Genomic DNA, 57,671 nt, shown 5'->3' on the forward strand with positions numbered 1-57,671 from the left:
GATGTCTAGAAACCTTTACTGGATACTGGTACTTCCGGTTTCCAAAAGTTATTGTCAATTCACAACAGTCAAATTCATCTCGGTGGTTATTGACGTAACGCGCAAACCTTTCCAAAATCCTTTCGTCAGTTATAACTATTTGTGTTACCTGATCTGGATTGCGAAAAATTGACTTTGCATCTGAGAGTTGATTGGAATCGACTGGCTTAGCCTCACAAGACAATACTAACTTTTTAGATTCGACAAAAACCTTAGAATTAATAACATTTATCTGGTCTTCACCAAATTCATGCCAAAATTCAAAGGGAGTTGTACCAACTCTTAAATCAATTGAAACTGCCATTTTTTCTCCTAATGGCATAACGCCAAATTAAGGTGTGAACAACGCTAGCACCTTACCTAACGCATTGTGCCATAAACACTAAACTTGCATGAAGTGAGACCGCCGAGCGTTGTGAATCACTCTTAAATTTATTGTTATGTTTAAAGCCAAACGAGTCCACTATACAGCTTAGTTCTTAGGGATTCTAACCTGCTTTTAAGGGAGCCAGAGTGTATCTCTAGTTTATGACCATCAGGGTCTAAGATATAAAGTGACTGCCCTTCACTCTTATTCTGTTTCCAAACTTCCACACCCAATGAAACTACACGTTTCGCAAAGGCTTCAAATTCTTTTGGTTCGATATCAAAAGCTACGTGGGTATAGTCGGTTTTGGGGCAAGGTTCATCGTGAGAAAGGCAAAACCAGAGTTCACCTACCGACAAGTAAGCCCCGTTGTCCCACTTAGCGTGAGCAGTGAACCCCAACGTCTCCCGATAAAACTTAAGAGAGCGCTCTAAGTCACTAACTGCAATGGTTATATGGTTGAGCCCTAAAATCACCGTTTTCTCCCGTAAACATAACGCCGCGTTAAGTGGTGAGCAACGCAGACCACCTCGCCTAAACTATTGTGCCGTAAACACTAAAGCTGAATCAAACCGAAAATGCCGAGCGTTGAGAATCCGTCTTAAACGCTTTGTTATGTACGTGCTCAAAGGGATGCTCCATCTATTTTTATGACTGGAATTTCACTAATATTTAACCCGCTGAGACAACGAGCATTTACAGCCCAACCAGTAAATGGGACTTTGCCTGCCTCGATTTCAGCTTTGGTCAATTGGCTAGGTTTACGAAATGGCAGAATACCGCATTTAGGGCAAAAGTAGTCTTCTGCGGTCTCACTGCCCCATTGGTATAAAACTGCATTTTCAAGTGGAGTTAAAACCGTCAAATTCTCTTCTGGCACTCTAAAATTTAGCGCACCTCTACGGATACAGATGGAACAATTACATTCTCGAAGATGGTCAATATCGGCTAAAACTTCGAATTTAATGAGACCACAGTGACATGAACTGGAATACGTTTTTGGCATCCTGCCTCCTTAGTACATAACGCCGCGTTAAGTAGTGAGCAACGCTAACCGCCTAACCTAAAACCTTTACACCGTAAACACTAAAACCAAATTTGAATACAGAGTGCCAAGCGTTGGGAATCTGCCTTAAACGCTTTGTTATGCGATTGACTCTTGGAGGATATCTCTAACCTCCATTAGTGCAAATCCCAAAAGGTTGTGTCCTTTCCATAAGTTGGGGTTTTCAGCTCTCTGGTTATCCACTGCTAACCCGATACCCCATATTTTATCTACTGGGCTAGCCTCCACCAGAATTCTATTGCTTGTCTTAAGGAGGAATTCACTCAACTCCTTATTTTGGGAAAACTTCAATACATTACCAGATACAACAATTTGAAACCGATTCTCAACCCACTTTGATTCATCAAAGCCTCGAACTTCACGCCCCAGAGACTTCGCTTCTCCTGGGTTAGTGGCTTTGATTATCTTTTGATAGGTCTCATTATCACCAAACAGTTTCGCTTTCTCTGCCATCATATAGTGTTCAGCAGTCATGTACTCAATACCGTTCTCACTAAAAGTGGATTCATACCACTGACTAAAACAAGATTTGGATACAGTACCGCCTTTTTCTTGATGGCCCCAAAAGAATACATACTTAATTTTATTGCCTTTATTTACGTATTCCTGAAGCTCTTCTTTAGATCTAATTTTCAAACCTCAAATCCTAATTTTTGAGTCGCATAACGCCGCATTAAGGTGTGAGCAACGCGACCACGAAACTCAACCATATCACCATAAACACAAAACCCAACGATGGAATGAAAAATGCCAAGCGTTGGGAATCACTCTTAAATGCTTTGTTAGTTTACAGTTTTCCACATTGTTTTTGACTGCTCTTCAAAGCCCAGTTTGACATAAAAGCTTTGCGCACGCTCATTGAAAGCCATTACCTCTAGTCTGATTTGTTCAGCACCTTGAGATTTAGCCCAATCATTACACTGAACCATGAGTTGAGTTCCAATACCCGAAACTCTAACACTTTCATCCACTACGATTGTACCGACGCGACAGATAGGTGTTTTGACGAGAAATGGGATTGCTTCATTTTGAGTCACTGTTGCAGTTACAAAGCCAACAACATCACCAGAAATTTCCGCAACTAGAAAGAGTCTTGATTGATCATTTATAGCTTGAAGAAGGAACTCTTTTTCTTCATATGATGGCTCAACGAATACTTCTGGCGCATTATCAAAGTGCATGACTCCAATCTGATAATTTAGACGCAAGAGTGAGTCTAAATCTGACGCTTCAGCCGATCTGATTTTCATTTTCGTCCTCTGAATTCGATATGTAAACTAACGCCCTGTTAAGGTGTGAGCAACGCAATACTGAAGCCACTGCACACCACCTTAATCACTTAAACCAACGCATGGTAAAAATGCCACGCGTTGCGAATCACTCTTGAACAGTTTGTTAGTGCGCTTTTTCAGCGATCCCCTAACCTTTAAGCGCGTTACGCCAATACTCGACCGTTTTGTCTGAAACCATGCCGGTTTCTCTGGCTGCAGCCACTAGAAAGTCACACAACTTAGCTGCTATCTGCTCATTACCGAGTAAATACAAACTACGAATTGCTCGGGTCAGGCGAAGTTGGTTATGGTCGTGACTTTTAAGCCAAACATGGTTAGCAGGGCTTAATGGCTGTATTGACGATATTTCAAACCCATCTCGCTGTAATCCCCAAAACTCAAGTAAAAGGTCGAGTGCTTTTAAGTGAGCAACACGTAATTCTTCTGAGTTAGCAAAAGCCTCTCGATCTGCTTGAGTTACCAAAGGAGCATGTTGATTGAACTTGGTGCCCTCATCTATTGGGAAAAGAACTTGAATATACTTATGATCATGCTCCAGCCAGAAGTGGTTGTAAGCTAACAACTGCTCAACATTGCGACCAAATTTATCTGGAGCTTTACCAGATATGAAACGAGCAATTTCACTCATTTTAAATCCTGCTAATTGTAATTTTTATCTTTGCGCACTAACGCCCTGCTAAGGGGTGAGCAACGCAATACGAAAGGCGCCGCAAACCACCTTAATCACTAAAAATCAACGCATAGTAAAAATGCCACGCGTTGCGAATCCCTCTTGAGCAGTTTGTTAGTCGCGAGGCACCGAGCGACAATTTTAAGCCGAACCAAACTTTGCAAACAACAAACTTTATGTGTTTTGATGCACTTAAATCAGGCGTAGTCTCAAAGCGACTATTCAATGAAACCACTTGGAACAAACAACGCCGTAGAAAACGGACTGACAACACCAACAAGCGCTTTTGGAAAACCAATCTCACAGTGCGGACTTTCAACAAAGTCACTGAAACCACGTGGAACTTACCACACCAGAGAAAACGTCCTTTCAGCGAATAAATCAGCTTTTGAACCACCAAACTCACCGAGCAAAGTTGCAACCAAAAACAAATTCTCGATTGCCCTGCTCTGTCAGCACCAAAGAACAAAACAACCGCGCGAGGACACTTGCAAAACTTTGGACTTTAAATAGCTGAAACTGAGCTTTGACCATCGACGATGAATCTGTATACCAAACAAACAGCTGCCAAATTTTGAGCTCAGAAACATGATTTTGATTGCTAGCTTTTTCTGGCGACTAACGCCGCATTAAGGTGTGAGCGACGTTTGGCTATACTTGAGCAAAGCGAAACTGCCAAGCGTTGCGAATCACTCTTAAATGCTTTGTTATGCGCCTCTAAGCCTATGTAAACTATGCAGAATATTCCCGTGCACATCATTTATTAAGTACTGATTATACTCAAAAATTGTTGGCATATATTCTTTGAATTCTTGCACTGACTTAACCCCATTTAAAATTGCAGTTTGCACTGCTCCCTGACAACGTGTAACTCCATAAACCATCACTTGACTGTAAAGTTCTAATTGCGCAGGTGTAAAGTCGATAGATCTGAAGCCATGATGCGTAGAGTCATTTCTGAATATACGTATTTTCTCTAGCACATTTACCAATTCCTTCTTCCAAAAAAGGTAATTCTCATGACTCTCTAACTCTCTCAGAATTCTATTATCAACTAGAGTCCCAGCCTTTCCGTTAGGAAAGCCTAGAAACCACCTAATATATACAGCAACATTGTCCTTTTCCGATTCTTTTAACAGAGCTTCTACTGCAAACCAGTTAAAAAGAATTTTCAACTGAGGATTATTCTCGTGCTTACTGTTTCTAAACCAATGTAAAGATCGCAAGTATCGCTCACTTAGTTCAGAGTTTTGGGCTAGTATGCAGTGAGTGACATCTACTCTTTGTGTATTTCCTTGATGAGTCATAAATGACATAGTCGGTTGATGCTTCGATTGCGTCAGTTCATGTAACTTTCCTGTGGAAAGGTCTTTTACAAAGCCAATGGAAGACAGAGCATAATTTGAGATAGGTACTTCTATTGATTTAAGATCTAAAATTTCTTCGAATCTAGTTTCTGCACAAGAAACAGCAGTTTCTAACGCATTACTATCTACAATCGTAGCTATACGAGCACAGTGACGATATTTATCAAAATCAAGATTCAACTTCTTGGCACATGCTTCAAGTGAATTAACTTCTTCTGGCGAATCTGCGCTAGAAGAGCGCAATTCAACATTCGAATATACAGTTGTCGTAGGCAAACAAACGCTCGCCATTTCAAGAACTTTGACAATTAAATATGATTTCATTTTCGTGATTTCGCTAAAGTATCGACAAGCTTCTGGAGGACAACTCTACGAACCTGGCCTTCAACCTGTTTATGAAGCATTCGCTTCTTACTTTTAAGATAGTTAACTAGGATTGATATGGGCTTGTATGTATTTTGAGTAATCACTAATTCACCAATAAGGTGAAAAGTCTCAGTCTTTATAGTCCTTTCAAAGAGAAGGTACTCAACAAGGCTTGTGAACTGCTTTTCATTATTCACTGAATAATAATATTTTAGCCTCATTCTTAACAAAAGCTCTTCATCATGCTTGCTGTCATATAAGGCACGATCAAACAACATGACTGATTCATTATCAAAGGTCTTAATGGCAAGTTCGTAACCTAGGGTTATTGTTTTTATATGACTAGGTTTAACCTCTTGCAGTTTATTAAAGCAATGTTTGGCTTCTAGTATTCGACCATTTTCAATCAAGTATCTTATATATTCACTTAACCGTTTTAAGTACTTCTTGTGGTCTCTAGGAGTGTCTCTTAATTTCTTTTCGATTAATTCCAATACTCACCTCATTATACAAAACATGGGCACAAACCTTGGCGCATAACGCCGCGTTAAGTAGTGAGCAACGCCACCACGAAACTTAACCATACCACCATAAACACAAAACCCAACGATGGAACGGAAAATGCCATGCGTTGGGAATCTGCCTTAAACGCTTTGTTAGTAGCGTACTCAACGCTAACACCTAACTTGCTAGTTTGATGAAGGCTCCAATATTAGAGACAGCTATTCATCAACCTCATTAGCAACTTAAAACGTTCTTCCGAAATCGTCTCGGCATTAGCTTCTTGAGCAATGTCATAAGGAGTTGAACCTGATCCACTCAAATGGTGCCACCGTTTTTGAACGTCCTCAGGTGTAACTTTCGGGGCTAACTTGTCCACCTCACTCATACACAAGATAGCTTTTCGCAATTGATTAGTTTTATCGCTCATTAGATAGCCTGTAAGTTAAGACAACAGTAGTTACTATACAAAATAACTTTAATTTTTAGAATGTTAGACTCTAATTTGTATTTTGAGCTACTAACGCCTTGCTAAGGTGTGAGTAACGCAATACAAAAGCTACCGCACAGCGCCTTAATCACATAAGCAACCGCAAAGTAAAAATGCCACGCGTTACGAATCACTCTTAAGCAATTTGTTAGTACATGCGCTACTTCTTCTATTTATGCGCTCCAAGATATTGAAAACTGACATGATATGAAAGGCTTTGAACACTGAAGTGAGACGGGCAGCTACAAAACTTAAAATCGATAGAGAGACGAAAGTTGGCTAGAAGAAAAACGTACTGAACTCACCTACTTTTACTGACTTCAAATTAGAAAAGGATTCTTTCCTCGTACTTCAAAAACCACACCAAAAGTAATCAAGGTTCTCTCAAAAGCAACCACGAAAATGAAGAAGCGCCAAAGAAATAGGCTAAGAGTTAGAAGCCGTAAACGGTAAAATCAAAGCGAACACTCCGCATATAGTGCCACCGGAAAGAGCGTGAAAGGTACAAACTGAAAGGTGTAAAGACGAGCGTCAAAACAGATAAATACCAAAACTTATGACCTTTGATGTCAAATCCGTACTAACGCCCTGTTAAGGGGTGAGCAACGCAATACCGATGCCGCCGCATACCACCTTAATCACTAAAACCAACGCATAGTAAAAGTGCCACGCGTTGCGAATCCCTCTTGAACAGTTTGTTAGGCATTGGACTCAGGGCAACAAGCACCCAAAACAAACAACCACAGTAATGTATCAGCACTGGGTTCATCAAATAACAGAGGACTGTCGAGCAGCTATTTTGTCTGAGCTTTATACTGTTTCAAAAGTTGGCCTAAGCATTTACTTTTTATATCAAGATCTTCTAAAGCTTTTCTGTAGCTATCGCTATGCCCGTTCGTCAAATCAGAGAATGAAGCTTGAGCTCTCGATACATTTTGCCCATTCAATTGAAAATCCATAATAATGTCTGCCTTGGAGTTTATTGCTATGGCCCATGCTTGGTGTTCGTTGATGGCTTTATCTCTAGCAACTAACCATTCTGTCTTAGCAGCTTCCAACTCCTCAAGTTTGATTATTTTTTTCAATTTTATACTCCTCTTTCTTAACAAGAATGATAGATGCCTAACGCTGCGTTAAGTGGTGAGCAACGCCACCACCGAATCTAAACCATTGTTTCGTAAACACTAAATCTGAATTAAACCGAAAATGCCAAGCGTTGGGAATCCGTCTTAAACGCTTTGTTATGCAACATTTCACACCGATACGACTACTGGATTCGATTCGAGTTTTCTGGGTCTTTTGAGCTTTCAATATAGTCTTGGTATTTCTCAAAAGCATTGAGGTATTCATCGTCTTTTAGATAAATTGACGGAGCATGAGCAGGACCTTCGTATAAATAGTTAGTAACGATCATCCGATTGCCTGAACGTAGAATAAACGACCTTGGCAACGTCTTTAAATGATAAACCTCTATATTGTTTTTACATTTCTCATTTTCTAGCATTCGCTTCAATAATTCGCGAGTTAAACGATTGATATTTAGCTTAAGTTCGCCTTCTTTTCCTTCAATCAATTCTTGATTTTTTAGTTCTTCACTATAGGGGTCAGCAAAGAAAACTCTAACTTTGTAACCTTGATTTGCCCGGTCACAAACTAGGTTCACCATATCATTTTCTTCAAAGAAACCTGACATGGCTATACCAAAAATATCAATGGTTTTATTAAACCTCAAAGTAAAGTACTTGTTGACGCCACCTAATGACTCCAAAATCTCAGGATAACCATTTCTGTACCCTTTGATCCCTGAATTCTTCAAATTTACACTATCAAAGTACTTTTCCAATTGGGTCCGAATAACAATTAGCGAAAGAACCGCTCCTAATAATCCTGACCCTAAATTCTTTGCCATCTCTTTGAGCGATTTAAGCGCGTCTCCATCGTTGGCATGAAGAAATACCACGTAAGATACAACACAAAACAGCACAATTATTGCGTAGAAATAACGCATATATAGGTCTTTCACTTTCATCCTTGAACTCCTTCTCCTGTTGCATAACGCCGCATTAAGGTGTGAGCAACGCTACCACGAAGCCTAACCATACCACCGTAAACACCGCACTCAAAATTGGAATGAAAAATGCTATGCGTTGGGAATCACTCTTAAATGCTTTGTTAGGGCTATGTGACCCACCACACTTTTCAATCATAAAAAGATCTCCCACCCAATATTATCAGTTGATCCTAAACCAAAGATACTGTTATGTTTTTGCCCGAAGATTATTGGTTTAATTGATATGGAAAACCCTGCACCATCAAGATGATAATTGGTGAAAGGCTAGAGAAAACTGTGCTCGAATGAAATCGGTTGTAATAGTGCGAATAACTATGCGCCACAAAAAATGGTTATAGGTTGATGCCAGTGAAACCATGCGTCACTCAGTGAACAACTGAGGTTTTAGAGGAAGCAATTATAGATTGCTTGTAGTTTATTCTAAATGACGATATGGGAGGGTTCGATGAAATTCAAACTCACTGTATGTGCTATCGTTGCAATCACAACGGCAGTAGTAATTCCTCTTGGGCTAGGTGCATATCTAGTAAAAATAGATAGCCCTTATGCTCTAGAGTATCTCGATACTATCGAGTCAATCGCAAAATATGTCTTCGATCCATCGATAGATATAAACATAACACTTCAAAAATAACCTTTACCTAAGGGCTCAAAACTGAGCCCGCTTTTAGTTACTCAGGCTTCTAATTAATAGCCCTAACGCTATCTATCAAACAACAAGCCGAACTAATCCAGTACTCTTGCATTTCGACACTAATTAAATAGAACAAAATACTATCACATAAGCCTATGAAAGTAATCAACTTGTTGGAGTAGGGATCGTATCCGAGATCCCAATTAGGCCGCAAAGTGTCAACTAATTATTGATTCCTGCCAAATTAAAGATAACTGTATATAAATACAGTTTAAATAACTAAAAATTACCAATGAAAAGCCAGTTTTTACTAAGTGTAAAAGAGCATATGATTGCTCGACATTATGCTCCCAAAACGATTCAAGCATATCTACTCTGGATCACAAAGTTCATCTTATTTAACGACAAAGCTCATCCATCCAAATTGAATGAAAGCCATGTGGAAGCTTTTCTAACTCATTTAGCGGTTGACTGCAAAGTAGCTGCCAAAACACAAGCTCTGGCACTCAACTCTATTAGCTTTCTTTATAGGGAATATTTTCGAACCCCACTTTCAGTGGAAATGAAATTTCAGAAATCACAGTTGGATAGAAAATTGCCTGTTGTGCTAACCAAAGACGAAATGCGCCGCTTTCTGATGCATATAGATCCTAGGTATAAGTTACACATTATGTTGCTTTATGGCTCAGGTTTACGTGTTATGGAGTGTGTCCGCCTGAGAGTTCAAGACATAGATTATGACTATAAGGCACTTCGTGTGTGGCAAGGAAAAGGAGGAAAAAATCGCGTTGTAACGCTAGCGAGTGAAGCTATTTCACTACTAAAAGAACAGCAGGGCATCGCGTTAAGATACTACAAAAAGGATATCAATTCGCCTGGATATGCTGGTGTCCACATACGGCCGTCGTTGCAGAGAAAATACCCTGAAGCAGAGTTAGATTTTAACTGGCACTTTTTATTTCCCTCCCACCAGCTATCAGTTGACCCAAATACTGGAGAGCTCAAGAGGCACCATATAAATGAAACATCTCTACAAAGAGCAGTCAAGCGTTCCGCCAAAGAAGCAGGGATAACTAAGGCCGTGACATGCCACACATTGAGGCATAGTTTTGCGACACATTTGCTCGAGTCAGGAGCAGATATTAGAACGGTTCAAGAGCAGCTCGGTCATAGTGATGTAAAGACGACGCAGATATACACTCACGTGATAGAGCGAGGAGGTGGAGGAGTTAAAAGCCCGCTCTCAAATTTGTAGTTGAATAGATAAGAAAAAAGGAGAGCCTAAGCTCTCCTTTCCTTAATCCTAATAACTGACTCTAATTAAAGAGCAGCTTTCGCTTTTTCAACTAGAACTGCGAATGCAGCTTTGTCGAATACCGCGATGTCAGCAAGGATCTTACGGTCGATCTCGATAGATGCTTTCTTAAGACCGTTGATGAAACGGCTGTAAGATAGACCATTTTGACGAGATGCCGCGTTGATACGTGCAATCCATAGTTGACGGAATTGACGTTTCTTGTTGCGACGGTCACGGTAAGCGTATTGACCAGCTTTAGTAACTGCTTGGAAAGCTACGCGGTAAACACGTGAACGTGCACCGTAGTAACCTTTAGCTTGTTTTAGAACTTTCTTATGACGTGCACGAGCTTGTACACCACGTTTTACGCGAGGCATTATGCTTCTCCTAAACTAAACGATTAATAAACTAAAAAGAATTATGCGTATGGTAGCATACGAGCAACTGCAGCCACTTCACACTTAGGAAGGATTGCATTTGGACGAAGCTGACGCTTGTTCTTAGTAGTACGCTTAGTCAGGATGTGACGTTTAGTAGCGTGCTTAAACTTAATACCACCAGCAGTTTTCTTGAAACGCTTAGCAGCACCTTTGTTGGTTTTCATCTTAGGCATGATGAATAACTCCGCATTGTTGAGTTGTATTAAACAATAGTAATTAGGGCGAACAAAACTCAGCCACCTTATGGCAGCTGAGTTTTATTACTTGCAAAGCCGTTAATTACTTCTTTTTAGGGGCAAGAACCATGATCATCTGACGACCCTCGATCTTCTTAGGGAAAGATTCCACTACTGCGATTTCAACAGTGTCTTCCTTAAGACGATTTAGAACGTCAACACCGATGTCTTGGTGTGCCATTTCTCGGCCACGGAAGCGAATTGTTACCTTCACTTTGTTGCCTTCTTCAAGGAAACGCGTCAGGTTGCGTAGTTTTACCTGATAGTCTCCAATATCAGTTCCAGGACGGAATTTTACTTCCTTAATCTGAACCTGCTTTTGCTTTTTCTTCTGCTCTTTAGCAGATTTGCTCTTCTCAAAGAGGAATTTACCGTAGTCCATTACACGACATACTGGTGGCTCAGCGTTTGGACTGATTTCTACCAGATCCATACCAGCTTCTTCAGCTGCGGCTACTGCTTCTTGAATAGAAACAACGCCAACTGATTCGCCATCAGCGCCAGTTAAACGAACTTCACGAACGCCACGAATTTCACCGTTTAAACGATGAGCATTTTGTTTGGCCGGTACTTGGCCGCGTCTTCCGCCTTTAATAGTTTATTCCTCCAGATTGAGCTTACGGGTAGAGATCTCGTCTTGGATGTAAGAAATAAAATCATCCACTTTAAACTTACCGAGGTCTTTACCTTTACGTGTACGTACTGCGATTTCACCGGCTTCCATTTCTTGGTCACCACAAACAAGCATATATGGTACACGCTTCAAAGTATGTTCGCGGATTTTAAAGCCTATCTTCTCATTTCTCAAGTCCGCTTTTGCTCTAATTCCAACTTTTTGTAGTTTTTGAGCAACTTCTTGTGCGTAATCAGCCTGTTTATCAGTGATATTCATGATAACAGCCTGCTCTGGCGACAACCACGTAGGGAAGAAGCCAAAGTATTCTTCGATAAGAATACCGATGAAACGCTCAAGTGAACCTAGAATCGCACGGTGAATCATAACAGGAACTTGGCGTTCATTGTTTTCATCAACGTAAGATGCGCCTAAGCGACCAGGCAAGTTGAAATCTAGCTGAACCGTACCACATTGCCATGCACGATCGAGACAGTCATATAGAGTGAACTCAATCTTAGGACCGTAGAACGCACCCTCACCTTCTTGAATCTCGTATGGAATGTCCATCGCTTCAAGAGAGTGCTTCAGCGCTTCTTCTGATTGATCCCAGATCTCATCAGAACCAACGCGCTTTTCAGGGCGAGTCGATAGTTTCACTACGATGTTGTCGAAACCAAATGTTTGGTACGTATCGTATACCATCTTGATACAGCCCGTCACTTCCTCTTGGATTTGACTTTCTGTACAGAAAATATGAGCGTCATCTTGAGTAAAGCCACGTACACGCATGATGCCGTGCAGTGCACCTGATGGCTCGTTACGGTGACATGAGCCGAACTCAGCCATACGTAACGGTAAGTCACGGTACGATTTTAGACCTTGGTTAAAGATCTGAACGTGACCAGGGCAGTTCATTGGCTTCAGAGCGTAATCACGGTTTTCAGACGCAGTTGTAAACATCGCATCTGCGTATTTATCCCAGTGACCAGAACGTTCCCAAAGTACGCGGTCCATAATGAGAGGACCTTTAACTTCTTGGTAGTTATATTCCGTCAGTTTTTCACGAACAAAGACTTCTAGATCGCGGAAGATAGACCAACCGTTATGATGCCAGAACACCATACCTGGTGCTTCTTGTTGCATGTGGAACAGGTCTAGCTGCTTACCAATTTTACGGTGGTCACGCTTCGCCGCTTCTTCAAGGCGAGTAAGGTGAGCTTTAAGTGCTTTCTTATCATGGAAAGCCGTACCGTAGATACGTTGCAGCATCTTGTTGTCGCTGTTACCACGCCAGTATGCACCTGCTACGTTTAGTAGCGTGAAGTGCTGACAGAATCCCATATGCGGTACGTGTGGACCACGACACATATCTAAGTATTCTTCATGATGGTATAGACCCGGACGATCATCACGAGAGACGTTTTCGTCTAGGATTTCCATCTTGTACGTTTCACCGCGAGCTTCAAATGCATCGCGTGCTTCCTGCCAGCTAACCTTTTTCTTGATAACTTGGTATTTGGTCTTCGCCAGCTCTTTCATACGCTTTTCAATCTTTTCAAGATCTTCTTGCGTTAGAGACTGCTCAAGGTCGATATCGTAGTAGAAGCCGTTGTCGATGGTTGGACCAATCGCCATTTTCGCTTCAGGGTAAAGCTGCTTAATTGCGTGACCAAGAAGGTGAGCGCATGAGTGACGAACGATTTCTAGACCGTCTACTTCATCTTTTACGGTGATGATTTCAAGGCTTGCATCTTGTGCGATAAGGTCACATGCATCAACACGCTCGCCGTCTACACGACCTGCGATGGTTGCTTTCGCAAGACCTGGACCGATAGATTGAGCAACTTCAAGAGTAGAAACAGGGTTGTCAAATTGACGCTGACTGCCGTCAGGAAGGGTAATAATAGGCATTAAAATATCCTTTACAGTGGTGTTGCACACCAAGCAACACATGCAATTCAAATTATGTCTTTAATATCAAATTCAAACGATTAAAGACCAGAATCGGCTCCTTTTATATGCAAATACGGATGCACAACTCAGGAGCGAACGAGCATTGTAACGGAATCAGATAAAATAACAATCGAAGTCACAAAAAAGCATCATGTGTCATTCAGTACTACAACTTGTGGAGACCATTGAGAAGTCGACGGATCTGAGGAACTAGATCACTTGCAGTCAGACCAATTTGGCCGTGGGTCAAGACCAAATCATCTGCGGCTTGGCTATGGACGAGAACCCCAAGTCGAGCTGCTTGCGAGATAGATAGCCCTTGTCCGATGAGCGCAGCTATGACACCCGTTAGCACATCACCCATACCACCAGAAGCCATACCCGCATTACCAACGGCACAAACAAAAACAGTCTGACCATCGAATATCAGCGTGCCCGCGCCTTTTAGCACAACCACACCACCGTATCTCTGATGGAGCGCTTTCACCGCAGCGTAACGATCATTCTCGATATCGTTGATACTTACAGCTATTAATCTTGCTGCTTCTCCAGGATGAGGCGTGATCACTCGATTTCCATCACGGTTTGGACTTTGTGCGAGAAGATTGAGGGCATCCGCATCAACCACCTTAGCTATCTGGAGCTGAACAACGGATTGAACTGCTGTTTTGGCCCAATCGTCCATGCCGAGACCAGGGCCAATCGCAACGACATCTTGACGTTTTAACCGCTCAAAGAGAATACGCTTGCTCCCATCCCAATCTCGCACCATCACCTCTGGGCACGCAAGTTGGAGAGGTAAAATCGAGCCTGAGTGGCACAAAGCACTGGTCAATCCTGCCCCGCTTCTCACTACGGCTTGAGCGCAAAGCCGTATAGCGCCCGAATAGCCAAGGTTACCGCCAATACAGGTAACACGCCCGTGATCTCCTTTATGGGCCACCGGGGATCGCTGTGGCAACAGCTCCGCTACGCTGTGGTAATCAAGCAGCTGCGCCGATGGAGAGTAAAGTTCGATAAATTTCTCTTCGACTTCTAAGCCAGCAAAGTGAAGTCGACCTGTCACTGACCTTGCGTCCCCCGTGACAAGTCCTTGCTTCAATCCAATAAACGAAATGGTGTGATTCGCACAGATGGCAGCCCCAAGTATTCTCCCGGTATCTGCACATAGTCCTGACGGGAGATCAATCGCGACGATTGGTTTATTTGCTTGGTTGATGGTTTGAAATAGAGACACCAAATTAGCCCGAACGTCCCCTTTTAGACCCGTTCCCAAAATGCCATCAACAATCACGTCACAGCTCTGAAGGCTCGTCTCAAATTTGTCGAAAGACGTTAGCCTACCACCAGCAGTTAGCCATGCCTGATAGGCTTGAGCGGCATCGCCCAATAAACGGGTCGCATCGCTTGTGAGAAAGAGGTCTACATCAAGGCCCGCTTCCTTAGCCAAACGCGCCACCACAAAGCCATCACCGCCGTTATTGCCAGCACCGCACACCACCGTAATGTGCGCAATCTTGGGATACTGCTCTTGCAACAGCGCAAAGGTCGCTTCCCCCGCTCGTAGCATCAATTGATATAACTCGATTCCAGCTTGCTGAGCCGCGACTACTTCGCCACGTTTAACCTGCTCTGCGGTATAAAGATAAAGAGGAAGTGTCATTACAAGCGTCCATGAAAAGAGAACCGCTATTGAGCATAAACCACAACGCCAAGAAAAACCTTGGCGTTGTGGTCAAATTAGCTGTTTTTAGAGACGAGTGCTTCCGCTGTCGCATCTTGTATTGATAGGAATAAAGAGCGCACCTCACCAGTCGGGGTTCGCATTGGGTTCAGCGTGATATTTTGGTACATGAAATCCGCTTGTTGAGTGACAGGTCGTACGTTTCGACATTTGAATAGGTACGGACGTTGTTGCCACGTAATAAAACTGCGACAACCTAAGTCGTAGACTGGCTTAGTTTTGAGCTTGAACCAATCTTGCGGAATTTCAGGGAACAGCTCAAAGATGGACTTATCGATGGCTTCATGGGCTTGAATCCCGCTGTGATGGGTCATAAACCCATTCCAAACTTGAACCTTGTAATCGCGATCCAACACCACCAGACCTAAATCGACATTTTGCACCATGTCTACCATCCAGTGGAATTGCTCGAATTCTGCAGGAAGAGATATCATTAAAAGTCCTCCATGAGGTAGGCCAGCTTGTTATCGAGAAGTGGTAATGATTCATCGACAAACATAAACAGAAGATCACAGCGTATAGACGTTCCGTCGATGTTGTAGCTGACTTCAAATGTCATTGTCTTTTTAAACGAGCCGGTAGTGGACTGAATAACAGAGTCGATCGAAATATGTTGCCCTAACAACACTGGCGAGCTTTGGAAAAAACGAACCTCAGCCTGTTGCCCTAAGCCATTTAGAAACGAACCAACGAGAATATTAGAGACATCCATCAACAGCTCAAGCTCTTCAAGCTCTTCACTGTCTGCTGGCACTTTCATCAGCTTTTTAAGGTCAGAGACACTGGAGTCACTTAAAAGGACTAGCGCCTCCCCCGCGATACCTTCACCACTAAAGCCTTGGCATACTCCTGACACTTGATCGTTTTCCGCTAAGTCTCGCAGCGCCATGTGAAGCTCACTGACTTCAAAGATGTTTACATTAGGAAGCGGTAAGTGAACAAATACATCAAAATGACGAGCGAGAGCGTCAGCAGCGCGCCCAATAGATACGTTGGCAACTTCCATATAAATGTCGCGACGACGTAGAATCGGTAACTCAACAGAGACTGGCGTAATGACTTGAGGACGCTCAGCAGGCTGAACTAAGCTTCTAAGCACTTCGTTTAGCGCATCTTTATCGATCGGCTTTTGAATAAAGGCTTTTGCTCCAAGCCCCATTACACGCTCTTTGGCTTTAGGCTGAATATCGCCCGAGACCACAACAACTGGCACATCAATGCCACGTTTACCAATTTCTTCAAGGGTACCGAAGCCATCGAGTTCTGGCATCGTCAAATCAAGGAACATCAGCTTAAATTGATGTTGCTCTAACTGCTCAAGTGCATCCAAACCATGAACAGCGAAGGTGATATCGGCATTTAGCGAAGCGGGCAATGAACGAGCCATCTGTTTTCTTGCTAAGGCGGAGTCATCACATATTAAAACTGGGTAAGACATTCGTACACCTACTGCCATTCGTACAATTAATAATTTCAGTTTAACAGATAGTTAGCGCATCAGGTACGGGAAGTTGTTGAATTATTAACTTTATCAAACGTCGTGAAAACGCTGGCCAAACGGTTTACTCACCGACCACTTTGACCCAAAACTCATCACTAGCCCTAGCCGCTGCTATCTGTTTTAAGGGTAGCTTAAAACTATCGATTTTCAGCAAGTTGCAGCGCCAATTTGATCCAGCGAGAGAAGAGGAAAATGGACTAATGGGCGCAACCATTCCCAAAACCACGTGCTAGAACGAGCCAGTTCAGCAGTAAACCTTTGCTCTAGCCTAGATACAAAAAAAGCCTTCAAGTGAAGGCTTTTTCATAGCGATAGTACGACCTAGACCATACGAACCAGAGATTTACCAATCAGCCATTCCAGCTCTTTCTCGCTGCCTTGACCAAACTGAGTTTCAGTCATTTTGTACAAACGCTCAATCCCATTTGTCGCAAACTCGTGAGTGCTTTGAGAGGTAACGATATGGTGGAAAAGCAAACGCAAAATCGCGCGAAACTCTTCATTGTCTAGCGCTTTCACCCAGCTTGAAGAAAACGCTTCTAAACCGTTATCAAAATCAACATGCTCAACAAACATCTTGAAAATGCGACCGTCTAACGCGGCAGTGAAGTCCGTTTTCTTTGGAAAGTGGTGGCTAATGCCCGTTCTAGAAACGCCAGTCTGCTGGCTTAGAGTGGTGTAAGACATTTTGTCATAACCAAGACGCAACAGTTGATCAACAACCGCGTCCATGATCTTTTGTATCGTGATCTCAGTATCTTCTTTACTACGCTTTGGCATGTTCAGGCTCTTCTCTTTGTAAATCCGTCTGTCTAACTCAATAAGAGTCATGCATAAAAAACCTCTTCTCTGTCGCCTACCTATACTGCGCTTGCATCAGATAAACCGTACAAGCAATCTAATTATGGTGTAAGCTAACCAACACAAGTACGCATTCCACGAACTTATGAAATGAAAAGGCATCATCTTTTCTAGATATAATTTGATTGCCGATAGTCTAATAATTTACTTTAGCTGACAACTAACTGAATGGCATTCTGACGCGTAAATGACATTAAATTTCGCCAATTAGTGATCTAGATCTCATGTCGGTAGATCCTCCGTTCGAAATCCATCCAGTTAGTAACTTGGAAACAACATAAAACGCAGCCTTGAAACAAATTCAACACCCTTTGCTTTTTATAGATAAACCGATCATTAGTCGCTAAAATGACCCTAATTTAAGTAAGAGGATATATTGAGATGAGCACTGAACAACAAGACGTTTGTGAAGCTTGCGGTTGCGCTGGAGAAATGGGTTTCATCATCAAAGAAGGCGACGATGTCGCTGAGGTGACAATCTATGCGCAAGGCAAAGCACTGCTTGAGAGTGAACTGGCTAAATACATTGAACTGGCGCAACAAGTCTGCGCGGCAGTGCAATATGAAGTGTCCCCTATCGAAGAAGAGTCAAACGAGCTAACAGCACGTTTTAAATTTGAAGTCAGCGCAGAAAAACTGATCTTCGAATTGAAGACTCGCTCACTGGCACGATAACTTTCCAAGTGGACTATAAAACGGGCATCACGCCCGTTTTTTTATGTCTGCAGCCTTCTCAGATTGACCCAAGGTTACGAGTCAATCCATACTTAAGAAAGTTTGATTCGTAAAGGCAAGGTATGCGCACAATAGCTCTGGCGATGTTGTTAACCCTCACGACGGGCATTAGCTACGCCGCTCCATTAGATCAGTTTCGAATACTCAATCATCTTGATAACTACGGCAACCTTGATCTGCGAAATAAGCCTTATGATGAGCTCCCCCCAGGTCTTATCGTGGATGGAAACTTAAACATTGCAAAGACGGGTATCAAAACGCTCCCTGAAGGATTGCAAATTCATGGCAGTCTTGATGCGTCAAATAGCGCCCTGAGTCGGTTGGAGAAAGGGGTGAACATCAAAGGATTTGCCAACTTACTCGGCGCCAATATCAAACGCTGGCCGCCCGGAATTCAACTTGGGGGTTACCTCAACCTAACCGATACGCCGCTCACCTCTCTGCCACCAAGACTCAGAGTAAAAGGCGATTTGAGTGTCATTCGCACGCCATTGACGAAGCTACCGGAAGGATTGGTCGTTGAGGGTAATTTGTACATTGGTGGCTCAAAAATTACCGAGTTCCCAAATACAATGACGGTACGGGGAAACATCTTTTTAGGTGGTAACCGGATCAGTAAATGGCCAACCAAGCTCAACCTTGGGGGTGCCGTTGCTCCCTAATGGGGTGGTTAAACGATAAAGGGATGCGCTACGGCATCCCTTTGTTCATTCTTGTCACTAATTTTGGTTGTTCACCGGATTAGCGTAGCTGGCAATCAAATAAGGCTGAGCAGCTTCTGGCAATTGGACCAACTTATCTTTCAGGCTCTGCTTGACGCTTTGATCAACGTCTTCATTCCCTGCTGCCAGTTGGTTGATCGGAAACAGCTTATAGTGAAGATGAATTTGGCGGTCAATTTCTTCTGCGAGCGCTTCTGGCGTGTCATAGGTCTGGTCGATAACGTCACCAAACGCAACGTGGACACGACCCTTTTCTCCCACGATGCCTTGAATGATGCTCTCGATGTCTTCGAACTCACCTTTTTCGTAGCATCCGTGCTCTGCTTTTTGCCATAGCTCTAACGCTTTTGCGATGTCACACGGATCATTTTCGTAAGAAATAGACACCGGAACAATCTTCAGCGATTTAATGTACTCAGAAAATTCAATTTTCTGCTTACGTCCTTCAACATGGAACATCTTTAAGATCGCTGGATCGGTAAAGTCATTGCCATCTTTCGCGCGTCCTTCTTTTTGCGCAATCCAGATCGAATGCCCCGTATCCAACGAGTGCTTGATATAAGCAGATAATGTCCCAAGCGCCTTCATCATTTCACGCGGGCCTTTCGCTGAGCGTTTCACGATAAAACTCTTGTTCAAACGCATCAGTTCTGTTGCACACGGTTTTTTCAGTAAGTTGTCGCCAATCGCGATACGAACCGTTTTGTGTTCGCTTTGGTACAAACCGTAGTTAACTAAGGCAGGATCCATCGCAATGTCACGGTGATTGGAAACAAAGAGATAGGATTCCTGCTTATCAAGCTTCTCCAAACCGCTATAAGTCACCCCGTTTGTTGTAGTGCTAAGGGTTTGTTCAAGATATTTTTTTACTTCAAACTGTATCGCTTCAACAGAGTTGAGCTTAGACCATTTCATTCTTAAGTACACTTTCACCAAAGGTGACATCAGTGCCTTAAACCAGCCAGCGTGGTTAGAGAAACGGTGCTGTAAAATAGCGCTAATAAATTCTTCGTCGTTTACCAGTCGATCAATCGCCGCTGGAATCTCGTCATCATTGTAAGGACGGATATCAATAAATGGGTCGTTAGTTTTAGTCATTTCTAGTTACATCAAACAAAAAGCTGGCCTATTCTACGCATAGATAGCGATCTTAGCAGCTATACTTCTCTCAGATTTGCAAAGGTCAGACCACGTTTTTACCTTAACTTGATTTGATATTGGATTTTGAGACGAGACACGTTACTCTTAGCGCCCCATTTGTAATGAGTATTCCCATGCACTACGCCACCTCACATCAGACTTCGCGATACGACTTCCTCCACTCCACGGCAAGACGAAAACTGTTAAAGCACACCCTTTTGCAGGTCAAAGAAGGTTTGGTATTGGTCAAGTTAGGCAAGTTAGAGTATGCCGTAGAACCAGGCCAGAGCTTCTGGTTGCCGTTTGATACTTTATGTGCAGTTAGCTACTTCCCAAATACTCACGTCCAATGTATTGAAATCTCGAGTCGAGTCCAAGTGTCGTTGCCTAAGCAAGGTGGATTTGTGTCCCTAACTGAACTTGCTCAAGCGATATTCAATCGCTTATCGGACGACTCACGAAACACTCAATACGACGTCGATCTGCTCACCGTGCTGAAAGCCGACATCGCACAGTTGGCACCCACTCTGCAAGAGAGTCCATTGACCCAACAGGTCAATCAATGGAAGTGGGATTGCGCAGAGTCTGACCTAATAAATGAGCATCAGTTGGTATTGAAAATCCGTGAAGCGAAAAAGAGGCTTTTGTCGGGCAACAAAAGAGCGCAAGTCATCAATCAAATGTTTGATGGAAACGAAGCGCTATTCACGCAACTGGAATCCATCACGCTAGGTGACTAGTAGAAAAGTTTAACAATTTACTGGCTGAATAATCATTTACTAACTATAGATCTATGAGTAACCGCTCAATTTTATAGATAGGGATGTCCGAATGAAATTCAGCCATAAAATCGTGGCAGCATCATCTGCTCTCTTGCTTGCCACCGTCACTTTACTTACGCTCCAACAATATTACACCGTCAAAAGTGAAATTCGCTCGCAAGTCACCTCCAGTGTCAACGAAATCGTTGATGGGGTAAGGGACACGACCGGAGCTGAAATCAACAGCCGCAAGGCGATCGCGGCATACGCGACAAGCATGCTTGAAGTCGATTTATCGCCCAAATCCATCGAAGCGGTGTTGACGAGACCGGTTGTAAAAGAGACCTTTTTACTCGCCGGTTTAGGTTTTGAGAAAGATGGATCGAATATCAATAACGACCCTTCTTGGAATCCCGGACCAACGTGGGACCCACGCGTTCGCCCTTGGTACATTGACGCCAAAAATTCCGGCAAACTGATCATTACCGCGCCTTACGCCGATTCTGCTACCGGAGAGATTCTGGTCTCGATTGCCACCCCTGTTCGTGACAACGGCCAGTTCATTGGTGCGATTTTCTATGACGTAAGCTTGGCCGCCCTTGCCGAGTTGGTTAACCGAGTCCAACTTTTCAACGCCGGTTATGTATTTATCGTATCTGGAGACGGTACGACCATTGCCCACCCCAAAACGGAGCTAAATGGCGCTCCGATGAGAGATTTCCTCGGCGACGCTCAAATTAAAGAAGAGCCTCAACAAGTCATGTTGGATGGAAAGCAGTTCACCCTCGACTTTTCTAAAGTGTCCGGTGAAGACTGGTACATTGGTGTGATACTTGACGAGGAAGTGGCGTATCAATCCCTCGCGGACTTGCGAAACAGCTCGATTGTCTACTCGATTATCGCGCTTGTCATCAGTGTGTTTTTACTACTGTTACTGATTCGTGCTCTGATGAAACCTCTAGATACATTAAATGACGCCATCCAAGACGTTGCCTCTGGGCAAGGTGATTTGACCAAGCGCCTGGACACTAAAACAGACAAAGAGTTTTCAGTGCTGGCTTCTGGCTTTAATGATTTTACAGGAACCCTGCAACAACTGATAACCCAGTCGAAAGCCATCGGCTCTGAAATTTTGCGTGGCTCGGAAATGACATCAATGGGCCTACAAGAGTCAGCAGCTGCAATGCAAGATCAGCTTCATGAGTTAGAACAGCTTGCTACCGCGATGCACGAAATGGCTACCACCTCTGGTGAAGTCGCCAACAATGCCCAAGGCGCCGCCGCAGCAGCAAAAGAAGCCGACGACGCGACAAGCTTGGGGACTTCGGTTGTCAGCGATACGACGGGCGCAATTAATAACCTGTCGCAGAAAATCGATGAGGCAGTAGAAGAGGTTAAGGTGTTAGAGTCGGCAACCGATAACATTGAAACCATTCTGAAAGTGATCAATGACATTGCCGATCAAACCAACTTACTTGCTCTTAACGCGGCGATTGAGGCAGCTCGAGCGGGCGAATCTGGTCGCGGCTTTGCCGTGGTTGCCGATGAAGTGCGAACCTTGGCTCAGCGCACTCAAGAGTCGACCACTGAAATTCGCAATATGATTGAACAACTTCAAGCCGGTGCAAGCTCAGTTGCCAACGCGATGAACATGAGTAAATCCACTGCAACCGATGCAGTTGCACGTGCGCAAGAAGCCAATGTCGCGCTCAACAGTATTCGCGATGCTATTCAACGCATTAGCGATATGAATATCCAAATCGCCTCTGCTGCAGAGGAACAAAGTTTGGTCGCAGAAGAAATCAACAACAACACTGTGAAGATAAAAGATCTCTCCACACAAGTGGCGGATGCGGCTGAAAACGCTAACATCGCGATGCAAGCCCAAACAGAGAATATTCGTGAGCAGGACTCTATACTGAACAAGTTCACCGTCTAAGCTCGACGCTAATCAACCCTATGTTAGGGCGCAATCTATGCGCCCTTTTTTTATTTATTCAGTGCTGACCGCCATCATGCTGCTTGTGCCAGAAACACGCATTTCGACACGTCCTTTCACGGAGGAGTACTCGCGTCCGGAGAGCAAATCAGTCCAATTGTGCTCAGAGGTCAACTCTATCGTTTGCGCCCGTTTCGATTTGTTGATGATAACAACGCCCTTCTCCCCACGAGAGAAGACCAAAACGTCATCCGACGCTTCAATGACCTTCATCGGTTCACCGTGAACAGAGTTGTGGAACCTGATCGCAGCGACCATCTTAGGGTCATTCCACGCATTTAACCATCTCGGGTTACCACGTTTATCTAAGTAGCCACTGGTATCTAGGTCGGTGTAGATGAGTGGCACCCCACCATCTCGCCCCAAAATATAGCTGTAGGCTAGCCACTCTAACGCTTCGTCCATCACAAGGTTTTCAAAAACTTGGTTATTGGGGATGTCATGCGTGATGGCAAAAGTAATGGCTCGTCTTTGTGATAGCGCCTGCCCAAAACAGTATGGATCAACCCAGCTTTTTAGACTTCCGCCGGCTTCGAGCGCGTCATACGTCACCTGAAACAATGGGAAATCGTAAGCACCGAAGCGGGTGTGAGCGAGAAAAGGTTCCAAGAATAGCTCGTACTCGGGCTTAGTGGCGCCGCCACTGGTAATGATCTCGCCGAAAATATGCGTGTCTTGGCAAATCTCCTCGGTCCAAACTTGTTGTAGATGCTCTAGAGTCATGTGCTTTGCCGCATCAATGCGAAACCCTTTAAATCCTAACTTTTTGAGCGCTAAAAGGTAGTTTTGCTGTTGGGTCACAACGTTGTCGCAGACTCGTAAGGTCGGTAATCCTGGATCTTGCGGACCTCCAGTAATACGACCGTTTTGGACTTGCCACTTGTCTTCCCAGTCCTTGATGCCGAACGCTTCAACAAAATCAGGATAGTCAAATAAAGGCTCAGTCAGATCGCCAAACAGCTTCTGTGGTTCAAAGTAATCCGCTTCTGTTTGATAGTCTGCTAACTCTTTATCACTTGGGTATTGTAAATCGGTGCGCACGGACGACTCATTGGCCATGTGATTAAACACCACATCGGCATAGACGCGAACGTCGTATTGCTTTAACTCTGCAATCATTGTCTTGACGTCGTCGGTATTCCCTAGCTGGTTATCAATAACGCGATAATCTTGCGGTTGATAACGTTGCCACCATTGAGTTCCCGCCTTTGTTTTTAGTGACTTCATTGGTGGCGAGACCAATACGGTTTTATACCCAGCTTGGGCAATTTCTTTCGCTCGCTTGGTCACCAGTTCATAGGGCCAATCAAACGCATGCAAAATGACATCAGTTGCGTGAATGTTACACATCACCTGTTCCTTTGGTTGTTCTTCTTTATTGAACGTAATCATTTCATTGTCATCATAGTAGCAAACAGGATAACCCTTCCTATCCCCCTAAGATGCACTTTTTGCGTAGTAGCCATAAGGCGTAGAGATAGCGAAACAGTGACCTTTCCAATAAAATTGCCACCAAGACGAGGCTATACTGATAGATAAGTTAAGTAAGGGAAGCACAATGAACAAAGTTCGTATTGATATCGTCTCTGATGTGGTTTGCCCATGGTGCATCATCGGCTACAAACGTTTAGAGCGAGCCTTGATGACACTGTCTGATGAAGTGGAAGCCGATATTAACTGGCACCCTTTTGAACTCAACCCAGCAATGGGCGTAGAGGGGCAAAATCTCAAACAGCATTTACAGGAAAAGTATGGCACCAACGATGAAGCGAGTGACGCCGCTAGGCAAACGTTGACCCAACTTGGGAATGAAGTCGGATTCCCATTCCATTTCAATCCGGATATGCGCATCTACAACACGCGCAAAGCACACCAGTTGCTAATGTGGTCATCGAGCGAAGGGAAACAGTTGGCGTTACAACTTGCACTTTTCCACTGCTACTTCACCGACAATCAAGATATCGGAGACGAAGAAGTCTTGATCCAATGCGCTCAAAGCGTCGGTCTAGACCCAAGTGTGGCCAAAGAGGTTATCCGTGATGAAGGCTGGGCAGAGAGTGTTGCCACTACGGAGCAGCAATGGCTTGAAGCCGGGATCAACGCCGTACCTGCGATTATCATTAATCAAAAACATCTGATCTCAGGGGCGCAAACAACCGAACTCTTGATTTCAGCGTTACAACAAATCACACAAGAGTAAAAAGGAGAGCCTTGGCTCTCCTTAGTTTATCGGTTTTTAACTCGCCCAATGAGCCACCAAACAGAGACCACGACCAAGCCAGCGACCACGCCAATCAAGCCATTTAATAGGCTAGGAAACAGCGCTTTTGCCAAAGAAATGTTGGGAATGTCCATGATAATCGGCTCTATCCAGTGGTGAATAATCGGAACGTTGTGGACCACAATCCCACCACCAACAAGAAACATGGCCGCTGTACCGACGACCGCCAGCACCTTCATCAGTTTAGGGGCAAAAGCAATCAAGCTTCGTCCGACTGTCGCCATCACCCCTTTACCTTGGCTTCGGCGCTCTAAGTAAAACCCAAGATCATCGAGCTTAACGATACCCGCAACAAGACCATAGACACCGATCGTCATTAATACCGCTATTAAACTCACTACCAGCACTTGGGTAAGTGTGGACTGACCTTGCACTGTCCCTAACGCAATCACAATGATTTCTGCTGAAAGGATAAAATCAGTTCGAATTGCACCGGCAATCTTTCGCTTCTCATACTCTTCAATGGATAACTCATTGTCCAGCTGAGCGCTCTCTTGCTCGGGATGCTTACTATGAAACAGCTTTTCAATGATCTTCTCTGCCCCTTCGAAACACAGAAATAAGCCGCCAAGCAATAGCAACGGCATAATCAGCCAAGGGACAAAAGCACTAATCAATAGCGCCGCAGGAACCAACACGAGCTTGTTGCGAAATGACCCTTTCGCCACACTCCAAACAACGGGGATCTCGCGTTCTGCTGTCACGCCCGATACTTGCTGTGCGTTTAGCGCAAGATCGTCTCCTAGTACTCCTGCGGTTTTCTTCGCCGCGACTTTCGACATTAATGCAACGTCATCAAGAACGGTTGCGATATCATCCAACAAGGTTAAAAGGCTTGCACCTGCCATAAGTCCACTCTCATAAGGACCATCAATCAATGTAAGCAAATGTAACACTAGAATTAGAAAGGACAAATCAAATTGACGCTAAGAAAGGGAAAAACTGGCCATTCTTACCGCCTAGTGATTGCGAGACTGCGCATTGCGCACTATGCTGTGGCGATATTTTAATAACCTCAAAGGCAAGGTAATGCGCAGTTCTTACACCTACCCTATCGGCACCCCAGGACAAAAATGGGGAGATGCGGAACGAATCGCTTGGCGTGAACAAACCACCATCAAACGCGAATACCAACAAGAAGTCGTGCCTAAAATTCAAGCGCTAGCTGAACGTTTTAATGTTGAGCAATATGGCGCGCTCTCTTATGACCCAGAACGCTACCCTCTTTTGTGTATCAAGAGCAAACAATGGGACGCAGCGAAACCGGCGGTTTTGATCACTGGCGGCGTCCACGGCTATGAAACCAGCGGCGTACATGGCGCTTTGCTGTTTGCTGATGAACAGATGGAGAAATACAGCCAACATTTCAATATCATCGTCGCACCCTGTGTTAGCCCTTGGGGTTATGAAACCATCAATCGTTGGAACCCACTGGCCATCGATCCAAACCGTTCTTTCTACGCAAACAGTCCTGCTGAAGAGTCTGTAAACCTAATGGCTCTTGTTGCGACAATTGAAGGCGATGTGCTGGTTCATATCGACCTGCATGAAACAACGGATACAGATGAGAGTGAGTTTCGACCAGCGCTCGCCGCAAGAGAGGGTATCGAATACATCGAAGGCATGATTCCTGATGGCTTCTACACCGTGGGCGATACGGAAAATCCACAACCTGAGTTCCAAGCAGCAGTGATTGCATCGGTGAGCAAGGTCACACATATCGCACCTGCCGATGAGCAAGGCGAGATCATCGGTTCACCGGTTGTGCAACATGGCGTGATCAATTACCCGATGGTGAAACTTGGTCTGTGCGGAGGCGTCACGACCTGCACTTTTGGCACCACAACCGAAGTGTATCCAGATAGTGACAAAGTCACCGACGACGAATGCAACCGCGCGCAAGTCGCTGCGATCGTCGGTGGGCTAGATTTTGTAATAGAGCAGCTCTAAAGATCAACTCACTACAACAAAGGCGCAGACAATATTGCGCCTTTTTTGGTTTCTAACGAACGAACCTAGCCTGCGCTTTAACCAAAAAATTACAGCAGTTTGTTTTTGTACTGCTCTGGTGTCTGCCCAGAGTACTTTTTAAACATGGCAATGAACGGACTCGCTTGGTTATAGCCTAAGGTGAGCGCCACCTCTTTCACCGAATGACCTTTACGCAAAAGATCCATCGAATAGAGATAACGAACACGCAACCGCCACTCCGTAAAGCTCATTCCGAGTTCAGATTGGCAATGGCGCGCTAGCGTACGCTCCGTGGTGTGAACGTGCTCCGCCCACTCTGATAGGCTGCGGTTGTCGATGGGGTTTTCTTCTACCGCCGCCAATATCGTCGCCAGATACTTATTATCCGTAGACGGAAGGAAGTGATGCTGCGTATCCCGCGTAGCGAGTTGATCAAGCAACACTTGAACCAATCGCCTATCTTGCTCAGTCTGCGCCACATTGATCCCACGTTGACGAAAATCGTCAATAATCGCCGACACAATCGGCGTCACTTTGATCAAGCTTGTACAATCAGGAAAGTTCGTGGTGAGGGTATGATCGATGTTCAACGAACAATAGGATAAGGGCTTTCGGTTATAACTTGTGTGTTTTACCCCCGCGGGTACCCAAATCGCCAGATGAGGCGGCGCGAGAAATCGAGTATCTTCCGCCTCCATCTCTAAAATGCCACCACTGATCAATTGCACCTGTCCCCACGGATGGCTGTGCATTCGGGTTTCTGTGTTGGACAAAAACGCCTCAAAATTCATAAATACATCGGATGGTGCTTTATCGATTGATAAAGACGGATGAAGATGTTTCGCTGACTTTCTCAAACTTGTCTTCCTACAACGCCTAATGTCTTTTTAAAGATATTTGCAATCATATAGACCTGTCACACTAGTTTCCATCAAAATAACGCGATGGCAATCACATGGTTTACCTGTTACCCCTCATTACCGTTTTCATTTGGGGCGGAAATGCAATCATTAACAAGATGGCGTCAGAGGTCATTGAACCAAGCTCAATGGCTTTTTACCGTTGGCTACTGGCGATTGCCTTGTTGACCCCTTTTTGCCTCGCGAAAGTGATCAAGCAGTGGGGCATCATCAAGCCTTACTTGGCAAAAATCGCGTTTTTGGCATTGCTTGGCATGGTACTTAACCAGACCTTAGCGTACTACGCCGGATTAACCACCAGCGCATCAAACATGGCACTGATTTCATCACTAGTCCCTTTACTCAGCGTTTTCCTAAGCGTGCCATTATTGGGTAAATCCATCTCACCTTTAAGCATCATAGGGGGCGTTTTGGCGCTCGCTGGGTTAGCGCTGATGTTAGGTCAAGGTGATGCCACCTTCTTCTTGCATAACTCTATTTCGTTTGGTGACGGACTGATGGTGATCACCGCAGTATGCTACGCCGCTTACTGTGTCCTGCTTAAGCGCTGGAAAATGCCAATCTCGAATTGGACTATGGTTTACATGCAAGGCGTATTGGCATTGTTGATGCTCACCCCGCTCTGGTTAACCAGCGATCAACTACTGCCGGCCACCGAATCTTTACCACTCATCGCGTATGCGGGCGTTGCGGCGTCGGTTCTTGCACCTTGGATGTGGGTTAAAGCGATTGACATCATAGGCGCAGATTCAAGCGCGATGTTTATGAACCTGATGCCGGTCGTGGCGATAACCCTTGCTGCGACGTTACTTGGTGAAACCATTCAACACTATCACCTGTTTGGTGGGTTGATGGTGATCTCTGGCGTACTACTTTCTCAACTAAAACTCAAACGTAAGACACAACAAACGCTGCAAAACGTTAACCAGATATAGGTAGTTACTGACAATTCAGTATATGGTTAAAGGGCGAGCTAAAATGTACTTTATAATTAGATAAGATTGTTAGTTGCGCAAACGTCAGTAAAAAATGGGCTAGACCTCACTCACGTTGGGAGGTTTTATGATAGAACTGGAGCGCATTGAAGACATCTACAACCATGACCACTTCACACTGCATGAAGTGGTCTTGAATGAAATAGGCTCTTACGTGTTCGTCAAGAACCGTCATGGAGAGTACCTATACGCCAATCAACTCACTCTGGAGTTATTCAACACTGACCTCGAAGCGCTAAAAGGGAAAACCGATCATGACTTTTTCGATCCCGAGCTGCTCGACGATATTCTAACTAGCGACCGAACTGTATACGAAACAGCCAATACGGTCATTCGCGAAGAACACACCAAAGCCATTCCCGACGGCAAACTTCGCATCTATCGAGCCATTAAAAAGCCCATTATTTGCATCAACACAAAGAAAGTCATTGGCTTAATTGGCGTTTCAACGGACATTACCGATTTGGTCAACATGCGGGAAAAGTTAGCCGAACTCGCCAATACCGATGAACTTACCAAACTGTGCAATCGGCGTAAGCTGTGGCAGTTTTTTTCCAGCGCTTACCACCAAGCGTCTGAGTTAAATACGCCGCTGTCTTGTATCGTTATCGATATTGATCATTTCAAAAAAATAAACGACGCACACGGACACGATTTTGGCGATAAAGTGATTGTCGAGCTGGCTGATATTATTCGTCGTAACTTGCGCAGTACTGACTGCTGTGGTCGAATTGGTGGTGAAGAGTTTTTGATTGTATTAAGCAACACATCAGCACAAGGTGCGCATGATATTGCTGAGCGCTTACGAACTAACTTTCAGAACTCGCCGCTCAATCATGTGACTGCTCCTTTTACCATTTCATGCGGAGTGACTGAGCTCACCCCTGAAGACTGCGATTTTTTCGCGCTGTACCGACGCGCCGATCAAGCGCTTTATGATGCGAAGCACAACGGACGCAACAAGAGTGCGATCCGCTGATTATCGAGATGAAAACGAAAAGCGCCTCAAAAAAAGAGACGCTAAACTTCGTTAGTTAACGATATCAAGGTCCGTTTCTGGGACGCAGCAACAAGCTAACGCGACACCCATATTGCGCTCTTCCTCGGTGATAGCTGGCACATCAGGTTGATGCACTTTCCCTGACTCTACCGTCACCTTACAAGCGCCACACAAACCCGCACGACAACTGTTTGCAATGGGTAAACCGGCATCTTCCGCTTGTTCAAGCAACGTTTTTTGGTTGTCCCCTGTAAACACATTGCCATTTAACGAAATCGTGACTGATTTATGCTCTTTCACGGCGACAGTCGCCACGCCAAATGCTTCTTGGTGATAACAAGACTCAGGCAGCCCCTGTCTTAACAGCATGTTCTTCGCTTTTTGCATGAAGCCATCAGGGCCACACACAAACACCTGACGCTGATCTGGATTTTTAATTTGCTTGAGGTGAGAAAGGCTTAATCTTCCTTTCAAACCAAACCAGTCAATCGGCGCTTGGGTCAACGAGATAAACACTGTCAATCCTTGATGCTTGCGCTTTAACTCATCCAACTCTTCTTTATACGGAATGTCTTCCACACTGCGACATTGATGGTAGAACACGACATCGTTGACTTGGTCATGATCTGACAGATAACGAAGCATAGACATCATGGGTGTAACGCCACTCCCAGCCGATAGCAGCAACATCGGTAAACCTTGCTTATTGCCAATATGAAAACGTCCATCAGGGTCTTCGCAGCTCAATGTATCGCCGACTTGGAAGTGGTCGGCCAGCCAGTTAGACACACGACCGCCGTCAATCCGCTTAACAGAGATGGCCAAGCGACCAGGTCGTGATGGACTAGATGACAACGTATAGCGACGCGCTACTTGCTCACCGTCAATCTCCAACGTAATCGGCAGATGCTGACCCGGTTGATAAATCGGCATGTCTCCGTACTGAGGCTCCAACCAAAATGTGGTGAAATCTCGGGCGATGTCTTCTCGCTCGACACACGTCATTAGGTGGCGTGCCGGAGAATTGTCTTCGTAGACCTCTTTCTCTTTATACTCGAGTACCTCGACTTGATCGCCCTGGCGAATCATTCCTTCATTCTTCGCCACTAAGTTTTGACCAAAGAAAACGCCACCCCGTTCGTTCGCTCTGAACTGTGACAAGGTGCTTAATGGCTCTTTAGACGCACGAAACTCGCCTTTCTCAACGTCTACCGTCGTCAAAACGCAGCGCTCGCAAGGCTTTACCGCTTCAAACTCAACTTCACCAATGCGAATCCGCTTCCAGCTATCTTCAACAAAAGGTTCGCTGGCACTGACCACCAAATTGGTACGAAACTGGTCCATCGAATGTGTCTCTGAACTGCGTCGGTTCAACTCATCCAATGACGCTTCGCTGATCACCAACAGCGGATAACCATCCGCGAAGCTCACGTTATGTCCGAGCTTTTCCCTGACACGGTTCGACTGTTCACCTGTAAACAGCAACTCCACACGCTGGCCAAGTACTTCACTGAACCAATCATCCGCGTCATCCGTCGTTGTGTAAGCAATAAAATTGTCTTTCCAGACCTGAGCTGGCGCCTCTTGCATTTTAAAGTCTTGATAACGCAAGCGCAGCGGCTCGTATCCTGCAGCGGTAAAAATCAACCCGTCTGGTGTTAATGTTGAGGTAACCAGCACCATTTGAGGGTATTTACGCGCGGTCACCATAGAACCATCAGAAAGGGCAAGCATAAAACGGCGATCAAAGGCGAGACCTTGCTTTTCCACCCATGCAGAAGAGAGTGAGATACCACCAACAGATTTAACCGGAAAAACATTGATTTGAGAAAGAGTTGAAGCTGACATTGCTAATCCCGAGCTTGTAATAATTTGGCTATATTATACTCATCTCGACTCGACTGTCTTGGAATAGATAATTCCCTTAGATTGTCGTCATTGTTTTGTACAGATAAGGTTTGCGTTTCAATCTATCTTAAGTTTGAGACAGCATTGCTTTCTCTAAACAAAAAACACCAAATATTTTAAAAACTCTATAGTGTTGTTATCTATTCTATCAACAAGGAAACTCATATGAACAAACTGGTCATGATTCTACTTTGTATCTTCCTGCCGCCACTCGCGGTATTTCTCGACAAAGGACTCAATAAAGACTTCATTATCAACCTCGTGTTAACGATCTTTTTCTTTCTACCCGGCAGCATCCACGCATTGTGGCTTACGATGAAATAACTGAGTAAAAGCCCAGCGATTATTTGCGCCCGCAAAAAAAGGGATGAAATACAAAGCTGATTGCTCTATCATCCTGTCGCCTAAGCGTAAGCGTTTGCTTTCACAGTTTTCGCTGGCTTGGGCTCCAATCAGACAACTTACTAATGGTGGGAGCAATAATGACAACACTTACGATCACACGTCCTGACGACTGGCATGTTCATCTTCGTGATGGCGACGTTCTAAAGGATACCGTGCGAGATATTAGCCGCTACAATGGCCGCGCGCTAATCATGCCAAACACTGTCCCACCTGTGACCAACACTGAAATGGCGCTTGCGTACCGTGAACGTATCATGGCAGAAAAACCAAGTGCGCAGTTTGAGCCTCTTATGGCGCTCTACTTAACGGATAACACAACGCCAGACGAAATTCGCAAAGCGAAAGAATCCGGTCCTGTTGTTGCGGCTAAGCTCTACCCTGCGGGGGCAACAACCAACTCAGACTCTGGTGTGACGAACGCGAAAAACATCTACCACGTGCTAGAAGCAATGCAAGAAGTCGGCATGCTGCTGCTGGTACACGGTGAAGTGACTCACCATGATGTAGACATTTTTGACCGTGAAAAAGAGTTCCTTGATACGGTTTTAGCGCCTATCGTCAATGATTTCCCAAATCTAAAAATTGTCTTAGAGCACATCACGACCGCAGATGCGGCAACGTTTGTGAAAAACGCGAACGACAACGTGGCAGCAACGATCACCGCTCATCACCTGCTGTTCAACCGCAACCACATGCTGGTTGGCGGAATCAAGCCACACTTTTACTGCCTCCCTATTCTAAAACGCAATACTCACCAAAAAGCACTAGTTGAAGCCGCAACGAGCGGCAGCAAAAAGTTCTTCCTTGGTACAGATTCAGCGCCACATGCGAAAGGCATGAAAGAAGCGGCTTGTGGCTGTGCGGGTTCTTACACGGCGCATGCAGCGTTAGAACTTTACGCAGAAGTGTTCGAGTTGGAAGGTAAACTTGAGAATCTTGAAGCGTTTGCTAGCCATAATGGCCCTGATTTCTACGGCGTGCCTCGCAACACAGATACCGTAACGCTTACTAAACAAGAATGGCCAGTGGCTGAATCTATGCCATTTGGCAATGATATCGTTGTACCGATTCGCGCAGGCGAAACCATCGGTTGGACCGTTAAATAGAAAACCAATCTTGTAAATAGTTGAAAGCCCCTTAGCCATGCTTGGGGCTTTTATTTATTTACGGCGACCGCCAAAATCAACTGCTCACATTCTTCTTGCTGCATATACTTGGGCACAGGGTAATTCCACCTAGCCTCATGTAAAGATTGCTTCGCCAATTCCGTAACATGCTCTTGCAAGATTTGGTCAAAACTTGACGGCAGATCTAGCTGCTTCTGCAAACGCTTAACATAGTCAACCAGCGCTTGCGCCTTTAACGAGTCTGAGACATGGCTGTCGGTCAACGCCAACGTATCGGCCAACTTCGCCATTCTTTCTTTTGCCGCGCACTGAGAAAACGCGAGTACGTGCGGCAATACAACCGCATTTGCTAACCCATGAGGAATACCGTATTTCGCCCCGAGCGTGTGAGCAATCGCGTGAACATACCCAAGACTGGCTTTGGTAAACGCGAGACCCGCATAGTAAGAAGCCAGCGCCATGTTCTGCCTAGCTGTCGCGTTTTGGCCAAACTTGACCGCTTTTTCGAGGTTTTCATCAATCAAGGTAATAGCCGCTAACGCGTAGCGATCGGTTTCTTGAGTAGCATTGCCTGAAAGATAAGACTCAATAGCGTGGGTTAATGCATCCATCCCCGTTTGCGCAGTGATATGCGCAGGTAAAGCGAGCATCAAACTTGGGTCCAGAGCTGCTGCAATTGGCACAAGTTTCGGGTCCATGATGGGTGTTTTTTGGTGAGTATCAGGATTAGACACCACGGCAGCAACGGTCACTTCTGAGCCTGTGCCTGCCGTTGTTGGAATGACGAAGATTGGAGCAGGTGCCTTCCATACCTTGAGCAAACCGACCAAGCGTCGAATCGGTTTATGGTTGGTTGCACAAGCAGCAATCACCTTCGCGCAGTCGATTGGAGAGCCGCCACCAAGCGCCACAACAGCTTGACATCGATGCTTTCGATACAGAGACAGCCCGGCTTCCACGTGATTGTATGTCGGGTCAGGCTCAACCCCATCATAGATATCGCAGTGCACCCCGACACGTTCAAACTCAAACGCGAGCTTTTTCGCTAAGCCGAGTTTTACGATCCCCTTGTCTGTCACAATCAGCACTTTTTTGATGTCCATGATAGAGACACTGTGGCAAAGCTGTTTAAGCGCTTCTTTGCCCAAGAAAAGGGTCGGCTTGGAGATGGGAAGCACTTTGGCTGCCACTTTTAGACCCAACATGTAGGCTCGATGTAGCCAGTAATAGAGCTTTTGTTCCATTATCTGTCTCTTTGTGATGAGGGATATACTGATAGCCTAGTCTTTACAAAGAGTTATCTCTAGTCTTGAAGCAAAACTTTTGTCGATAGTTTGTACGCAAGCCTAAAACTGGGCAATGAGCCGACTTACCCAAGTAATTTCACCGAAAGCGATAAGATCATAAAGGGTAAAAAAGACCGCACAAATCACGGCTAACTTAATCAATCGATAAACAATAAACATTTCTGTCGTCCAAATAATAAAAGCCGCCATTGGCGGCTTTCGAAATGCAATCACGACGAATTAATGAACAGGTCTGTCGTTCTTCGCGTAAAACTTACCAAAGTACTGTTCAAGTACTTCTGGAGTGAGTTTGCCTTCTGCCTCAAGCTGTTTTAGCTCTGCTGCAATCGCCTTTTGCTCGTCAATTGTTGGCAGCGCGACTTCTGGCTGGTCACCCATTTCTTGAGACATTTGCTCTAGTTCTTTCTCGAAATCACTCATGATTCAACGACCCTATATTTCAAACTTACCTAAAAATAATGGGGCTAAGTGTAACCCACTTAGCCCCATTTTTTCTAGCTTGGCGTGCAGTTTACAGTTTAAAACTGCCAACCATACGATCAAGACGCATCGAGAGATCTTTCAGCTCCGCACTTGCTGCCGCCAGTTCTTCTGCCGTGCCCGTGGTCACTTCGTTGATTGCATTAATCTCTTCGATATTTTGGTTGATAGTGTGAACAACCGTTGACTGCTCTTCGGTCGCCGTTGCCACTTGCGTGTTTCGATCTGAAATATCATGAATACGCTCAGAAATAGAGATCAATACTTCCACCGCTTCATCGGAAGAGGAAACGCCCTCACCCGTTACCGCTTTACCTGCTTCCATCGCGGTTACCGCATCTTTTGCGTCGCTTTGCAGCTGGTTAATCATCTTCTGAATTTCTTCGGTAGAGTCTGCGGTGCGGCTAGCAAGGTTACGAACCTCATCCGCAACCACCGCAAAGCCTCGACCTTGCTCACCAGCACGTGCAGCCTCGATGGCCGCGTTAAGTGCAAGCAGGTTGGTTTGCTCTGAAATGTCACGAATTACGTCTAGGATCGAGCCAATATCCTGCGTGGTAGACGCTAACTGTTCTACAACTTGGCCAGTACTCTCAATGTCGGAAGCAAGTCGACTGATGGCATCTTTGGCTTTGTTGACCACATCTTGACCGACTTGAGTGTTGTCTGATGCTTGTGAAGCCGTTTCAGCAGCGGTCGCGGCATTCGATGCTATCTCGCTGATCGTTGCGCCCATTTGGTTAATCGCTGTCACTACTTGGATAGTTTGATCGCGCTGCATCTGACTGTTGTTGTGCGTAGTGTGGGCTTTGCTAGATACCCCATCCGCAGCCGACTGAAGCGCACCACTGGTCGATGCCACTTCTTTCATCGATTCGTGAATCTTCTCGATAAAGCCGTTGAACCCTTCCGAAAGCTGGCCAATTTCATCGCTGCCTTTCACTTCGATACGCTGAGATAAATCACCGTCACCTTTTCCTAGGTCACTGAAACGTTCTGCAATCGCTCGAATTGGGCTCGCAATGCTGTTGGCAAGGAAGATACCCATAAAGATAAACAAACCAGCTACCACAACCGTGGTTACCATCATTTGCTTAGCAACACTGTTTAGATCGGCGAATACCTCATCAACAGGCACAACACCAACAACAAACCAGTTCATTGAAGGAATGTAAGTGCTAGCAACGAACACGCGCTGTCCATCTGAGTCTGCCTCGATGAGGTTAAAACCTGATTTGCCTAATAGATCTGCCGACTCACGACCAAACAACTGAGACAGAGAAGATTTTGCTTTGCTGCTGTCACGGTGGATTTGAACGTTACCTTCTGCGTCTGTCAAAAAGACATAACCAGTTTTCTCAATCTTAAAGCCGTTTAGCAAAGAGACCATATCGTCCATTGATTTCGACAAGCCGGACATGGTCAACCCATTGGTTAGCTGGAAATTGGCGAACATTTTCACATCGCCATTCGCCTCTTGGAAAATGCTGACCGACGTCGGCTTACCTGACTGCGTAAAGCCAAAGAACCAACCATCTTGTTGTTGGTTTAGTTGGCGTAAGAAGCCGTTTTGATTCCAATAGTATGCGGTGTTTCGGTTCGCGACAGACGCATCATTCAACTGATATTGACTACGTACGTTATTAAGCTCTTTCACCAACAAGGCTTCGGTTTGCGCATCAATGGAGGTGGTATTGACCGCTTGCTTAATAAATTCGTTGTTCGCGACTTGTTCTGCCGCTAGCAAAAGCTGCATCACTTCGCGGTCGATCTGCGCGTTGATTTGCTCAAGCATTGACGGGAGTTCGATGTCGATAAGACGATGTTCAAGAACGCTTCGCGCTTGTCGTTGCGCCATAACACCAACAATAATGGTGGACGCTAGTACAGCGAAGGTAATCCCTGCAACGACCTTTTGCTTGATACTAATGGAGTTAAATTTCATTGGTTCTCTGCCTTCTGAAAGCAATGGTTGTAAATGTTTGGCCTTCACACTGACGACATTCGCCGATGCTCTCCCTACGTGAGGCCTGTCCAATCTTCTAAGTATATCGACGTTTTGACACATTCCTTTACTAATTTGTAGTTAACCGGACATTTTTCCTGCAAAACTTTGCTATCTAGTTTGAGATTTGTGATTTCACTAATGAAATATTGTTTCTCTAGATTTTAGCCCCATATCTTAACCTGCTGACCGATAAGGCTTTATCGACATGGCTTGTTCTTATTGATGCTTTTATCGCCAAGTGAGGTAAAAACACCTTAAGGGACGGAACTTTTCTAAGTTGCAAATCACTAAGTGAAAAAATGAGGAGAAAATGGAATGCAATCACAGGCACTTTTACAGCTAAGAGAGTACTTAAACAGCCAAGTTATTGGTCAAAGTGAATTGGTCGAGCAATTGTTGGTCGCACTGTTGGCAGATGGCCACATCTTAGTTGAAGGGCCTCCTGGCTTAGCCAAAACTCGCGCAGTAAAATCACTCGCCGACTGTATTGAAGGGGATTTTCACCGTATTCAATTTACCCCTGACCTCCTCCCCGCCGACCTAACAGGCACCGACATTTATCGCCCGGAAACTGGCGAGTTCACCTTTCAAGCGGGTCCGATCTTCAATTCGCTCATTCTGGCTGATGAGATCAACCGTGCTCCAGCAAAAGTGCAAGCGGCCATGCTCGAAGCGATGGCAGAAAAACAGATCACTGCTGGGCGCAAAACCTACACCTTGCCAGCGCTGTTTTTGGTGATGGCAACTCAAAACCCGATCGAGCAAGAAGGCACCTACCCACTTCCTGAAGCTCAGTTGGATCGCTTTTTGATTCACCTTGATGTCGACTACCCAGACGCAGAAAGTGAATTAGCTATATTGCGCCTCAATCGAGGCGAAGCGAAAGGTGACAGTAGCGCTAAACCACCAAGATTGAGCCAAGAGGATATTTTTGCTGCGCGCCAAGAGGTGCTGAATATTCATATGGCTGACACGATTGAGCAATACATCATTCGCTTGGTTATGGCGACTCGCAAACCGTCGCAGTACGACGATACATTGAGCCAATGGCTTGAAATGGGTGTCAGCCCGCGCGCGACCATCGCCTTAGACCGCTGCGCTCGTGCTCACGCTTGGTTAAACGGACGTGATTTCGTCTCCCCTGAAGATGTCCAAGCGATGGCATTCCCTGTCTTGCGCCATCGTCTTCTACTCAGTTACCAAGCACAAGCGGAAGGGATACACCCGAATCAAGTCATCAACAAGATCTTATCGTTAGTCGGCAGCGCATAGAGGTGAGTATGACACCAGAACTCGCGCCTTACAGTGATGGCGTTAACCTCAACTTGGATGAGTTGCTTTACTACAAGCAGCAATGTGTCCAATGGTTGCCCCCCGCCAAAAGTCTGTGGTCACAGATGCTTGGTCAACACCAGAGCCGACAACTTGGTCGAGGCATGGATTTTAGTGAGGTTCGCCAATACCAAAGTGGTGATGACATCCGCGCGATTGATTGGCGAGTAACCGCTCGCACCGGAAAACCTCACACCAAGCTGTTTAGCGAAGAACGAGAAAAGCCAATAGTGCTCTACCTTGATTTAAGTGCAAGTATGGTATTTGGTTCTCAGTTAATGCTCAAATCGGTCCAGATGGCGCACATGGCGAGCCTAATCGCTTGGCTGAGTGTCTCTGCACAAGATAGGGTTGGCGCATTGTTGGATTTGGGAAACCAGCTTATTGAGCTAAAACCGACATCGCGCAATAAAGGAGCATTGGCGATTGCCCAAGCCCTAGTGACGCATCATCAAGCTCAACTTACCGACCCCAGCAGCGCTGACGAAAACATGGCCAAAGGGCTTCAAGCCTTGGCGCGCATGTGTCCGAAAGGCAGTGAGATTGTCCTGTTAAGCGACTTCATTCGACTCAGTGAAGAAGATCAAAACCTGCTTCGCCGTTTGGGTCAGCATAATCGGGTTCGTCTGATTCAAATCTGTGATCCGCTTGAACAAGGCATTACGGCTTTTCGTGGCACAGAACAAGTATCAGACAGACACACAACACGTTGGCTCGACTTTTCATCAAAGAAAACGCGCCAAGGTATTGAGTCTGCCTTCAATCAACAGCAGCAGCAACTCAAGCTCCTTGCCCATCGCTTGGGCATGAGTTTTTCGACGCTCTCTAGCGACACTGCGCTTATTCACCAGCTACATGGATTTCAATCATGAGTACAGATACTCAAGCCTCACCACTCTCACTCCAACCTCTGCATTTACCAGAGGCCCCAGCTTGGTTTCCACTCGCATGGGGATGGTGGGCAGTTTTTGCAGCAGTCCTTTTATGCTTGCTCGTTATGTGGCTACTGCTGCGTTGGAACAAAAAACGCCTTGCTCCCAAGAAAACGGCTTTGCGACTGTTAACTCAAGGAACTAAACCATCAGAAGCGATTGAACTCGTTAGGCAAGCGGCACTTTGTTACTACCCTCGTGAAGAGATCGCCCAGTTAACCGGACCAACTTGGTATGAGTTTTTAGACAGTCAACTCAAAGCACCGCGCTTTACGCTCAATCAAACACAATGGCAGCAGGCGCTGTACAGCAAGCAGCCGATCTCTAATGGCGATGAACTGATCCAAGATTGCAAAGATTGGGTAGAGCAAGCGCTACCACCGAAAAGAAGGAGAACATAGTTGGCAAGTTTTGATCTTGTTTGGTGGTGGAGCTTATTGCTACTGCCTTTGCCACTGGTCATTTACTACTTTGCGCCAGCGGCTAAACATCAATCACCCATTTATCTGCCGTACGTCCCTAGTCATGGGCAAGGAAACGCGCCGAAAAATGGGCTGGCAAAAATCATCGCCGCCATTGTTTGGGTTGCCCTGCTTGCGGCAATGGCAAGACCCGTCTGGTATGGAGAGCCTGTCACCACTCAACCGAAGCATCGAGATTTGATGTTGGTCCTCGATCTTTCTTACTCCATGAGCAAGGAAGATATGCTTGATGATGGTGACTACGTCGATCGCCTCACCGCGGTAAAAAAGGTCGTAAGTGACTTCGCAAGCAAACGAGAGGGAGATCGCTTGGGATTGGTCTTGTTTGCCGATCACGCCTATTTGCAAACCCCTCTGACTCTCGATAGAAAGACCATTGCCGAGCAGGTCAATCAGTTGGTATTGCGCTTAATTGGGGAAAAAACGGCCATCGGTGAGGGTATTGGTCTTGCCACCAAAACCTTTGTCGATAGCGATGCGCCCCAACGCGTAATGGTGTTGCTTAGCGATGGGAGCAATACGTCAGGCGTGCTGGATCCGCTAGAAGCCGCCAAGATCGCCAAAAAATACAACGCTACGATCTACACCATCGGCGTGGGCGCTGGAGAAATGGTCGTGAAAGAGTTTTTTATGACCCGCAAAGTCAACACCGCCCAAGACCTTGACGAAAGAACACTGATGGACATTGCGCAAGTGACTGGCGGGCAATACTTCAGAGCCCGTGACGCCAAAGAGCTCGCGACAATTTACGACACCATCAACAGTTTGGAGCCAATTTCTCAGGCAACACAAACTTGGCGTCCACAAAAAGAGTGGTTTCCGCTGCCGCTGAGCATTGCCTTGCTTGGCTTTGTTTTCCTGATCTTATTGAGGAGAAATCATGTCTAATTTCGTTCTCCTTAACCCGATGTGGTTAATCGCATTGCTACCATGGTTCGCCATCATATTCTGGCTAAAGAGTAGAGCGCGAACGCAAACCTTAATCGCCCCCCACCTAGCAAAAGCGATGGGAGTTCAAGGCGCAACGCTCAATCGTCGCCGATTCGCACTCATCGCATTGAGTGGGGTGGTTGCAATAGTAGCGCTGTCCGGCCCTAGTTTTCACGCCCTTGAGCGTCCCAGCTTTGCCAACACCAGTGCCCGTGTCGTCGTGATGGATATGTCGATGTCTATGTACGCTACCGACATTAAACCCAACCGACTCACTCAAGCACGCTACAAAGTGACCGATCTACTCTCTCACTGGCAAGAAGGGAGCACGGGTTTGGTCGCTTATGCAGGCGACGCCTATATGGTCAGCCCAATGACTAGTGATGCCAACACCATCGCCAACTTGGTGCCTAACTTATCACCTGAACTTATGCCCTACCCCGGCGCGAATGCTGCCAGTGGCATAAAGCTCGCCATCGAGATGATGCAAAATACTGGCCTCGCGACTGGTCATATCGTATTGGTTACTGACGATATTGATGATACCGAGAGAAACACCATCGAATCCCTGCTGAGCAACTCAAACTGGCACCTATCGATACTGGGCATAGGGTCTCGTGCAGGCGCGCCAATCAAACTGGACAATGGCAGCCTAATGACGCTAGACAACGGCCAACCTGTTGTTGCGAAATCCAACTTTACCAATATGCAAACGCTGGCTTTCGAGACGGGTGGTCAATTTGTTCCCGTGCAAGTTACCAACAATGATGTGTTGCAAATTGCTCGCTCCACATCCCAAGTCGATGAAACAAGTGCAACCAAAAGCGATCAAATGATTGAAGAGAGAATCAATCAAGGATTTTGGTTGATTCCGCTGCTGATTATTCCAGCGTTATTGATGTTTCGCCGAGGAGTCTTCTTTGCGGTTGCTCTGGCAGTTCTGCCACTTGCTCACTCACCGTCAGCCCAAGCGAGCCCATGGTTAACCAAAGATCAGCAAGCAATGCAGCATTTCGAAAACAAACAATACCAACAAGCCGCAGACTTGTTTGAGGATCCGAATTGGAAAGGCATTGCCCAATATGAGTCGGGCGACTACCAAGGCGCAGCAGAAACCCTCGCGCCACTCTCTAGCCCGCAGGCAATGTACAACCGAGCAAATGCCTTGGCTCAACTTGGAAACTATCAAGATGCGATTGACCTCTACGAATCGGTTCTAAAACAAGAGCCCGATAATCAAGACGCACGCACCAATTTAGAGCGAGTAAAAGAGCGCCTGCAACAGCAAGGCGATTCTAGCCAGTCACCTGAACAAAACAATCAAAATGCTCAGCAAAACCTTTCCTCTTCAGAGCAGGAAGAAGGTCAACAAACGCCTTCTGAGCAGCAGTCGAACCCTGAGCAAGCCTCTGACACAGATGAGCCACAACAGCAATCGACACAAGAGGAAAAAAACCAACCTCAACAAGGTGAGCAAGCGCAAGATGACCAAGATGGCATGCAACAAAGCAAGCCAAGCGGTCAACAAGAAGATAAGTCACAAGGTCAACAAGAGGACAGTGAGCAAAGCCAGCAATCGCAGGCACAACCCTCATCCAATGACCCGCAAACAGAGTCTGACGCTCTTGCTGCCGATCTCAGCCAAGACAACCAACAACCGATTGATCCCGAGCTGAGAAAACTCCAGCAAGTGGAAGCAGCAAGAGATCCCAGCCGTTTGCTGCGAGCGCAAATGCTGCTACAAGCACAACAAAAACAACCACCACAACAAACAGGTAAGAAATGGTAATGATGAACCTCAACACACGCATTTTTATCAGCTTACTCGTCACCTTACTCGCGTTGGTGAGCGCTCCGTCGTATGCCGCGAACATTTGGGTGACTGTCAGCAAAAACAAAGTGGTTAAAAACGAAGTGTTTCAACTGCGTATTGTGGTAGACGAGAAAGTCGACTCTGATGAGATTGACTTTAGCGTACTAGAACAAGACTTTTACGTCGGTCGACCAAGTTTTGGTAGCTCACTCAACATTATCAACGGCAGCCGCACAACGAGGAGCGAGTGGAACGTGTCTCTCGCCGCTCAGCGCTTAGGTATCACCCAAATCCCTTCATTTTCAGTCGAAGGTGCGCAATCTGATCCCATCGCCATTGAAGTAAATATGGACAATGAAGCACCTAAGGCTAGCGATCTTGTCGAACTGCAGAACACCCTCAATAAACAAACTCTCTATCCAAGTGAGAGCGCTCTGCTCAAAACGCGATTGATTATTAAAGCGGATCCAAGAAGGCTGCAAAACCCGAGCGTACTTCCACCAAAAGGCGAAGGGTTAACGTTGGACGCAATCGGGGAACCGAATCAGTACCAAAGCGTTTTAGACGGTGTTGAGGTGACAGTTCTGGATCAAAACTACCGTATCACCGCAGATAAGCCCGGCGACTTCGTTCTCTCTGGGATTGGCTTTGCAGGTAGCGTGATTGTTGGCGACAGTCGTAGCGGCACCACCAAACTAGTGTCAGCAAACACTGAGCCAAAAACCTTCACTCTCAAGGTCCACGCGATCCCAGAGAGCTTTCAAGGGCACTGGTTGCCTGCATCCAAACTATCAATGACCCAACGTTGGATGGACAGTGAAGGCAACGAACTCACCTCCACAACTCTAGACACTAAAGTAGGAGACTCCATTAGCCGCGAGATTACCCTTGATATTCAGGGGCTTTCTAGCGAGCGCTTCCCCGACATCAAGGTCAACTACCCAAGCTCTGTGCGTGTGTATCAAGAAAAACCGCAGTTTTCCGCCTTGGGTGACGACGTCACGCGTATGACAGTCAAGCAGGTGTTGATCCCTCAGCAGCAAGGAAACATTGATCTCAACGCGATTCAACTCAACTGGTGGGATAGCCAAAAAGAAGCCGCTGCAACGGCAAACATACCAGGTATCACGCTAAATGTTGGTCCAGGAGAGCAAATCAATACTGGTGAACCAGTTTTACTCAATACACCGCAATTGGCGCAAGAGACAGTGACGATTTTTGACCGAGGCTATTGGCCCCACGCGGCAGCGCTGTTTGCCTCTCTTTGGCTGATGACTCTTGCTTGGTTATTGAAGCTGAAACGAGCACCGCGCCAAGCTCAAGGCACCTCGCCAAAAGCGCAATCGAGACTCGACTCATTGATGGATGCAATTAAAACCCAAGACTTGGTTCAGGTCGGTTACCGCTTCAATCTTTGGTGGTCAGAAATTCAAATCAAAGATGACGATTTGAAACGCCAAATCGATTTGGAGCTTGAGGCAATGAACCAAAGCCAATACTCGTCAAGCAGCGCAACCTGGGATAGCCGTCAACTTGTAAAACTCATCAAAAAGGTGGAAAAAATACAAAATAAAAAGCCAGCAGCTCGTACGGAACTTGCATCGTTGTAATAACGAGAAAAATAGAGGCAGCCATCCAGAGGCTGCCTTGCTATTCTCGGGGCTCAGTTACGCAACTTCAATCAGACTGACACTACCACTAACCGTATTTCTGCCTAGCTCTTTGGCCCGATACAGTGAGTCATCCGCTTCGACATACAAACGGTCGAAACTGAACTCACTTTGATTAAGCTCCAGTACCGCATACCCCACAGAGACGGTAAGAAACTCGCTGCACGTATTGAGATGATGCGGAATTTGCTCATCCTCAATGCATTTTCGGATACATTCCGCCAAATGGGCAACACGTTCGGGGGATTGATTTACCACTAGCAAGGCAAATTCCTCGCCACCAATTCGGCAAAACACTTCGTTTTCTGACTGAGTGTGATGCTGCAAAATATTGCCAATTCGCATCAATGCGATATCGCCTTGCATATGGCCGTAATGATTGTTGTACAAACCAAAATGATCGATGTCGACCAGGATTAAACCGTAATGTTGGCTCCCATCCTCGCAACTCAAACACAACTCTTCTAACGTCGTTTCAAGCATGCGACGGTTACCCAATCGCGTCAACGGATCCATCTTTGCCATCATTTCAAGCTGTTCATTCGCTTTCTGTAGGTCGCGAGTACGCGCTTTCACTTCTTGCTCTAGATTCTCGTTCATCTGGTGAATCTCTTCTTGAGCCCGAGTGCGCAACAGAACTTCCGTCAGGTTGGACGCAAACATGCGAATGACCTCTCGCAGTTGGTGCGTCAGAGGGGTTCGTTTAATCAGGTTGTCTGCAGCGATAAACGCAATAGGCTCCCCGCTATTGTCGACAAGCATCGTCATCGCTGTCCAACCAAAACCTACGATATGGAAGTCATGGTAGATGGGAACCGACTCTTCAAACACCACATCGTTCGGGTTAACTTTAGCCGCATTCACGATTGAGCGCTCGACCGTATCTGAACGGTAGTAGGATTCGTCCACCACATTACCCTGAATATCGGTCCCCCAAGTACCTTGCATGTGGGTACACTCTTTATCGGTCAAAAATACCGCAAAGCGATCGATACCCAAGCGGTTAATGGCAAAGGTGACCGCAGATTTACATACTTCGCTCACTGTCATGCAGCGCGACAACTCAACCATACTGGCGTGTAACATGCGCACATTTTGTTCTTGACGTTTGCGAATATAAATCTGGGAAAGGAGTGAGCCAAATGACTCAAGCATCTGGCGTTGATAGGAGGTAATAGGATTACGATTAATATAGTTGTCGAGCGCGATCCAACCAATGATCTCTTCGCCATCACGGAGGATAAGCATACCGTTCCAGCCCTGACCAATCACGTTGCCAGCGGTGTACAATGGCGCACCGTCAACAATCACTAGGTTTTCTTTCCCTTCAAACAAGGCGTTAATGTAGGTTTCTTCAAGCTGATGCAAATCATATTGGGTATGGTGCTCACTGGCTGTGTTACCGAACTCGTCGGTGCCGTAAGTCCCACTAAAGCAGCGCTTTTTAATGTCGAGCAGCATGAACACAGCGCGGTCGAACCCTAGTTTATCTCGCACTGACTCAACCGCCATTCGATATAACTCATCAAGATTAGATGGATTAGAAATGTCCACCGCCACTTGTTGGACAAGTTTCATATTCTCAATGAACAGTTCGCGCTGTTTGATGACATCTAAATATTTGGCTTCTTTGATGTCTCGCTGTTTGAACTCTTTCGCGGCTTCGGTTTCCGCGCGAACACATTGCCAGCGCGCGGCGATAATCTGTAGCGCCTCCAGTTGATTGCTCTCATTCGACTGGCTGATACGCTGAGGATCCACATTCTCGGCAATAAGGTAGGTACGCATTTCAGGATGGTTGTCGAGCATAAACACATAGCTCTCAGATGACATGTGCTGTTCGTATGCCCATTGACACGTGTTCATTTTTAGAGGCAGAAGACCATCAGAGGTGTCAAATTGCGATACCCAAGTCCAGAAGGTTTTAGGGTATAGTTCCAAGTCAGCGGGTTCCCCTTTCTTGTAAAGGAACTCGGCGGAGTTGCCGCCTTTCGGTTCGCTGAACACACCGATGTGCTCTACACCCAAGAGTTCATCGATATACTGGAACAACGAATTAGCGAGAAACCTTTGGTTCCTAGCTGATAAGATGTTTTTGAGTAGCATTCGTGGGAACATAATCCTAGCCTGGACCTTTTTTATTATCTTTTTTCGATTAAAAAAGTAACAGTTACCAAGGTGCAATCAAATGTTATTCGGGGCCATTGTTAAGTGCCTCGCATTTCATATGAAGCAAGTTTACGAGATATGATACGACTTACATTTTTTATGATCTTATTTCCAAAACTTACATCAGTGAGCAATATGTAATTTGTTTATCCGATACGACCTCGAAGAAAGAGAATCATCCCTAAGTTTGGATCGGTATAAAATAAAAGTACCAAGGGCGTACACCCCCAATATCTCTGGAGAGACCATTGAAAAAGCTATTGTTGATGACTTTACTGACTCTGTTTTCAGCGGTGTCCATTGCAGGCGTAGACTTAGTTAAAGTGGATAAATCTAAACGCCGAATGTACCTGATGGATGGCAAAGAGGTGGTGCGGGAGTATAGAGTCGCTCTGGGGCAATCACCAAAAGGACATAAGAGACAGGAAGGCGATCAAAAAACCCCAGAAGGTCGCTACTATCTCGATTTTGTTATCGAAGACTCGCAATACTATAAGTCGATCCATATTAGCTACCCCAACCTGCGGGATAGAACGTATGCAAGAGTACACAACCTCGACCCAGGCGGAGACATCAAGATACACGGTTTGAAAAACGGAGAGCGTCGTCCAGCCAATTATGTGCAAAGCTTCGACTGGACGGATGGCTGTATCGCCATTACTAATCAAGAAATGGACGAGTTACTCAGCCTAGTGACTATTGGCACGCCTATCGAGATTGTTTGGTGATCGGTTTATCTCGTGTCACCCACCAACACATCAACGACCCCAAGGTCACCATCACGACGCCCTGTAGAAAACTAGACGACAGTGCAATCCCTAAAATAATCGACGAAATAATGGTCGATAAAACAGGGGTAAAATACGACAACGTCGCCAGTAGCACCATGTTCCCACCAATGATGGCGTAGTTCCATAACGCATAACCACTGCCCATAAACACGCCAGCTACCAAGAGTAAGCTGCCTGACTCTAACGTCACATTCATTCCAGTTTCTGCGCTTAGGGCGTATTTGATCCAGAGAGAAACCGCCGTCATGATGAAAAACAGCGTGATAGCATTTTGCCCATTGGAAATTCGCTTGGTCAAATTACAGTAGATTGCCCATAGGAAAGCGCCAATAAACGCCATCGCGTAGGTCGTCGGGTTAGTGGCAATGTTGGCACTGATTTGGGTTAAAGAGAGCCCTTGATCGCCAGAAATACTCCATGCGACGCCAACAAACGCCAGTGCCACACTTGGATACACCAATAGATTGGTTTTCTTGCCACTCACCAACACCGCCAAAAGCACGGTTAACGCTGGCCATAAGTAATTAATCACCAACATTTCAATGGCTTGTTGGCGATCATTCGCCATTGCCAAAGCCAGAGCTAAACACATTTCATAGGCGACAAAAAGCCCGCCGCCGAGCAGCACGTAACGCAGAGAATATTGGCGCCATTTGGGCACGCCCATCACCGCGACAAGAAACAGGGCAGCAACGGTGTAAATCGACGCGGCTCCGCCAACAGGACCAAGCATTTCCGTTACCGCACGGGCAACGCCCATCACACTGCTCCAAAGCAGAATGGCCGCAATACCGGCGATAGTAAATTTATGGGTTTGAAACATAGTGATTATCTTCGTCAAAAAAGCCGAGCAAATTGCTCGGCTAGTTATGAGGTGAGCGTGAAACTAGATGATTTCCCAACTGTGTGTCATCTCCACACCTTGGCCAAGCATCAAACACACTGAACAATACTTTTCCAGAGAATCGGCAGCGACTTTCGCGACGACCTCTGCATCTAGGCTCTCTCCAGACACTTCAAAATGAATATTCACCTTAGTAAAAATACGTGGTGCCGTTTCACGACGCTCTGTGGTCAATTTAGCAGTACATGCTGTCACAGCTTGGCCCGCTTCTTTGAGCCCATCGACAACGTCTACCGAGCTACAACCACCAGCGGCCATCAATACCATCTCCATTGGGCTTGGAGCGGTCGCTCCGCCGTTGCCATCCATTACCACGGAATGCCCCGACTGGGAGTGACCTAAAAACTTAAACTCATCAATCCATTTCACTTCAGCTTGCATCTGTTTTTCTCTTATTTGGTTGAGCTAATCGTATCTGTAGGGAACTTCACACCGGTTTGGCGGCGAATTTCCTCGAGTAATTTTGCCACAATCAAGGATCGTTGCGTGCACTTTTCATCTGCTGATTTCTGCTTGAACTGCCTAGCAAACTCTTGTGCTTCGTAATACATTGGGTTGGTCTCTTGCTTAACGCTCAGATCCACGCCTAAATCACTGCCTCGAGTGAATTTGGTGAGCTTCTTCGCTGTCGAGATCATATCAATCAACAGTGCCCCCTCTTCCCCTTGTATTTCACTCGGTAAGTAGGAATCACTGATTTTCGAATGTTGCAAGACCACTTCAAAGCCATCGTAGCTCATAGTGACACTGCCACTGCCGTCCACTCCTGATTCCAAAAGGTGCGCTTGCGCATGCACTGCCAAGGGCTCACCAAACAGCTCAACTGCCGAACTCAAACAGTAGAAACCAATATCCATGATGGAACCGTTGGCAAACGCTGGATTGAACGTATTGGGATTTTCGCCCGCGAGGTATTTTTGATAACGCGACGAATACTGACAATAGGTGATCAAACCTTTGCGAATCTTGCCGATTCCCGAAAGGGCGTCTTTTAAACGCTTAAAGTTAGGCATATGACAAGACATAAAGGCTTCAAACAGAATCACATTGTGTTCTTTTGCCACCTCAAACATCTGCTGTGCGAGTGCAAAACTTGAGGCCATCGGTTTTTCAACGATGACGTTCTTACCCGCTTTCATCATTTGAATCGCTTGTGGACCATGAAGGCTATTGGGGCTCGCTATGTACACAACATCGATTAAAGGTGATGTCGCTAGCGCATCAAGATCATCAAACAGCGCAGGGTTGTCATACTTTTCCGCGAATTTTTCTGCACTTTCAAGTGAACGCGAATATACCCCTGCGAGTTGATACTCCCCCGATTTCAACGCCGCTTCAACAAACTGGTCTGTGATCCAGTTGGTCCCAATGACCGCAAGTCTTATCATTATTTTCTCCCTGATTACCCACTCTAACGTGGGCATGGTTGTTATCTAGACTGTGAGCACGACTCGGATAGCAAGCAATATGAGTACCGCGCCAGACAATCTGTCGATCAACTGTGCTTTGGAACGAATTCTATCAATTATTTTCGGGCTGGATAGTAAAAAAGTAATCAAGGTATACCACAAACCATCGACCACCAGAGGTGTTGCAACGATCACCGTTTTTGCCACATAGCCATCTCCGACTGCAACAAACTGGCTAAACAGTGCGATAAAGAAAAGAGCAATCTTCGGGCTAAGCAGTGAGATTAAGAAGCCTTCTCTCGCCGACTGCCAAAGGCTAGTTTGCTCACCCGATTCCAGCTTAGCGGCAACACCACCTTTCGAGCGCAGCGCATTGAATCCCAAGTAGGCTAAGTAGCCCGCGCCCGCGTAACTGATACTCTTAAACAATAGTGGGGATTGCTGCAGCACCACAGCCAAGCCGATAAGGGTAATAAACGCATAGATACCAATCCCTGTCGCATGAGCCCACGCCGCCGCGAGCCCATTCATACGGCCTCCAGCCAAGCTGTGTTTCGCCACGAGCGCCAGACTTGGCCCAGGCGACATCGCACCTAATAGGCAAATAGTAAACAGTGAAAGCCAAACCGTCAGAGTCATCTTTTTTTCCTAATTGTTGTGTCCTTTTGCCAAGGTAAATGACACAGGCTATGATTTGAAATTGTCATTAATCATACCAATCATGATTTCAAATCATACCTATCGAATAAGGGCATGTTTGCATGACATGGAGAACCCGCTCTCTCATCCATTGATGCGCGTTATCGAGGTCATATTTGGGGTGCCACATCAGCCAATACAGGTGTGCCTGAGTATCAAAAGGGAGAGTCGCGTAAGTAAGTGGATACTCACGTGAGAGATTAATCGCAATATGCTCAGGCACAATCATCAAATAATCACTCGCAAGTAAGGCGTTAATGGCAGCTGAAAAGAACGGCACTTTGAGTGCAATTCTGCGCTGATAACCCAATGCATTCAGGGCAATATCTGCAGGGCTGTCTTTGTCTCCTCCCCCCGTCACTTTGAGATGTGAGTACGCCGTTATCTGGTCACAGCTCAGCGATTCAATGCTCGCCAATGGGTGGTTTTTTCGCATCAAGCAAAGGGATTTATCTTCGCCAATTTGAACACTGCTTAGATGTTTGGGCGGCTCAGGCAACATGGTCGATGCTAAATGTATGCCTTGCTCATTCATTTTGGAAAGATAATCAGGCTGCCATAGACGGTACGCCAAATTCACCTTCGGCGCATGCTCTGCACCGAGGGCGACAATATTTGGCAGAATATACTGCGCCACGTAGTCACTCGAGGAGATGACAAACTCTTGTTGCCACAGCAAAGGATCAAACGGTTTGTCATTGAGCAGTTGATCTACCTCACCCAGCAGTTGAGCCAGCTTTCCTCTCATAGCCATCGCCTTGGGTGTCGGGATCAACTGATTGCCATCACGGACCAATAGGGAATCACCGCACAGCTCTCTCAGTTGGGACAGCTGTCGGCTTACTGCCGATTGAGTTAGATTGAGCTTCTCGGCGGCGCGACTCACATGGCACTCATCTAACAGCACTTGCAATGAGCGAAGCAAGTTTAGGTTGATCTGGTCAATGGCCATGGGTATTGAAAAACTCCGTTAAGACGGTATGGGTCATTAAATGTCGTAACTCAGGGATGGTTTGCAGTTCATCACGGACTTGATTCAACCGCTGCATAGTTGGCACTTCCACAAAGAGCATCATGTCAGTCTCGCCACTAATCGCATGACACCACTTCACCCCGTCAATCTGGTAGATCTTTTCTGCGTAAGTCTCGCAGTACTGAGTCGTCGAGGACATATCGAACTTAAGCGCCAAATAGGCTTGAATTTTAGGAGCGTCGCTTTGTTTATCTGCAAGTTGAGCGTGATAGCCCAAAATAACCTTTTCCTGCTCCAGCTTAGCAATGCGTGCCGTCACCGCCGAACGCGACAGATTGACCTGACGAGCAATATCACTTACGGAGGATCTCGCGTTGCGTTTTAGTATCTCTATGATTTGATGATCAAATTTGTCCATATTCTTCCAGCTCATTACCCAACTTATCCTGTTGATTAAAAGTAATGTGACACAAACGCCCGACAGGGGAAAGTGATCAATTTGACTTATCTAACAGGAATTTCCGTCACATTGACTTTTATCTACGACGAATTGATGGCTGTCATCATGCGAGTAATTGATTAAGCTGTAATCCACTAGCACAGGAAGCAATGCAATGAGCGAACTCAGAAAGGATATCACCTTAATCTCTGGCATAGGCCAACTCTCAACCACGTTACTCGGCACAGGTCTATTTATGGTGCCTGCCATCGCCGCGGGTATTGCTGGCCACTTTTCTCTCTGGGCTTGGTTGATTCTGTTTGTCGCCATTTGCCCAATCGCCCTAACGTTTGCCCAACTTGGAAAACGTTACCCAAATGCAGGCGGCACTGCCTACTTTGTCAGACAAGCGTTCAATAAGCGGTTAGAAAAAAGCGTCGCTTGGTTGTTTGTTAGCGTCATTCCTGTTGGCGTTCCCGCTGCGATTGCCTTGGCGGCCGGTTTTTTACAACAGCTTCTGCCACAGCCAATCAATAGCTCTCTTGTGGCACAAATTATCACCGTCGGCCTGCTTGTCGCGGTCAACCTCGCGGGGACCAAATCCTCTGGAAGGTTACAGACGGTCATCGCGCTGAGTATTTTCGCTCTCATCGCGAGCTTTTGGTGGCAAGGTTCAATTGGTACATCAGACATGGTTATGCCAGAACTTACTCAAGAGTCCCTCTGGAGTATCGGCGCCGCGCTTGGTGTGATGTTTTGGTGCTTTGTCGGTATAGAAGCATTTGCGCATATGGGAGAAGAGTTTAAAAACCCACAACGTGATTTCCCTATCGCGATCTTGATTGGGTGTTTTATCGCAGGCGCAACGTACTGGGCTTGCTCGGTCGTGATTCTAAAATACCACGCCTATGGTTCGGCGAGCTTTGACAGCGCCTCGATACCTTGGCTGTCTGAGCAACTGTTTGGCGAGAAATTTAAACTGTTGATCAGTGGACTTGGATTCGCAGCCTGCTTCGCTAGCGTCAACCTTTACACACAAAGTTTGTCGAGAATGGTTTGGGCACAAGCAAGGGATTATCGCCCAAATAGTGCACTGGCAAGACTCTCCATTCGTGGCGTCCCAGCGAATGCGACGATTGCGATTGCAGTCGTGCTGCTCATCTCCTGCGTGATTGGTGAAATCTCAGGACTCGATTTGGAGTTTTTCCTCAAGCTAGCTAATGGCATCTTCGTTCTGGTGTATCTGCTGGCCATGCTCTCTGCGTTCAAACTTTTGACAGGAGCTGGCCGTTGGCTAGCTGCAGTTTCGCTAATGCTTTGCGTGCTCGTCTTCGCTTGTTTGGGTTGGTCCATGCTTTACGCTTTGTGCGTATTCGGGCTGCTCTCTTTACCGTGGCAAAAGTATTCTGGCAAAAAAGAGACGCAAATCGAGCCGAACTAAGCCTTCGCCATTAGTGAGTCAAATATTCGCGCTAACTTGGCGATATTTGACTCTATATCGTCCAACGCTACGTTACCAAACCCGAGCACAACACCTCCCCAATCTCGGGTTATTCCCTGCTTAACCGCACTGTCTTCGTAGTAACTGAGCGCGCGAATGACTAGCCCATTTGCCGCAGCCTGCGAGACAAACTCCTCTTCGTCCACAGAGCAGAACCAGCTAAGCGTCACGTGCAAACCTGCCGCTTGGCTGATCACCTCAACCTGTGGAGAAAAATGGCGGTGAATCGACTGACAAGTCAGCGCATGCTTATGTTGATACAGACGACGCATCTTGCGAATGTGGCGCAATAAATCGCCCTCACGAATAAAATCTGCGAGCGCTTCTTGAGTATGGGTTGGCGTATCACCTCCCATTGCATCTTTGACCACTAGGCATTGCTCGAGCGTCGATTCAGGGACCACCATATAGCCCAGTCTCAGTCCGTTGAACATCACTTTACTAAAGGAACCGATGTAAATAACGCGGTTCGCGCCTCCAACATCACTGGCAAGGCCTTGCAAACTTGTATAGGGACGATGAGCAAACTGAAACTCACTGTCGTAGTCGTCTTCAATAATCCAGCTCTTGCTTGCCAATGCCCATTGAATAAGCGCTAGACGCTGCTCTGTATTTAACGTTGTTCCCATCGGGTATTGATTACTGGGAGTGATATAGAGCGCTTTGGCACGGCTAGAGAAGACCTGCTGCAAGTTAAACCCTTGATGCTGACGCACGCAAAGTGGCTCGACCTGAACTCGGTTCAAATCGAGAATTTTACTCATTTGCGTATAACCCGGCTGCTCCATTAAAAGCGCATCGCCCGATTGCAAAATAACTCGACTTGCAATGTACAACGCCTGTTGAGCGCCCGAGGTAATCACTATCTGGCTTGGCGAGCACGAAACGCTGCGACTGGTCGCTAAGTAATCGGCAATCGCGCTGCGCAGTGTCATACTCCCTTGCACATCTTGGCAACCAAGTAAACTCAAGCGTCCCGAGTGGCGCTGCAAGAAACGCTGCCATTTTTCGATTGGAAACTGCGCCAAATCAGGAATGCCAGGGGAGAATGGTTGATTCAACAATGGCCGCTCTCTGCACGCAGAAGGTGCGGGCGATTTGGGACTCCTATCCTTCACATTTAAGTAGTGTTCCGGAAGCTCTACAGCAACAAAGAACCCTGACCCCGGGCGACTTTCAAGATAGCCTTCTGCGACGAGTTGTTCATAGGCGGCAATCACCGTATTACGGCTTATAGAGAGCTCGAGTGCCAGCTTTCTAGTTGATGGCAGCTTGCCTCCAAGCGGCCACAAATGGCTAACGACTTTACTGCGAATGGCTTGAAAAAGCTGCTGTTGCAATGGGCTATTTTTGCAACTTAGGGTTAAGTCCCCACTGTCGATTGGCGTCAAAACTGGATCCATCCATCAAAAAAAACTGGCTCTAATCAAAGTACCACTTCGACGATACCTTATCACCTATGGAGCAATAAGAAAGGAAGTTTTGCGATGCTATCGACAACGAAAAGAACCGAAATCAACAAAGGACAGCACAAAGCTGTCTTTGACCCAGACCAACTGGACGCAATCATAGATGAGTCGTTGATCGCACATATTGCCATTTCGACGGAAAGCGGTCCCGTGATCATTCCCATGCTGGCATGGCGAGTCGACCGCCACATCTACGTTCATGGGGCGAACAACAGCAGACTGATGCGTAATCTAAGCAAAGGAGAGCCCAGTTGTCTCACTTTTACCTTATTTGATGGATGGGTGCTTGCTCGATCGGCTTTTCACCACAGCGCACACTATCGCTCAGCCGTGGTTTTTGGCACCTTCGAACGCGTTGAAGACAAGCAGGAAAAGGATCAGGTGCTAAACCACTTTATCGAACACATCGCACCTGGTCGAACCGATCACGTTCGACTCAGTAGCGATAAAGAACTCGCGGCGACCATGGTGCTTCGTATTCCTCTCACGGAAGCCTCGGTGAAAATAAGTTGCTCAGGCGTGAATGATGACAAAAGTGATTTAGAGCGACCTGTTTGGGCGGGCGTCCTACCTTATCGCACCGTCGTCGGGCCGCTTGAGCCAGCAGACGGGCTCGGAGACCTGCCAGAGCCCGACTACAGCGCGGCTTATGGAGACCGCTGGCACCGTTCATAGAAGGCACGTCGGGCTAAAAAAGATCTTGAAAGTGCTGCACATACTGTTTGGGCGTCAAACCACGATGTTTTTTAAACATGCGATTGAAACTGGCGCTGTTTTGATAACCCAAATGTGACGCAACTTCGTCAGGCGATAAACCGCGGCTGAGCAACTTCACCGCGGTATTACTCAGCACATACCCCATCACTGTCGTAAAGTTCATGCCAAATCCATGCAGCTTGCGCTGAAACTGCTGAGTAGAGAGCCCCAGTAAACCCGAGACTCGTTCCAAGGTCGGCAGCCCGTAATGACGACTGTAATTAATGACCTCATAGATCACCTTCACCTCATCGTCCGGTTCCGGCATATTCAGGAACTCATCCAAATCAGAGAAGTTCATCGCTAAACGTTGCTGAGGGAACAAGTTTTTCTGTTGTGTCGCTAAGCGCAAATCAGAGTGGAACCACATCTCGGTTTTGCAATGGCTCCACTCCACAGGGCAGCCGAAATACGCTTCATATTTTTCGCGGTTTTTACGCGTTCCCGACACCAGAACTCGCATTGGCGTAAAGTCCTCTCCGAGATAGCTACGTAGGATCTTCGTCATAAAGACCGCCACTCGAATACTGTCGTGAATCTTACACTGCGGCTCAATGTATGGGTTGTGGTAGATCCATTTTAAGATCGCACCACTTTGTGCCCCAGACAGATAGGCACCAGATTGAAGTGAGCTAAGCCCGTGGTTGATGCGACGGATGGTTGAGGCAAGATCGTAGCCGGACAAAAACCAACGAGAGATAGCGCCAAGTTTGCTGAGGTCTATTTCTCGACTTAACTCCAAAATCACATCGCTGTTTTCACTCTGCTCTTCGAGCTTTTCATACCAACGGTTGACCTCCGACAAGGGGAGCAATGTCATTGGGTTCTCTAACGCGCTTTCAGGAATATGAAGCCCACCTTGACTAATGCCATAGCGATGCTTCGCGAGTAAGTGGAGCTGCTTGATGCCAAGCGCACGAATAAATCGAACTTGATTCATACTGATTACATCATAAATCACTAAGTTGTGATTTAATCTGTCACAAAAAATCGATGTAGGCAAATCTCAAACACACTGGCGGCTCTTAGAATGATTGGAGACCTCAATGAGTTTGTTAAGCGTTCCTTTTGTCGGCACTGGCGCAGACACTGCACTCTATGTTGTTGCCGCTTTTGTCCTTATCGCCAGCGTTGGCGCCGCGATCGTTGGCTTTTGGAAGTTTCATGAACTGCCCATCAACAAAGCGCACAGTAAGGATCACCATCAAATAGGCTTAATCACCGCCCTCACATGGATCGGTTTCTTGTGGCATTGGGTTTGGGTTATCGCGGTGATTCTTGCCTTTGTCGATATGGAAAAAGCGATTGTTAACCTTCGCGACACGTGGCGACATGCCCCAAAAACTGAAACACTACACGAGGAAGCATAATGTTAGAAGGCTTGGCCGTTTGGGCATTATTTATCTACTTACTTCGCCTAGTGGGAATGCCTTGGAACAAATTCACTCAAGGGTTCGCTTATCTGGGGGGCGCGTCTTGGCTATTGTTTGTCTGGGTTGGGCTGATCAATTTCACCCCGATGGACTTATCCGGCGGTTCGGTGGTTCAATCACCTCATATTCAGCTTCGTCCTGACTCTGCCAACGTTACCGGCAAAGTCGAAGAAATATTTATTAAACCCAATCAGTCGGTTAAAAAAGGACAAGCGATTTACCGCCTTGACGATACCCAGTATCAAATCGCCTACAATCAAGCCAAGGTATCGGAAGAAGCCACCAGCGTGGCGAAAGAGGTCGCTCAAGAAGATGTAGCTATTGCCAAGGCGACCTACACCTCAATGCAGCAAGACTTAACCACCACAGAGCGCCAGCTTGAAATGGCTAAAGTCGACTATGAACTGCAACAAAAGATGCTTAAACGCTACAAAGAGCAAAATCGCGTCGTCGAAAACACCATTACCGCCAGTGACATCGACAAACAAGAAACCTTAGTTGCGAAAGCGAAGCTCAATATCGAAACCATTGAATCTCAACTGCAAACCAAGCAAGTGGAAACGGATAAAGCGAAGCTGGCGATAAGCAAAGCGACACTCGCGGTGAAAGCCAAACACGCCGACTGGTTAAAAGCGCAAGAACAACTCGCGAAAGCAAAATGGGATCTCGACAGTACTCTGGTTCGCGCACCAGCAGATG

The 57,671-nt window shown here is 46.1% G+C and carries 59 protein-coding genes (2 of these 59 running past the window's edge); 23 read left to right on the plus strand and 36 right to left on the minus strand.

The window, feature by feature from the left end; all coding sequences use genetic code 11:
* From U9J37_RS15855 to U9J37_RS15900, 10 genes are all read right to left on the minus strand, one after another.
* On the minus strand, positions 1–343 hold the 5' portion of the coding sequence (locus U9J37_RS15855) for a hypothetical protein (protein ID WP_041061568.1). It extends 35 nt beyond the left edge of the window; the window shows 343 of its 378 coding nt (coding positions 1–343); the start codon lies at positions 341–343; its stop codon lies beyond the left edge, outside the window.
* Positions 344–483: 140 nt separating this feature from the next.
* Complete coding sequence (gene fos, locus U9J37_RS15860; protein WP_005475717.1) at positions 484–882, minus strand: FosG/FosC2-related fosfomycin resistance glutathione transferase; 399 nt, start codon at positions 880–882, stop codon at positions 484–486.
* 149 nt (positions 883–1,031) lie between these two features.
* The gene (locus tag U9J37_RS15865; protein ID WP_043887369.1) at positions 1,032–1,412 is read right to left on the minus strand and encodes a GFA family protein; all 381 of its coding nucleotides are present in this window, start codon (positions 1,410–1,412) and stop codon (positions 1,032–1,034) included.
* A gap of 138 nt (positions 1,413–1,550) precedes the next feature.
* Positions 1,551–2,108: a riboflavin biosynthesis intermediates N-glycosidase gene (locus U9J37_RS15870; protein ID WP_198135516.1), complete on the minus strand. Its 558-nt coding sequence runs from the start codon at positions 2,106–2,108 to the stop codon at positions 1,551–1,553.
* Between the two features lie 146 nt (positions 2,109–2,254).
* Positions 2,255–2,722, minus strand: coding sequence for a GNAT family N-acetyltransferase (locus tag U9J37_RS15875; RefSeq protein WP_043887368.1), 468 nt, complete (start codon positions 2,720–2,722; stop codon positions 2,255–2,257).
* 169 nt (positions 2,723–2,891) lie between these two features.
* Entirely contained in the window at positions 2,892–3,392 is a 501-nt protein-coding gene (locus U9J37_RS15880) for an opioid growth factor receptor-related protein (protein ID WP_005475767.1), read from the minus strand.
* 749 nt (positions 3,393–4,141) lie between these two features.
* Positions 4,142–5,125: a HEPN domain-containing protein gene (locus U9J37_RS15885; RefSeq protein ID WP_005475703.1), complete on the minus strand. Its 984-nt coding sequence runs from the start codon at positions 5,123–5,125 to the stop codon at positions 4,142–4,144.
* Positions 5,122–5,661: a hypothetical protein gene (locus tag U9J37_RS15890; RefSeq protein ID WP_052297978.1), complete on the minus strand. Its 540-nt coding sequence runs from the start codon at positions 5,659–5,661 to the stop codon at positions 5,122–5,124. The genes U9J37_RS15885 and U9J37_RS15890 overlap by 4 nt, the downstream gene beginning before the upstream one ends.
* Before the next feature lie 1,291 nt (positions 5,662–6,952).
* The gene (locus tag U9J37_RS15895) at positions 6,953–7,243 is read right to left on the minus strand and encodes a hypothetical protein (RefSeq protein ID WP_043887366.1); all 291 of its coding nucleotides are present in this window, start codon (positions 7,241–7,243) and stop codon (positions 6,953–6,955) included.
* 182 nt (positions 7,244–7,425) lie between these two features.
* Positions 7,426–8,187, minus strand: a complete 762-nt coding sequence (locus tag U9J37_RS15900) for a hypothetical protein (protein ID WP_005475715.1) — start codon at positions 8,185–8,187, stop codon at positions 7,426–7,428.
* Positions 8,188–8,674: 487 nt separating this feature from the next.
* Between U9J37_RS15900 and U9J37_RS15905 the strand changes: the two genes are divergently transcribed.
* A complete protein-coding gene (locus U9J37_RS15905) occupies positions 8,675–8,863 on the plus strand; it encodes a hypothetical protein (RefSeq protein WP_043887365.1) in 189 nt (62 codons plus the stop codon).
* 292 nt (positions 8,864–9,155) lie between these two features.
* Positions 9,156–10,118 carry an integron integrase gene (locus U9J37_RS15910; RefSeq protein WP_005475729.1) on the plus strand — a complete coding sequence of 321 codons (963 nt, stop codon included), beginning with the start codon at positions 9,156–9,158 and terminating at the stop codon, positions 10,116–10,118.
* Between the two features lie 65 nt (positions 10,119–10,183).
* Here U9J37_RS15910 and rplT read toward each other — a convergent pair whose 3' ends face one another.
* From rplT to U9J37_RS15950, 8 genes are all read right to left on the minus strand, one after another.
* Positions 10,184–10,537 (minus strand): 50S ribosomal protein L20, encoded by a 354-nt coding sequence (gene rplT, locus U9J37_RS15915; protein WP_004401084.1) that lies wholly within the window; start codon positions 10,535–10,537, stop codon positions 10,184–10,186.
* A 41-nt stretch (positions 10,538–10,578) separates the two neighbouring features.
* Positions 10,579–10,773, minus strand: coding sequence for a 50S ribosomal protein L35 (gene rpmI / locus U9J37_RS15920; RefSeq protein WP_004411425.1), 195 nt, complete (start codon positions 10,771–10,773; stop codon positions 10,579–10,581).
* A 106-nt stretch (positions 10,774–10,879) separates the two neighbouring features.
* Positions 10,880–11,368: a translation initiation factor IF-3 gene (gene infC, locus U9J37_RS15925; RefSeq protein WP_322414275.1), complete on the minus strand. Its 489-nt coding sequence runs from the start codon at positions 11,366–11,368 to the stop codon at positions 10,880–10,882.
* A 66-nt stretch (positions 11,369–11,434) separates the two neighbouring features.
* Positions 11,435–13,363, minus strand: coding sequence for a threonine--tRNA ligase (gene thrS / locus U9J37_RS15930; protein WP_322414260.1), 1,929 nt, complete (start codon positions 13,361–13,363; stop codon positions 11,435–11,437).
* A gap of 208 nt (positions 13,364–13,571) precedes the next feature.
* Positions 13,572–15,068 carry an NAD(P)H-hydrate dehydratase gene (locus U9J37_RS15935; protein WP_322414261.1) on the minus strand — a complete coding sequence of 499 codons (1,497 nt, stop codon included), beginning with the start codon at positions 15,066–15,068 and terminating at the stop codon, positions 13,572–13,574.
* A 77-nt stretch (positions 15,069–15,145) separates the two neighbouring features.
* Positions 15,146–15,583: a PAS domain-containing protein gene (locus U9J37_RS15940; RefSeq protein ID WP_038141603.1), complete on the minus strand. Its 438-nt coding sequence runs from the start codon at positions 15,581–15,583 to the stop codon at positions 15,146–15,148.
* Positions 15,583–16,587, minus strand: a complete 1,005-nt coding sequence (locus tag U9J37_RS15945; RefSeq protein ID WP_322414262.1) for a response regulator — start codon at positions 16,585–16,587, stop codon at positions 15,583–15,585. The genes U9J37_RS15940 and U9J37_RS15945 overlap by 1 nt, the downstream gene beginning before the upstream one ends.
* Before the next feature lie 384 nt (positions 16,588–16,971).
* Entirely contained in the window at positions 16,972–17,430 is a 459-nt protein-coding gene (locus U9J37_RS15950; protein ID WP_038141606.1) for a TetR/AcrR family transcriptional regulator, read from the minus strand.
* 462 nt (positions 17,431–17,892) lie between these two features.
* Between U9J37_RS15950 and U9J37_RS15955 the strand changes: the two genes are divergently transcribed.
* Together U9J37_RS15955 and U9J37_RS15960 are read left to right on the plus strand one after the other, a co-directional pair.
* On the plus strand, positions 17,893–18,186 hold the full coding sequence (locus U9J37_RS15955) for a YfcZ/YiiS family protein (RefSeq protein WP_038141607.1): 294 nt from the start codon (positions 17,893–17,895) through the stop codon (positions 18,184–18,186).
* 122 nt (positions 18,187–18,308) lie between these two features.
* Positions 18,309–18,908, plus strand: coding sequence for a hypothetical protein (locus tag U9J37_RS15960; RefSeq protein WP_005469869.1), 600 nt, complete (start codon positions 18,309–18,311; stop codon positions 18,906–18,908).
* Positions 18,909–18,965: 57 nt separating this feature from the next.
* Here U9J37_RS15960 and U9J37_RS15965 read toward each other — a convergent pair whose 3' ends face one another.
* Positions 18,966–20,066 (minus strand): 1-acyl-sn-glycerol-3-phosphate acyltransferase, encoded by a 1,101-nt coding sequence (locus U9J37_RS15965; RefSeq protein ID WP_322414263.1) that lies wholly within the window; start codon positions 20,064–20,066, stop codon positions 18,966–18,968.
* Positions 20,067–20,242: 176 nt separating this feature from the next.
* Here U9J37_RS15965 and U9J37_RS15970 point away from each other — a divergent pair, with 176 nt between their 5' ends.
* Both U9J37_RS15970 and U9J37_RS15975 read left to right on the plus strand, forming a co-directional pair.
* Complete coding sequence (locus U9J37_RS15970; RefSeq protein ID WP_043886477.1) at positions 20,243–20,848, plus strand: hypothetical protein; 606 nt, start codon at positions 20,243–20,245, stop codon at positions 20,846–20,848.
* A gap of 91 nt (positions 20,849–20,939) precedes the next feature.
* Positions 20,940–22,808 (plus strand): methyl-accepting chemotaxis protein, encoded by a 1,869-nt coding sequence (locus tag U9J37_RS15975; protein ID WP_005469572.1) that lies wholly within the window; start codon positions 20,940–20,942, stop codon positions 22,806–22,808.
* A gap of 54 nt (positions 22,809–22,862) precedes the next feature.
* On the opposite strand, the gene U9J37_RS15980 is transcribed toward U9J37_RS15975, so the two are convergent.
* Positions 22,863–24,218 carry an alpha-amylase family protein gene (locus tag U9J37_RS15980; RefSeq protein WP_043886527.1) on the minus strand — a complete coding sequence of 452 codons (1,356 nt, stop codon included), beginning with the start codon at positions 24,216–24,218 and terminating at the stop codon, positions 22,863–22,865.
* A gap of 208 nt (positions 24,219–24,426) precedes the next feature.
* Here U9J37_RS15980 and U9J37_RS15985 point away from each other — a divergent pair, with 208 nt between their 5' ends.
* Entirely contained in the window at positions 24,427–25,068 is a 642-nt protein-coding gene (locus tag U9J37_RS15985; RefSeq protein ID WP_005469568.1) for a DsbA family oxidoreductase, read from the plus strand.
* Positions 25,069–25,094: 26 nt separating this feature from the next.
* Here U9J37_RS15985 and U9J37_RS15990 read toward each other — a convergent pair whose 3' ends face one another.
* Positions 25,095–25,997, minus strand: a complete 903-nt coding sequence (locus U9J37_RS15990; protein WP_005469855.1) for a DUF808 domain-containing protein — start codon at positions 25,995–25,997, stop codon at positions 25,095–25,097.
* 181 nt (positions 25,998–26,178) lie between these two features.
* Here U9J37_RS15990 and U9J37_RS15995 point away from each other — a divergent pair, with 181 nt between their 5' ends.
* Positions 26,179–27,099, plus strand: coding sequence for a M14 family metallopeptidase (locus U9J37_RS15995; protein ID WP_043886479.1), 921 nt, complete (start codon positions 26,179–26,181; stop codon positions 27,097–27,099).
* A gap of 89 nt (positions 27,100–27,188) precedes the next feature.
* Here U9J37_RS15995 and U9J37_RS16000 read toward each other — a convergent pair whose 3' ends face one another.
* A complete protein-coding gene (locus tag U9J37_RS16000; protein ID WP_038141625.1) occupies positions 27,189–27,977 on the minus strand; it encodes an AraC family transcriptional regulator in 789 nt (262 codons plus the stop codon).
* Positions 27,978–28,075: 98 nt separating this feature from the next.
* Between U9J37_RS16000 and U9J37_RS16005 the strand changes: the two genes are divergently transcribed.
* Together U9J37_RS16005 and U9J37_RS16010 are read left to right on the plus strand one after the other, a co-directional pair.
* On the plus strand, positions 28,076–28,975 hold the full coding sequence (locus U9J37_RS16005; RefSeq protein ID WP_005469761.1) for a DMT family transporter: 900 nt from the start codon (positions 28,076–28,078) through the stop codon (positions 28,973–28,975).
* 127 nt (positions 28,976–29,102) lie between these two features.
* On the plus strand, positions 29,103–30,014 hold the full coding sequence (locus U9J37_RS16010; protein WP_005469800.1) for a GGDEF domain-containing protein: 912 nt from the start codon (positions 29,103–29,105) through the stop codon (positions 30,012–30,014).
* A gap of 51 nt (positions 30,015–30,065) precedes the next feature.
* On the opposite strand, the gene U9J37_RS16015 is transcribed toward U9J37_RS16010, so the two are convergent.
* Positions 30,066–31,883: a hybrid-cluster NAD(P)-dependent oxidoreductase gene (locus tag U9J37_RS16015; protein WP_005469897.1), complete on the minus strand. Its 1,818-nt coding sequence runs from the start codon at positions 31,881–31,883 to the stop codon at positions 30,066–30,068.
* A gap of 225 nt (positions 31,884–32,108) precedes the next feature.
* On the opposite strand from U9J37_RS16015, the gene U9J37_RS16020 reads away from it, so the two are divergent.
* Both U9J37_RS16020 and pyrC read left to right on the plus strand, forming a co-directional pair.
* On the plus strand, positions 32,109–32,267 hold the full coding sequence (locus tag U9J37_RS16020) for a YqaE/Pmp3 family membrane protein (RefSeq protein ID WP_005469665.1): 159 nt from the start codon (positions 32,109–32,111) through the stop codon (positions 32,265–32,267).
* Between the two features lie 158 nt (positions 32,268–32,425).
* Positions 32,426–33,454, plus strand: a complete 1,029-nt coding sequence (gene pyrC, locus U9J37_RS16025) for a dihydroorotase (RefSeq protein ID WP_005469605.1) — start codon at positions 32,426–32,428, stop codon at positions 33,452–33,454.
* A gap of 50 nt (positions 33,455–33,504) precedes the next feature.
* Here pyrC and U9J37_RS16030 read toward each other — a convergent pair whose 3' ends face one another.
* From U9J37_RS16030 to U9J37_RS16045, 4 genes are all read right to left on the minus strand, one after another.
* Positions 33,505–34,719 (minus strand): iron-containing alcohol dehydrogenase, encoded by a 1,215-nt coding sequence (locus U9J37_RS16030; RefSeq protein ID WP_005469669.1) that lies wholly within the window; start codon positions 34,717–34,719, stop codon positions 33,505–33,507.
* A gap of 102 nt (positions 34,720–34,821) precedes the next feature.
* Entirely contained in the window at positions 34,822–34,971 is a 150-nt protein-coding gene (locus U9J37_RS16035; RefSeq protein ID WP_005469480.1) for a hypothetical protein, read from the minus strand.
* 30 nt (positions 34,972–35,001) lie between these two features.
* Positions 35,002–35,202, minus strand: a complete 201-nt coding sequence (locus U9J37_RS16040; RefSeq protein ID WP_005469882.1) for a hypothetical protein — start codon at positions 35,200–35,202, stop codon at positions 35,002–35,004.
* A gap of 91 nt (positions 35,203–35,293) precedes the next feature.
* Positions 35,294–37,207 carry a methyl-accepting chemotaxis protein gene (locus U9J37_RS16045; protein ID WP_005469743.1) on the minus strand — a complete coding sequence of 638 codons (1,914 nt, stop codon included), beginning with the start codon at positions 37,205–37,207 and terminating at the stop codon, positions 35,294–35,296.
* Positions 37,208–37,585: 378 nt separating this feature from the next.
* On the opposite strand from U9J37_RS16045, the gene U9J37_RS16050 reads away from it, so the two are divergent.
* The 6 genes from U9J37_RS16050 to U9J37_RS16075 are packed head-to-tail and all read left to right on the plus strand — an operon-like array spanning position 37,586 to position 44,369.
* Positions 37,586–38,542, plus strand: a complete 957-nt coding sequence (locus tag U9J37_RS16050) for an AAA family ATPase (protein WP_005469765.1) — start codon at positions 37,586–37,588, stop codon at positions 38,540–38,542.
* An 8-nt stretch (positions 38,543–38,550) separates the two neighbouring features.
* Entirely contained in the window at positions 38,551–39,474 is a 924-nt protein-coding gene (locus U9J37_RS16055) for a DUF58 domain-containing protein (protein ID WP_005469570.1), read from the plus strand.
* Positions 39,471–39,935, plus strand: coding sequence for a DUF4381 domain-containing protein (locus tag U9J37_RS16060; RefSeq protein ID WP_043886482.1), 465 nt, complete (start codon positions 39,471–39,473; stop codon positions 39,933–39,935). The genes U9J37_RS16055 and U9J37_RS16060 overlap by 4 nt, the downstream gene beginning before the upstream one ends.
* Positions 39,936–40,904: a vWA domain-containing protein gene (locus tag U9J37_RS16065; protein ID WP_005469642.1), complete on the plus strand. Its 969-nt coding sequence runs from the start codon at positions 39,936–39,938 to the stop codon at positions 40,902–40,904.
* Entirely contained in the window at positions 40,897–42,735 is a 1,839-nt protein-coding gene (locus U9J37_RS16070) for a vWA domain-containing protein (RefSeq protein ID WP_043886483.1), read from the plus strand. The genes U9J37_RS16065 and U9J37_RS16070 overlap by 8 nt, the downstream gene beginning before the upstream one ends.
* Before the next feature lie 2 nt (positions 42,736–42,737).
* Positions 42,738–44,369 (plus strand): BatD family protein, encoded by a 1,632-nt coding sequence (locus U9J37_RS16075; protein WP_005469903.1) that lies wholly within the window; start codon positions 42,738–42,740, stop codon positions 44,367–44,369.
* 57 nt (positions 44,370–44,426) lie between these two features.
* Here the strand turns inward: U9J37_RS16075 and U9J37_RS16080 are convergent, their stop codons facing one another.
* Positions 44,427–46,547, minus strand: coding sequence for a sensor domain-containing diguanylate cyclase (locus U9J37_RS16080; RefSeq protein WP_043886485.1), 2,121 nt, complete (start codon positions 46,545–46,547; stop codon positions 44,427–44,429).
* Between the two features lie 317 nt (positions 46,548–46,864).
* On the opposite strand from U9J37_RS16080, the gene U9J37_RS16085 reads away from it, so the two are divergent.
* Positions 46,865–47,326 (plus strand): L,D-transpeptidase family protein, encoded by a 462-nt coding sequence (locus U9J37_RS16085; protein WP_039477030.1) that lies wholly within the window; start codon positions 46,865–46,867, stop codon positions 47,324–47,326.
* Here the strand turns inward: U9J37_RS16085 and yddG are convergent.
* The 6 genes from yddG to U9J37_RS16115 form a co-directional block, all read right to left on the minus strand.
* The gene (yddG, locus tag U9J37_RS16090; RefSeq protein WP_005469883.1) at positions 47,307–48,212 is read right to left on the minus strand and encodes an aromatic amino acid DMT transporter YddG; all 906 of its coding nucleotides are present in this window, start codon (positions 48,210–48,212) and stop codon (positions 47,307–47,309) included. The genes U9J37_RS16085 and yddG overlap by 20 nt on opposite strands.
* Before the next feature lie 63 nt (positions 48,213–48,275).
* Positions 48,276–48,674 (minus strand): OsmC family protein, encoded by a 399-nt coding sequence (locus U9J37_RS16095; RefSeq protein WP_005469796.1) that lies wholly within the window; start codon positions 48,672–48,674, stop codon positions 48,276–48,278.
* A gap of 11 nt (positions 48,675–48,685) precedes the next feature.
* Entirely contained in the window at positions 48,686–49,681 is a 996-nt protein-coding gene (locus tag U9J37_RS16100) for a Gfo/Idh/MocA family protein (protein ID WP_005469502.1), read from the minus strand.
* Between the two features lie 45 nt (positions 49,682–49,726).
* On the minus strand, positions 49,727–50,341 hold the full coding sequence (locus tag U9J37_RS16105; RefSeq protein ID WP_005469515.1) for a LysE family translocator: 615 nt from the start codon (positions 50,339–50,341) through the stop codon (positions 49,727–49,729).
* An 88-nt stretch (positions 50,342–50,429) separates the two neighbouring features.
* Positions 50,430–51,353, minus strand: coding sequence for a LysR family transcriptional regulator (locus U9J37_RS16110; protein ID WP_005469803.1), 924 nt, complete (start codon positions 51,351–51,353; stop codon positions 50,430–50,432).
* On the minus strand, positions 51,343–51,792 hold the full coding sequence (locus tag U9J37_RS16115) for an Lrp/AsnC family transcriptional regulator (protein ID WP_038134973.1): 450 nt from the start codon (positions 51,790–51,792) through the stop codon (positions 51,343–51,345). The genes U9J37_RS16110 and U9J37_RS16115 overlap by 11 nt, the downstream gene beginning before the upstream one ends.
* Before the next feature lie 196 nt (positions 51,793–51,988).
* On the opposite strand from U9J37_RS16115, the gene yjeH reads away from it, so the two are divergent.
* Complete coding sequence (yjeH, locus tag U9J37_RS16120; RefSeq protein ID WP_005469706.1) at positions 51,989–53,254, plus strand: L-methionine/branched-chain amino acid transporter; 1,266 nt, start codon at positions 51,989–51,991, stop codon at positions 53,252–53,254.
* On the opposite strand, the gene U9J37_RS16125 is transcribed toward yjeH, so the two are convergent.
* Positions 53,251–54,705, minus strand: coding sequence for a MocR-like pyridoxine biosynthesis transcription factor PdxR (locus U9J37_RS16125; RefSeq protein ID WP_157607790.1), 1,455 nt, complete (start codon positions 54,703–54,705; stop codon positions 53,251–53,253). The two genes, yjeH and U9J37_RS16125, sit on opposite strands and share 4 nt — an antisense overlap.
* A 96-nt stretch (positions 54,706–54,801) precedes the next feature.
* Here U9J37_RS16125 and U9J37_RS16130 point away from each other — a divergent pair, with 96 nt between their 5' ends.
* Positions 54,802–55,458, plus strand: a complete 657-nt coding sequence (locus U9J37_RS16130; protein ID WP_005469849.1) for a pyridoxamine 5'-phosphate oxidase family protein — start codon at positions 54,802–54,804, stop codon at positions 55,456–55,458.
* A gap of 13 nt (positions 55,459–55,471) precedes the next feature.
* On the opposite strand, the gene U9J37_RS16135 is transcribed toward U9J37_RS16130, so the two are convergent.
* Positions 55,472–56,479 carry an AraC family transcriptional regulator gene (locus tag U9J37_RS16135; RefSeq protein WP_005469891.1) on the minus strand — a complete coding sequence of 336 codons (1,008 nt, stop codon included), beginning with the start codon at positions 56,477–56,479 and terminating at the stop codon, positions 55,472–55,474.
* A 106-nt stretch (positions 56,480–56,585) separates the two neighbouring features.
* Between U9J37_RS16135 and U9J37_RS16140 the strand changes: the two genes are divergently transcribed.
* On the plus strand, positions 56,586–56,909 hold the full coding sequence (locus U9J37_RS16140) for a hypothetical protein (protein WP_005469698.1): 324 nt from the start codon (positions 56,586–56,588) through the stop codon (positions 56,907–56,909).
* Positions 56,909–57,671, plus strand: the 5' portion of a protein-coding gene (locus U9J37_RS16145) for an HlyD family secretion protein (protein ID WP_005469708.1). The gene runs 461 nt beyond the window's last position; 763 of the gene's 1,224 nt are visible here — the first part of the coding sequence; the start codon lies at positions 56,909–56,911; its stop codon lies off the right edge, out of view. The genes U9J37_RS16140 and U9J37_RS16145 overlap by 1 nt, the downstream gene beginning before the upstream one ends.

It is taken from the genome of Vibrio sp. 16 (genome assembly GCF_963681195.1).
In the GTDB taxonomy this organism is placed as follows: Bacteria; Pseudomonadota; Gammaproteobacteria; order Enterobacterales; family Vibrionaceae; genus Vibrio; species Vibrio sinaloensis_D.

Coding starts and splice junctions, on each gene's coding strand:
- U9J37_RS15880 (WP_005475767.1), bottom strand. CDS start 3,392: ATGAGTGAAATTGCTCGTTTCATATCTGGTAAAGCTCCAGATAAATTT.
- U9J37_RS16030 (WP_005469669.1), bottom strand. CDS start 34,719: ATGGAACAAAAGCTCTATTACTGGCTACATCGAGCCTACATGTTGGGT.
- U9J37_RS15975 (WP_005469572.1), top strand. CDS start 20,940: ATGAAATTCAGCCATAAAATCGTGGCAGCATCATCTGCTCTCTTGCTT.
- U9J37_RS15985 (WP_005469568.1), top strand. CDS start 24,427: ATGAACAAAGTTCGTATTGATATCGTCTCTGATGTGGTTTGCCCATGG.
- U9J37_RS16070 (WP_043886483.1), top strand. CDS start 40,897: ATGTCTAATTTCGTTCTCCTTAACCCGATGTGGTTAATCGCATTGCTA.
- U9J37_RS16045 (WP_005469743.1), bottom strand. CDS start 37,207: ATGAAATTTAACTCCATTAGTATCAAGCAAAAGGTCGTTGCAGGGATT.
- U9J37_RS16015 (WP_005469897.1), bottom strand. CDS start 31,883: ATGTCAGCTTCAACTCTTTCTCAAATCAATGTTTTTCCGGTTAAATCT.
- U9J37_RS16105 (WP_005469515.1), bottom strand. CDS start 50,341: ATGACTCTGACGGTTTGGCTTTCACTGTTTACTATTTGCCTATTAGGT.
- yjeH (WP_005469706.1), top strand. CDS start 51,989: ATGAGCGAACTCAGAAAGGATATCACCTTAATCTCTGGCATAGGCCAA.
- U9J37_RS15875 (WP_043887368.1), bottom strand. CDS start 2,722: ATGAAAATCAGATCGGCTGAAGCGTCAGATTTAGACTCACTCTTGCGT.
- U9J37_RS15955 (WP_038141607.1), top strand. CDS start 17,893: ATGAGCACTGAACAACAAGACGTTTGTGAAGCTTGCGGTTGCGCTGGA.
- yddG (WP_005469883.1), bottom strand. CDS start 48,212: ATGTTTCAAACCCATAAATTTACTATCGCCGGTATTGCGGCCATTCTG.
- U9J37_RS15910 (WP_005475729.1), top strand. CDS start 9,156: ATGAAAAGCCAGTTTTTACTAAGTGTAAAAGAGCATATGATTGCTCGA.
- U9J37_RS15865 (WP_043887369.1), bottom strand. CDS start 1,412: ATGCCAAAAACGTATTCCAGTTCATGTCACTGTGGTCTCATTAAATTC.
- U9J37_RS16115 (WP_038134973.1), bottom strand. CDS start 51,792: ATGGACAAATTTGATCATCAAATCATAGAGATACTAAAACGCAACGCG.
- U9J37_RS16110 (WP_005469803.1), bottom strand. CDS start 51,353: ATGGCCATTGACCAGATCAACCTAAACTTGCTTCGCTCATTGCAAGTG.
- U9J37_RS16035 (WP_005469480.1), bottom strand. CDS start 34,971: ATGGCGGCTTTTATTATTTGGACGACAGAAATGTTTATTGTTTATCGA.
- U9J37_RS15940 (WP_038141603.1), bottom strand. CDS start 15,583: ATGATATCTCTTCCTGCAGAATTCGAGCAATTCCACTGGATGGTAGAC.
- thrS (WP_322414260.1), bottom strand. CDS start 13,363: ATGCCTATTATTACCCTTCCTGACGGCAGTCAGCGTCAATTTGACAAC.
- U9J37_RS16040 (WP_005469882.1), bottom strand. CDS start 35,202: ATGAGTGATTTCGAGAAAGAACTAGAGCAAATGTCTCAAGAAATGGGT.
- U9J37_RS16075 (WP_005469903.1), top strand. CDS start 42,738: ATGAACCTCAACACACGCATTTTTATCAGCTTACTCGTCACCTTACTC.
- U9J37_RS16100 (WP_005469502.1), bottom strand. CDS start 49,681: ATGATAAGACTTGCGGTCATTGGGACCAACTGGATCACAGACCAGTTT.
- pyrC (WP_005469605.1), top strand. CDS start 32,426: ATGACAACACTTACGATCACACGTCCTGACGACTGGCATGTTCATCTT.
- U9J37_RS15990 (WP_005469855.1), bottom strand. CDS start 25,997: ATGGCAGGTGCAAGCCTTTTAACCTTGTTGGATGATATCGCAACCGTT.
- U9J37_RS15945 (WP_322414262.1), bottom strand. CDS start 16,587: ATGTCTTACCCAGTTTTAATATGTGATGACTCCGCCTTAGCAAGAAAA.
- U9J37_RS16085 (WP_039477030.1), top strand. CDS start 46,865: ATGACTTTACTGACTCTGTTTTCAGCGGTGTCCATTGCAGGCGTAGAC.
- U9J37_RS16135 (WP_005469891.1), bottom strand. CDS start 56,479: ATGAATCAAGTTCGATTTATTCGTGCGCTTGGCATCAAGCAGCTCCAC.
- U9J37_RS15935 (WP_322414261.1), bottom strand. CDS start 15,068: ATGACACTTCCTCTTTATCTTTATACCGCAGAGCAGGTTAAACGTGGC.
- U9J37_RS15950 (WP_038141606.1), bottom strand. CDS start 17,430: ATGCCAAAGCGTAGTAAAGAAGATACTGAGATCACGATACAAAAGATC.
- U9J37_RS16130 (WP_005469849.1), top strand. CDS start 54,802: ATGCTATCGACAACGAAAAGAACCGAAATCAACAAAGGACAGCACAAA.
- U9J37_RS15970 (WP_043886477.1), top strand. CDS start 20,243: ATGCACTACGCCACCTCACATCAGACTTCGCGATACGACTTCCTCCAC.
- U9J37_RS16050 (WP_005469765.1), top strand. CDS start 37,586: ATGCAATCACAGGCACTTTTACAGCTAAGAGAGTACTTAAACAGCCAA.
- U9J37_RS15900 (WP_005475715.1), bottom strand. CDS start 8,187: ATGAAAGTGAAAGACCTATATATGCGTTATTTCTACGCAATAATTGTG.
- U9J37_RS16080 (WP_043886485.1), bottom strand. CDS start 46,547: ATGTTCCCACGAATGCTACTCAAAAACATCTTATCAGCTAGGAACCAA.
- U9J37_RS16095 (WP_005469796.1), bottom strand. CDS start 48,674: ATGCAAGCTGAAGTGAAATGGATTGATGAGTTTAAGTTTTTAGGTCAC.
- rplT (WP_004401084.1), bottom strand. CDS start 10,537: ATGCCTCGCGTAAAACGTGGTGTACAAGCTCGTGCACGTCATAAGAAA.
- U9J37_RS15995 (WP_043886479.1), top strand. CDS start 26,179: ATGCGCAGTTCTTACACCTACCCTATCGGCACCCCAGGACAAAAATGG.
- U9J37_RS16140 (WP_005469698.1), top strand. CDS start 56,586: ATGAGTTTGTTAAGCGTTCCTTTTGTCGGCACTGGCGCAGACACTGCA.
- U9J37_RS16020 (WP_005469665.1), top strand. CDS start 32,109: ATGAACAAACTGGTCATGATTCTACTTTGTATCTTCCTGCCGCCACTC.
- rpmI (WP_004411425.1), bottom strand. CDS start 10,773: ATGCCTAAGATGAAAACCAACAAAGGTGCTGCTAAGCGTTTCAAGAAA.
- U9J37_RS16010 (WP_005469800.1), top strand. CDS start 29,103: ATGATAGAACTGGAGCGCATTGAAGACATCTACAACCATGACCACTTC.
- U9J37_RS15980 (WP_043886527.1), bottom strand. CDS start 24,218: ATGTGTAACATTCACGCAACTGATGTCATTTTGCATGCGTTTGATTGG.
- U9J37_RS15965 (WP_322414263.1), bottom strand. CDS start 20,066: ATGACTAAAACTAACGACCCATTTATTGATATCCGTCCTTACAATGAT.
- U9J37_RS15885 (WP_005475703.1), bottom strand. CDS start 5,125: ATGAAATCATATTTAATTGTCAAAGTTCTTGAAATGGCGAGCGTTTGT.
- U9J37_RS15960 (WP_005469869.1), top strand. CDS start 18,309: ATGCGCACAATAGCTCTGGCGATGTTGTTAACCCTCACGACGGGCATT.
- U9J37_RS15905 (WP_043887365.1), top strand. CDS start 8,675: ATGAAATTCAAACTCACTGTATGTGCTATCGTTGCAATCACAACGGCA.
- U9J37_RS16005 (WP_005469761.1), top strand. CDS start 28,076: ATGGTTTACCTGTTACCCCTCATTACCGTTTTCATTTGGGGCGGAAAT.
- U9J37_RS16060 (WP_043886482.1), top strand. CDS start 39,471: ATGAGTACAGATACTCAAGCCTCACCACTCTCACTCCAACCTCTGCAT.
- U9J37_RS16055 (WP_005469570.1), top strand. CDS start 38,551: ATGACACCAGAACTCGCGCCTTACAGTGATGGCGTTAACCTCAACTTG.